Genomic DNA, 57671 nt, shown 5'->3' on the forward strand with positions numbered 1-57671 from the left:
CACCGTCTGGCCTCTCGACCCGTCCAGTGACCCAGTGGAGCATCTCTGCGCCGCCGGTAGAGGGGTTCTAGTCCCACCCACCAAGACCCGCAACCCCTTTTTATGAAAAAGTCATAAAAACTTCAAAAAGCTCACGTTTCCTCAGTAAAAGGCAGAAAAATGGTGCAAAAAATCACGGACCAACACCCGAATTTTAGACAACCACGGCAAGAAATCCAACCAAAACACTCCAAATCAACAGTTATCCACAGACTCAAGGTGTGGCTTCGCGGAATTGTCACGTGAGTCTTTGTCGAGTCACCCGACTCACTCATTGGAAATGAAAATGGGGGCGTGCCCAGCTCGGTTGAATCCCAACACAACCAGGGAAGGCCGAAACTTCGGGAACTACCAGACCTACAACCCTATGCGAGCTTCAATCTGCGCAATTGCGGCAGACGGAGACCCAAAAGTACTATGATGATACCCAGATAGATCATCGGTTCAACTTGCCACCCCTTCACAAGGATCACGTAATGAAGCCCACCCGCCAACGCCGCACCATAGGTGAGCTTGTGCAGGTTGCGCCACCTCGCCCCACCCAGTTTCCGCAAGGAGAGATTGTTGGACGTGATCGCCAAGGGAATCATCAAGGCAAATCCAAGCATCCCAATGGTAATGTACCAGCGCTTTACGATGTCCTTTAGGATTTGCGTGAGGAGGAGTTGCATATCAAGGAAGAGCCAAACCGCCAGATGCATGGCGACATAGGCAAAGGCCAAAAGTCCGATGGCGCGGCGAAATTTGATCAGGTTGATGGCAAGCTTGGTCCGCAACGGCGTAATCGCCAACCCCGCTATGAGGAGTTGCAGCGCGATTTCCCCGAGTTCATGCTCAAGCCGCTTAACCGGATCAACCCCGAGGTTTCCCGCGAACAATTGAAAAACCAAAAATGAAACGGGTACGAGACCCAGAAAATACAGGCTCCACGCGGGAATTTTGCGCACAGTTTGATTGATCGTTTGAATTGGGTCGAACATGCGCGCAGCGTCTCTTTGTATATAGGGAGTGGTTTGCATCGGCAATTTTGGGTGAACCCGTTTGCCGATGCTCAATTTAGCTTAGTAGTTTTTCTGAAGGTCCATGCCCTTATACAGTCCGGCCACTTCTTCTTCATAACCATTGAACATGAGGCTCTCTTGGCGCTTAGCGATAAGCCCGCCGATTTTACGTTCACTCGCTTGGCTCCAACGCGGGTGATCCACAGTTGGATTCACATTAGAATAGAAACCATACTCACGCGCGTTGATCATGTTCCAACTGGTTTCGGGCTGTTTATTGGTCGCGGTGATGCGCACGATGGACTTGATCGACTTGAATCCATATTTCCAAGGCACAACCAAACGTATCGGCGCGCCGTTCTGATTGGGCAAATCATCGCCATAAAGGCCCGTCGCCAAAATCGTGAGCGGATTCATCGCCTCGTCCATGCGCAAACCTTCACGGTAAGGCCAAGGAATGGTCCGGCTTTGCTGGCCGATCATTTCGTCGGGGCGTTCAAGGGTTTCAAACGCAATATACTTTGCACCCGACTGAACTCCGACGCGCTGTAGGAGCGAGGACAACTCAAACCCGACCCACGGGATCACCATCGCCCAAGCCTCGACGCAACGGAAACGGTAAATCCGCTCCTCCATCGTCATACCCTTGGTCAAATCAGCGAGGTCATAGGTGCCGGGTTTGTCGACCATTCCGTCGATTTTTACACTCCACGGGTCCACAGTTAGACGCCCCGCATATTTCGCAGGGTCCCCTTTACCGGTACCGAACTCGTAGAAATTATTGTAATTACTAATGTCCTTGAGGCTGTTTGGCTTCTCACTTGATGAGTACTCGCTCGCAACAGTGGCGATTTTCGCGCTCACCGGACTTGCCGCGATCAACCCTGCCGCGCCCATTCCTGCCATGACTTGGCGCCGATTAAGGAAATCTGCCCGCGGGGTCACGTCAGACCATTTGAGATTAGTTTTAAAACGTTGTGCCATTTGCACCTCCAGCAATTTCTCCTAAAGTTAATCGAAAAGGCCTCAACAAAAAGATAAATAGACAGAACTCACGAATTTGTTTGGTGGGCGTGAGAATAATCGGTGTTTTCGTCATTGCGTTGAAATAATCCCCCCACCTTCACGAATTGTCTGCCTTGATTGCTACAATTTTATACGGATGTGGAAACCGCTTTAGGTGTTGATTAAGAGTTTCATGAGCAAATTACGGTTCTGAATCCCTATTTTAAGGAACACCGTATGAAACGTCTCTTCGTAACATCAGCCCTTGCTTTCAGTTTGCTCGCACACAGCGCACAGGCAATCGACACTGAAGCCAATATCTCAGGCGTCCTCGAAAACACACTTGCCGCATGGGTCGAAAACCCCACAGTGATCGACGCTCTGCGCGCGCAAAATGCGGCACACGCGACTCTCGTCGAAGCAGATATTATTAACCTAGACAATCTTTGGCGTGCCGAAGTCGGTGCAACTGAAACCCCGATACAATCTGAAGTTATGGCCCGGGAAATCTCAAAATACCTGATTGAAAAACAGTTGTCGTCTAATGGGGTGGTATCCGAAGTTTTCGTGTTTGATATGGTTGGCCTGAACGTAGGTCAAAGCGGGCTCACGTCCGACTACTGGCAGGGCGATGAAGCGAAGTACCAAGAGACGTATGGCAAGGGCAGCGGCTCAATTCACACCAGTGAGGTTGAACTAGACGAAAGCACTGGAGCCTATCTGGTTCAGGTTTCTTCCGCTATTTCCGACCCTGCGACAGGTGAATTGCTTGGCGGCGTGACCTTTGGCATCAATATTGGCTTGCTAGAATAAAGCCATCTAAAGAGCGGAGCGTTCTGCTTCGCTCTTATTCGGGTGAATTTGGCTCATGCGCCGACTTGAGCCATCCGCCATCACCAAACGCACATGGCTACGTTGGATTTGTCGCGGTTCAAGAACACCAACGGAATGCGCGATGGTCTCAACCTCATGGATGATACCTTCGGCATAACGGGCCACCTTTTTGTATTTTTCTTCCGGCACCAAACCCTGCTGCAAATGCGGATCATGCGTTGTAATTCCCGTCGGGCAGGTATTTCTGTTGCATTTTAAGGCCTGAATGCAACCAAGGCTGAACATAAAGCCCCGCGCCGATGTGACAAAGTCCGCTCCTGCGGCCAGCGCCCATGCCACATCCCCAGGATTAACCAGTTTGGCGCTCGCAATGATGCGAATGCGTTCTTTCAACCCATAGGAATCGCGCAAAGCGGAAACCTTTGGCAGCGCTTCGCGAACGCTCATCCCGACCAGATCAATCAACGGCATAGGTGCTGCGCCGGACCCACCCTCCCCTCCATCAATAGTAATAAAGTCCGGTGCGCACTCAGGGCCTCGTTCGACAATCAGCTTAAACAACTCTTCAATTGCATCTGGGCTCCCAACGACCGTTTTGAATCCGACGGGTTTGCCCGAAACCTCTCGAATATGACCGATATAATCGAGCAATTCGCCCCAATTTGCGACCGCGGCATGTCGGTTCGGCGAAATACTGGCCTCCCCTTCGGGAATCCCACGAATACTCGCTATTTCCGCCGTCACTTTAGACGCGGGTAAAATACCACCTTTTCCCGGCTTTGCCCCCTGCGCCAATTTCAACTCAAACATCTTGATTTGAGGGTGCGAGGCAACTTCGCGTAGCTTTTCGTCACTCAGGCTTCCATCCTCGCTTCGCACGCCATAATGCGCAGTACCGATTTGGAAAACAATGTCACAGCCGCCCTCATAGTGATAGGGGGCCGCACCACCCTCCCCCGTATTCAACCAAATTCCAGCCTTGGCCGCACCACGACTGAGCGCGCGAACCGCTGGCTTAGACAAAGCGCCAAAACTCATCCCCGAGATATTGAAAATCGACGGAGCAATATAAGGAGTGCGTGCAAAGGGGCCAATTTCCATTGGTTCAGTTTTGGTGATTTGATCATCAAGCGGGGGAAACGCGGCATTGACAAAAATCGGTGTGCCCACAACCGACAAATTGCGCGTACTCCCGAAAGCGACCGTGTTGCTTGCGCCTTTGGCTGCGCGATCGATCCATTCTCGTTGCGCGCGATTAAATGGAAGCTCCTCGCGATCCATCGCGAAAAAATACTGTCTAAAAAATTCGCCTAGAGTTGTGAATAAATGCCGAAAGCGCCCGATGACCGGATAATTCCTGCGAACCGCGTCCTCTTTTTGCACCTTGTCGATCACAAACATGACCAGCGCCATAAGTACAAAAAAGCCAATGATGAAGACGAACAATAGTGCCAAAATTTCGAGCGCCTGTCCCGCCCACCCCATGAATCGCATCATTAAATCTCTCCAAATATATTTGGCGAATGATGCGGGGGGAAAAGTTCCGATACAAGTCAAATACTTCTGCACTCTTAATTTGACCGAAGAAAAACCCAGCCAATCTGGCTGGGTTTGACCTGGCGCTATTGTGTGCAGTTAATGGACAACCGCACTCTCTGGTGGCCGTTTTTCGGATGGAGACAGATGATCGCCCACAATCAAGCCATCACTGCCCGCCGAAACCTTGACGGTATCCCCATCCAGAACGTCGCCAGCCAAGATCATCTCAGCAAGCTCATCTTGCAAGGCACGTTGAAACACGCGCTTAAGAGGACGCGCCCCAAAGACCGGATCATACCCCTCATCCGCTAGCCACTTTTTCGCAGCCAGATCAAGTTCGAGCGTAATGGATCGTGTGGCCAGACGTTTGTTCAAAAGACCAAGCTGGATCTCCACAATTCCACTCATATCCTCGCGTGCAAGACGGTCAAATATGACGATATCATCCAATCGGTTGAGGAATTCAGGCCTAAAATGCGCCCGCACCGCATCCATCACATCCCGCTTGGCATCACTTGCGTCCGCACCATCTGGCAGTTGGCTCAACGCTTGCGCCCCAAGATTCGACGTCAAAATTATCAACGTCTGCTTGAAATCAACGCGACGCCCCTGACCATCCGTTAAAATCCCGTCATCCAGAACCTGTAACAAGACGTTGAAGACATCAGGGTGCGCTTTCTCGACCTCATCAAAAAGGATGACTTGATACGGTTTGCGCCGCACGGCCTCGGTTAAAACACCGCCTTCTTCATAGCCAACATAGCCCGGAGGTGCCCCGATCAAACGCGCAACCGAGTGTTTCTCCATGAATTCCGACATATCAACCCGCGTCATCGCGTTGTCGTCATCAAACAGGAATTCTGCCACCGCCTTCGTAAGTTCGGTTTTCCCCACACCAGTGGGCCCAAGGAATAGAAACGACCCAAGGGGACGGTTTTCGTCATTCAAACCTGCCCGTGCACGGCGCACAGAATTCGAAACCGCTTTTACGGCCTTGCGTTGTCCGATGACACGCCGCCCAAGGCCCTCTTCCATACGCAGCAGCTTGTCGCGCTCGCCTTCAAGCATTTTCGAGGTCGGAATACCTGTCCAACGCTCAACCACACTCGCGATTTGTTCTGGACGAACGGCTTCAGCCACCATCGACTCGCTCTCGCTCGCCTCAGCGATTTCCAAGCGTTTTTCTAGGTCCGGAATCACGCCATAAGACAGCTCCCCCGCTTTGGCGAGATTGCCTTCACGTTTAGCAATTTCCAGTTCGGCGCGCGCGCGATCCAAATGCTCCTTAATATCCCGTGCATTTGCCAATTTGCTGCGCTCTGCTTGCCAGTTCGCCGTCATCTCGGAGGATTTTTCAAGCAAACCAGATAGCTCAACGAGCAATTTTTCCAGCCTATCCTGACTCGCTTGATCGTCTTCGGACCGTAAGGCCTCCACTTCAATCTGCTTTTGCAAAATGTCGCGATCAAGGGTGTCGAGTTCCTCAGGTTTACTGTCCACCTCCATGCGCAAACGGCTCGCGGCTTCGTCCATCAAATCGATAGCTTTGTCGGGCAAAAACCGATCCGTAATATAACGGTGACTCAAGGTGCTCGCCGCAACAAGCGCGCTGTCGGTAATACGAACGCCGTGATGAAGCTCATATTTTTCCTTGATCCCACGCAGGATCGAGATTGTATCCTCGACGGTAGGCTCTTCCACCAAAACGGGTTGAAAACGGCGCGCGAGGGCGGCGTCTTTTTCAACGTGTTTGCGGTATTCCGCCAAGGTTGTCGCGCCGATACAATGCAACTCTCCCCGTGCGAGAGCAGGTTTCAAAAGGTTGCTTGCGTCCATCGCACCGTCCGATTTACCGGCCCCAACAAGGGTGTGCATTTCGTCGATAAACAGGATTATTTCACCCGCTGCAGCCGTAACTTCGTTCAGGACCGCTTTAAGGCGCTCCTCAAATTCGCCACGATACTTCGCACCCGCAATCAGCGAGCCCATATCAAGTGACATGAGCTTTTTGTTGCGAAGACTTTCGGGCACGTCGCCACTTACAATCCGCAAGGCGAGTCCTTCGGCAATCGCCGTTTTCCCGACGCCTGGCTCGCCAATCAAAACGGGGTTGTTTTTTGTGCGACGACTCAAAACCTGCATTGTACGGCGGATTTCTTCGTCGCGCCCAATGATCGGGTCAATTTTACCTTCCTTGGCGGCCTGAGTTAGGTCCGTCGCGTATTTTTTGAGCGCCTCATAACTGTCTTCGGCACTCGCACTATCTGCGGTGCGCCCCTTGCGAACATCATTGATCGCCTCGTTGAGTTTTTGCGCAGTCACACCCCCAGCATCCAACGCCTCTTTGGCTTTGGATTTGGTGATCGCGAGGGCCGTCAAAATGCGCTCAACCGGAACAAAGCTGTCACCAGCCTGCTTGGCAAGTTTTTCCGCCTCGGCCAAAACTTTGGCGGTCTGTGGGTCAATATAGACTTGCGCGGCATCGCCCGTGACCTTGGAGAATTTCCCCAAAGCAACCTGAAGCGACTCGTCTACAAGTTTTAGGTCCCCGCCAGCGGCGGTAATCAAATTAGCCGCAAGACCCTGATCGTCATCCAATAGCGCCTTGAGCAAATGCTCCGGTGAAAGACGTTGATGATTTTCGCGTACTGCAATTGTTTGTGCCGCCTGAATAAATCCGCGCGACCGTTCGGTGAACTTTTCAATATTCATTTTAGTCTCCTGATTAGCACTCATATTCGAACCGCCCGCCATTGCAGCACAGTTCCCTATTCGCCTGATCTTAAAATGGTACTCAGACGGGCTCTAATCAAGGCCTAACGGTGGATTTTTCGCCTGCCCGCTTGATGGACCCGCACGGGCCGCGTAAGAGAGGCCCAACCCTTTGCCAACCGGAGCATTCCCATGTCTGATGATCGCCTTATCGTTGCCCTCGATGTCCCTAACGTGGTGACAGGCCTTGAACTTTGCGCGAAACTCAACCCCACCGTTGACTTCTATAAAATCGGTCTTGGTATGCTGACGGGTGGCGGATTGGCCTTGGCGAATGAGCTAAAACAAGAGCATGGCAAACGCATTTTCCTCGACATGAAGTTCTTTGACATTGGCGCAACGGTCGAGGCGGCGGTACGCGGGATCGCCCAGTATGATTTCGATTTCCTAACGGTGCACGGCGACCCGCATGTTGTGCGGGCGGCGGGCGAAGGCAAGGCGGGAAGTGATTTGAAAATTCTCGCTGTAACGATCTTGACGTCCCTGGATCGCGCCGACCTTGATGCGGGCCTCATAAAAGCAGGCGCTATTCAAGATTTGGTGGTGGAACGGGCAGCAAAAGCGCTTGAAGCTGGCGCCGACGGCGTGATCGCAAGCCCCCAAGAGGCTGCCTTGATCCGAGCGTTGCCCCAAGCCAAAGGTCGCCTCATTGTCACTCCCGGCGTTCGGCCAGCGGGTGCGGATTTGGGTGATCAAAAGCGCGTCGCAACTCCGCGTGATGCCCTATCTGACGGGGCCGATTATATCGTTGTGGGTCGCCCGATTTGGCAAGCAAGCAACCCTGCGGCCGCTGCTCAGTCCATTCTTGCGTCCATCAAGGACGTGAAGCGCAATGCCTAGTCGTTGATGTCTTTGTCGAAGGTCTTGATCTGCCCCTTACGCACGCCAAGGTACCTGCGCAGCACAAACCACGCGAGGGCCGAGATAACCGCGAAAACGAGGAAAGTCGTGTAGACTCCGCCAAGCGGGATGCCGAGCAAAAACAACAGCCCGACCATAAAAGCCCCGACAGCAAACCCAAGGAAAATCGCCCCCGGCAGGATGACCTCAAGGATCGCGAGCGCGACCCCTGCTGCCATCCAAACCCACCAGTCGGTCCAGTTCATTACACTTTCCCTTTCAGCAAGTTAAACGCATTGCCAAAGGCTTCAATCGCGCTTGAGGGCAGGATAATCGTTTGCTGTCCATCCCCTTTGCCAATGATCGCGAGGGCCTCAACTTGCTTGAGGGCCACTTGGTATTGCGCGGACTCAATGCCGTGGGTCTTGATCGCCATCGCAACAACTTCCGTGGCATAGGCCTCGGCATCCGCCGAAATCCGGCGCGCTTTGGCTTGCTGCTCAGCGGAGTAAAGCTCCGCATCGGCATTAAGTTCAACGGCGCGTTTGGTGCCCTCGGCTTCGGTGACTTGGGCGCGACGTGCACGCTCTGCATTCAGCTGTTGCAACATGGCTTGGCGGGTTTGCTCGTCCAAGTTCACGTCCAGAATTTCTGCCCGAGTTACCTGAATACCCCAATCATCCACCGCGTCTTCAACTTGCGTTTTGATTTGGGAAATCAATTGCTGACGATTGGATTGAACTTCGTCCAGTTCCATCGTCCCGATTCCCGACCGCACAATCCCAGCAACTGTTGTAGCAATCGCTGCATCCACATCGCGAATCCGGTAAACGGTTTTTTCGGGTTCAATGATGCGGTAGAAAACACTGGTCTCGACCTGCACCAAAACGTTATCCGCCGTAATGGCATCTTGAGATGCGCTTGGAAGTTGGCGCTCAAGGATCGAAATCTTGTGGCGCACAGTATCAAGAAACGGCACGATAAAGTTGATTCCAGGCCCTAAAACGGCTTTCAAACGCCCGAGTCGCTCAACCACATATTTTTCCGACTGGGGAACAATCTTAATTCCTTTGAAAATCAGTATTATTACAAGGCCCGCAAGCAAAAGCACGACGATGTTACCGCTCAATAAATCGAGCACAATCTGTTCTATATTCATAATAAATTCCTTTTGTTGTACTCGTTATGGGCTGAACTGCTTACGGATCAAAGCGCAAAACACCAAAATGCGTCCATTGTGTAATTCTAACCATGGGCTTATTTTAACCTCATGCCAGCCCTTTGTCGAAACTGTTTATCCTATTTTGAGACACCGACATCCCTTAGGTTGCGGTGTACGGAGTGTGGCAGCCCACGGGTTCTTGTCCATCCCGAGCTTTTCGACCTTTCGACCGCCCATATGGACTGTGACGCGTTTTATGCCAGCGTTGAGAAGCGCGACAATCCCGAACTGCGGGACAAACCTGTAATTATTGGCGGCGGGAAACGGGGCGTTGTCTCCACCGCCTGTTATATTGCGCGGCTCAAGGGGGTGCGGTCCGCGATGCCGATGTTTCAAGCCCTCAAACTTTGCCCCGAAGCCGAAGTCGTGAAGCCGCGCATGGACGCCTATGTTGAGGCTAGCCGTGCGATCCGCGCGATGATGGACGAGTTGACCCCGAAAATAGAACCGCTTTCGCTGGATGAAGCCTTTCTTGATCTCTCAGGCACGCAACGCCTCCATGGCCGCCCTCCTGCCGTCATGCTCGCGCGTCTGGTAAAACGCATGGACGAGGAATTGGGGCTGTCGGGATCTATCGGCCTGTCTCACAACAAGTTTCTCGCCAAAGTGGCTAGCGATATGGACAAACCGCGCGGATATTCCGTGATCGGCAAGGCCGAGACTCCCGCGTTTCTGGCGGGAAAACCCATCCGCATGATTTGGGGGGTCGGCCCCGCATTTCAGATTTCGCTGGAAAAGGCGGGACTGCGCACATTTGATGATCTTTTGCGATGGGAGCGCGCGGATTTGACCGCGCGTTTCGGCAGCATGGGCGATCGCTTGTGGCATCTGGCCCGCGGCCAAGATTACCGCCGCATAACGGCGAACGCTTCGGTGAAATCCATTTCCAAAGAGACGACGTTTTTCGACGATATTTCCGACGTCGAACTACTGGACGGTCATATGTGGCGATTGGCCGAACAGGTGAGCGACCGCGCCAAAGCCAAAAACATGGCGGGCAAGGTCGTGACTCTCAAGCTGAAACGCGCCGATTTTACCGCCCTATCCCGTCGCGTATCGCTCCGCGATGCCACGCAAATGGCTGACAAAATTTATCGCACTGCCAGAGACTTGTTCGACGCTGTTCCCGATCACAAACCCTATCGCCTCATTGGTGTGGGGATCAGCGATCTTATTCCAGAAGGCGGTGCCGATTTAACGGGTGACCTGCTTGATCCCGAAGCCATCAAACGCGGCCGTGCCGAGCGGGCGGCCGATGAAATACGGGCACGCTTTGGCAAAGATGCGATCATGAAGGGGCGCTCTTTGCGCTGACTATTCCGCCGCCATGCGCGCTTTATCGCGCCCGATATCGGCAATTTGCTCCGTCACATCCTGCATCATCTTGCGAAACGCGTTGAAATTCCCATTCGGGCGGATCATCTGCTCGTTCATATAAAGGGAGCGGTCAATCTCGATTTGCACCGCGTGTTGGTTCGCACTGATACGGCCATATTCTTTTGTAATATAGGCGCCCGCAAACGGCATATTGCGCAGAACGCGTAGGCCTTGCGCCCGAAATATTTCTTCAATTTGACAAACTATCGCTTCGCTGGCCGAAGCCCCGAAGCGGTCCCCAATCACAACATCGGGACGCCGCGCACCCGAACGCGCAATGGCATCCAACGCTTCATGCGGCATCGAATGGCAATCCACCAATACCGCTTGACCAAATTCCGACAGATTGTGCGCCATGATGCGATGCAATATGTCGTGGTATGGGTGCCAATAATCGGCAATCCGCTTTACCGCCTCATCATGGGTAATCTTGCCGCGATAAATTGCGCGCCCGCCCGAAACGACGCGCGGGATAACGCCCAGCCCCGATGCGATGCGCGGATTAGTCGTGTTCTTTTTCAGGCCTTCGATCAGCGCCGGATCAAGTTCGTCAACATTTCGGTTCAAATCAACGAACGCACGCGGAAATTTTGCCGCCAGAAACACGGCTCCATACTTCGGTGCTGTATCAAAAAGCATGTCCACGAACGCATCTTCCGAGGTTCGAATCGATTTTTCGTCGAGAATCGACTTTCTTTTGAACTTTCGATCATACTCGCGGCCACTATGTGGCACGGCAAAAACCACCGAAGTTTCCTTATTTTCAGGCATTTTAAGCGAAAAAGTGGTTTTGATCATTTAAGCCCCCCGTTACAATCACTATAGACCGAAATAATTCCGCACCAAAGGCCTTGAACACCGCCACGACTCCTTTTATAGACAGCGCCAGTTGACGCGGTTTTTCCGCGTCCTATTTGTTTAGGGCGCAAAAGGCACCGCAAAAATTTGGGCGCGTAGCTCAGTGGTAGAGCACTTCGTTGACATCGAAGGGGTCACTGGTTCGAACCCAGTCGTGCCCACCATTACTTCTGATTCGTCAGAGTGATGTACCAAATTCCCCCGCAAGGGGCCGATTGTAACCCGAGGCGCCACGCGCCGCGATAAAAGGAGAAGGCCATGAAAGTCCGGAATTCGCTCCGCTCGCTCAAGAACCGTCATCGCGATTGCCGCGTAGTACGTCGCAAGGGCCGCGTTTATGTGATCAACAAAACGCAACCCCGCTTTAAAGCGCGCCAGGGCTAACCCCCTCTATAAATTAGAAAAAAAGCCGCCTTTTTCGGGCGGCTTTTTTTTGGGCCGCGATTGTCGGCGTGAAATAGCCCTTTTGTTAAGAAAACAAATACAAATAGATGGCAATATATGCTTCACACCCTTACATTGCCCCCAACGAGCAAGTTATAAAAAGAGAGCAGCATGAACCAACTCGCTTCCCAGCCCGTCCCGCAGTCGGACGTGTCGGCTGAACCTAAAAAGGTTGATACAGCCCGCGATTGGCTTCGCGTTCTCGCAAAATACCGCGAGCCTATTCTTTGGCGCAGCCTATTTGAGCTTGCGGTAACATTGGTACCCTTCTTTGCCCTTTGGGCATTGGCTTGGTTGGCTTTGTCCGTCAGCCCATGGCTGGCTGCCGCAATTGCGCTCGTAAATGGCTTGTTCCTTGTGCGCCTGTTTGCAATTCAACATGATTGCGGCCACGCCGCGTTCTTTGCCAACAGAGAAGTTTCCGATTGGGTTGGACGTGCGCTCGGCGTTTTGACTTTGACACCTTATGACGTCTGGAAGCGCACGCACGCTATTCACCACTCCGCCTCGGGAAACCTAGACCAACGCGGCATGGGCGACGTCATGACGCTGACTGTTGAAGAATATAAGGCACGCTCGGCATGGGGAAAATTCGCCTATCGCCTCTACCGCAGCCCGTTGGTTCTGTTTGTCATCGGTCCTGCGTATGTTTTCTACCTTCAATATCGCTTGCCCATCGGATTCATGAAATCCCGCAAATATTGGACAAGCGCGATGGGAACCAACGTCGCAATCGCATTGATCCTTGGCGTTATTGTCTATTTTGGCGGTTGGGCTCCAATCCTAATGATCTTTTTGCCAACAACTTTGCTTGCCGCGATGGGGGGCGTTTGGCTCTTTTACGTCCAGCATCAGTTTGAAGACACGCATTGGGATGTGGCCGAAGATTGGGAAATGCACGACGCCGCGCTGCACGGCAGTTCCCACTATGAATTGGGGGCGGTCCTTCAATGGCTGACCGCAAATATCGGCTTGCATCATGTGCACCACCTCTATTCTCGCATTCCCTTCTATCGCCTGACGGAAGTTATGCGTGACCATCCCGACCTCAGCGTCAACCAGCGCCTCACGATTCTAGAAAGTATCGCGTGCGTGAAACTCCGCCTTTGGGATGAGAAAGAGCGCAAACTTATGAGCTACAAGCAAGTCCGCGTACTCTACGGAAACTCTTAGGATCTGCTAAATTGTCGACAAAAAAGGGGGCCCGCAAGTCGCAGGGCCCCCTTTTTTTGTCTCTGAGAAATCAGTCGTAGCTACGCTGATCGTCAATCACTTTTCCGTCGTTAGGTAAGCTTCCAACGGGAACTATTTCAATGTTCCCGCGCAGTTTGAGCGTTTCAAAAACGCTGGCAGCAAGCACAGCGGCATCGCCAAAAGTTGCCTCGACTTTTACAGTGAGAATATCCTGCTCGTCTTTGCGCGTGGCAATCACGCGGGCTTTCTGAACTTCCGGATGCTTAGCCACGAAGTCCGCGACTTGCTCAGGTCGGACAAACATACCCTTGATCTTGGTCGTTTGGTCCGCACGCCCCATCCAGCCCTTAATCCGCATATTCGTTCGGCCACATGGGCTTTCGCCCAACAAAACCGCGCTCAAATCGCCTGTGGCGAATCTGATCAACGGGTAATCGGGATTGAGTGTCGTCACCAAAACCTCGCCAACCTCCCCCGCCGCAACGGGTATTCCCGTCCCCGGGATGACAATTTCAACGATCACGCCTTCGTCGACAATCATCCCATCCATCGCCTCGCTTTCATAGGCGATATTTCCGAGGTCCGCCGTTGCATAGCATTGCAAACACGTGATCCCACGGTCCGCATATTCGTGTCGAAGGCTCGGGAAAAGGGCTCCGCCACCGACGACAGCACGCTTAATTTTTAACGCTAGACCCTCCGTCTCAGCGCGGTCCAAGATCACTTTGAGGTAATCCGGCGTCCCGGCATAAGCGGTGACGCCGATATCATGCGCTGCCCTCACCTGAAGTTCCGTCTGACCAATTCCGGCGGGCAACACCGTAGCACCAACGGCGCGCGCACCGCTCTCAAAAATCATCCCAGCAGGTGTCAAATGATAGCTAAAGCAGTTCTGGATGATGTCTCCACGCCCCACTCCAGCGGCATGCAAAAAGCGCCCCATACGCCACCAATCACCACCAAGACGGCCCGGCTCATAAATCGGCCCTGGGCTCTGGAAAATATGCTCGAAGTCTGAGGCTCCCACTGTGGTAAATCCCCCGAAAGGCGCGCTCTTGGATTGCCCAGAAACCAGTTCGGACTTGCGCGTCACAGGAAGGTTTGCCAAGTCGGCAACCGATGCAATACTAGACACATCAATGCCCGCCAACAATGCCGCAATCGCAGGTGCCTTTTGGGCTGAAGCAAGTTGAGCTGGCAAAGCCCGTGCGATCCCCGCCGCACGTTGATCTGCACTGCGCGCCTCTAGTTCGTCGTAATATCGCATCCGGTCGCCCCGCATTAACTCAACCACCGCTTGCGCCGGCGATAACTCCGCACGTCACGGAAGGATTTGCGCCCGTCATCGGACATCCCCAGATAAAATTCCTTCACGTCCGGATTTTCCCGCAACTCGGAAGCAGGGCCATCCATAACAACGCGACCGCTTTCAAGGATGTATCCGTAATGCGCAAAACGCAGCGCCACATTGGTGTTTTGCTCCGCCAGAAGAAAACTCACGCCTTCGTTTTCGTTGACCGATTTCACGATCCCAAAAATCTGTTCCACGAGCTGTGGGGCGAGGCCCATTGACGGCTCGTCCAACAAAATGGTCTCGGGACGGCTCATGAGGGCGCGGCCAATGGCGCACATTTGCTGCTCGCCGCCAGAGGCATATCCAGCCTGGCTTTTGCGTCGCTCTTTGAGCCGCGGGAAATAATTGTAGACCATCTCGAGATCGGCGGCGACGGCGGCTTTGCCATCGCGGCGCGTGTAGGCGCCCGTCATCAGGTTTTCTTCGATCGTCAAATGCTCAAAACAATGCCGGCCTTCCATGACTTGAATCACGCCCTTTTTCACCAAATCCGACGGTGTGAGGTCTTGAACCCGCTCGCCACGATAATGGATAGAGCCTTTCGTCACCTCACCGCGCTCACTGTGCAGCAGGTTGGAAATGGCCTTCAAGGTTGTGGTTTTGCCAGCACCATTCCCACCCAATAGGGCGGTAATTCCCCCTTTGGGAACAGTCAGGCTCACCCCTTTGAGCACGAGGATAACGTGATTATAAATCACCTCAATGTTATTCACCTCCAAAAGAGGTTCGGCTTGGGGTGTAGGTGTGGCGTCCAGCATTGTATTCACCATTTTCTCAATTAAATAAGTACCCTTTGGCCACAACACACGCCGTGGCCAAAGGGATTTGTGTTTAGTTACAACGCTCTTCGATGTTGTTTTCCGCCGCATAGGCCATCGAATCTTCAAGGACCAGTGCGTCGATGATTTCGCCATCAGAAGGTGCGAAATCACTAATGAGCGACCAAGTTTTTGTCGACGCATCCCACTGTTGGATCGCGCCAAGACCTGGGCCGCCATGGTTTTCACAGGTGACAGCAAACGATGGACCGAAATTCGGCATCCCGAGTTCGGCCATACGCGCTTCGGTGATCTCAAGAGATTCCATGCCCTTAAGCATATCCGCCGCATTGATGTCGGCTTTGCCCGCTATCTTCTGTGCGTTCAAAGCCGCTTCTGCCGCGAGCATCGCCGCATAGAAACCACGGTTGTAGACCGCCGTGCCGATTTGATCGCCGTTACCAGCCGCTTTGCCGGTATCCACAACGTATTTCTGAACGTCATCGAAAACTGGGAAATCGTTGCCAACATTGTGGAAGGTCACCGCTTTATAGCCATTCGCCCCATCGCCAGCCGGTAGCACATCATGCTCGCCACCAGACCACCAAACGCCAACGAAGTTCTCCATTGGGAAGCGAATATTTGCCGCTTCTTGGATCGCAACTTGGTTCATAACGCCCCAACCCCACATCAAAACATAGTCGGGTTTTTCGCGCCGGATTTGCAGCCATTGCGATTTTTGCTCCTGACCAGGGTGGTCAACGGCCAAAAGGGTCAGCTCAAATCCGTACTTCTTGGCAAGTTCTTCAAGGGTGCGGATCGGCTCTTTGCCGTAGGCAGAGTTGTGGTAAACAAGCGCAACTTTTTTGCCCTCGAGGCTACCATCGTTCATGTCGAGCAAGTGGTTTACCGCGATCGAAGCGCCATCCCAATAATTTGCGGGATAGTTGAAGACGTTACTGAAAATCTTGCCGTTTTTAGCTGAGGTCCGGCCATAGCCCATTGTGTGAAGCGCGATTCCATCGGCGGTCACTTTGGGGATCAACTGATAGGTGATGCCTGTGGACAAGGGTTGATAGATCAACGCGCCCTCGCCCTTGGTGCTCTCGTAGCATTCAACGCCTTTTTCGGTGTTATAGCCAGTTTCGCATTCGACCACGTTCGCTTTCACGCCGCCGATACCGCCATCGCGCTCGTTAAGCAACGTGAAGTAGTCGGCATAACCATCCGCAAAAGGAATACCACCAGCGGCATAGGGGCCGGTGCGGTAAGAGAGCGATGGGAACATAAGGTCCGCCATCGCGGGGACAGCAGCAGACAATGCAGCGGCTGTTACCATAGTAGCAAGTTTCATTTTCATCGTTTTAAGTCCTCCCTAGGGTACAATGTTCGAGTTGTGCCGAGGGTTTTCCCCTCGATCTATTTGCGCCGCCCCATTTAATGCGGGAAGGGCCACAATCTTAGTTTTTCTTTTGTCACGCGCCAAAGTTGCGCGAGGCCATGTGGTTCAGCGATGAGAAACACGATGATCAGTGCCCCTACAATCACCAGTTCAAAATGCGCCGCAATATCGGTGGGCCAGCCCAAGCCGCCCACGAGTACATTTTTCAAAAGCACCGGCATCAAAACCATAAAGGCCGCACCCGCAAAGCTTCCAAAAACACTCCCCAAACCGCCGATAATAATCATGAACAACACAAGGAAACTCTTGTTAATACCGAAGACTTCACCAACCTCAACCGACCCCAGATAGACCGAGAAAAAGAGCGCGCCTGAAATCCCTACAAAGAATGAGCTAACAGCAAAGGCCGTCAATTTGGCCTTGAGGGGGTTCACCCCGATGATTTCCGCAGCGATATCCATGTCGCGCGTCGCCATCCATGTGCGCCCGATTGTTCCGCGTGTGAGGTTGCGGGCAAGCCACGCGCACCCCGTCACGAAGATCAAACAGACAAGGTATTTCGCCCAGGCGTCCGTATTTGCACCCGTCACTTCGATGCCGAAAACAGTTCTTTCGGGCGCGGAAATCTGGCCCGAAGCCGAATAGTTGTAGAACCATGGAACTTTGTTAAACAGCCACACGAGGAAGAATTGCGCCGCGAGCGTGGCAACAGCAAGGTAGAACCCTTTGATGCGTAGGCTCGGCAGGCCAAATAAAACACCAACCAACGCCGTGATTATACCCGAGATAACAACGTGAACGAGGATTGAAACATCGGGAAAGGACGTCATCAGTTTGTAACAAGAATATGCCCCAACGGCCATAAAACCGCCCGTTCCCAAGCTCACTTGACCGGCGTATCCGACAAGAATATTCAGTCCAATCGCGGCGATTGCATAGATCAGGAACGGAACAAAAACGGCGCTGGCCCAGTAATCATTGATGAAAAATGGGATAACCAAGAACGCCACAAACATAATGACGTAGTAGCCGATGCGATCAAATTTGATCGGAAAGGTCTGGTTGTCTTCACTGTAAGTGGTCTTAAAATCACCGGCTTCACGATAGAGCATCAGACCCCTCCCCGTTTTTCAAGATGGTAAAATCCAAGGTCATATTTACACCCTCTCGATGATTTTTTCGCCGAACAGCCCCTGTGGGCGGAACACGAGGAACACCAGCGCAAGCGCATAGGCAAACCAGTTTTCGGTGGCGCCACCGACCATCGGACCGATGGAAAACTCAAACAGTTTTTCGCCCACGCCGATAATTAGGCCCCCCACAATCGCGCCGGGTATGGATGTAAATCCGCCGAGCATTAAGACGGGCAAGGCTTTGAGAGCGATCAACGAAAGCGAGAATTGCACGCCTGATTTTGCGCCCCACATCATTCCCGCGACAAGCGCGACAAACCCAGCGATCGACCAAACGAGGATCCAGATAAAGCGCAGCGATATGCCTACCGACAAAGCGGCCTGATGATCGTCGGCAACTGCGCGCAAGGCGCGACCCTGTTTCGAATATTGCGAGAAAAGCGTAAGTCCAGCCACCAAGAGCGCAGCAATACCCGTCGCAACAATGTCCAAACGGTCGATGAAGAAGCCATAGCCAAACCAGTTGTAGGTCACCTCTTCGACGGTTTCGGAAATGCCCTGTGGAAGGCCGACGTTTAACGCCTTGATTTCGGAGCCCCACATCAGGTCGCCCATGCCTTCCATGAAGTAGGCGAGGCCAATCGTTGCCATAAACAGGATGATATCGGGTTGGTTGACCAGATGCCGCAGCACGAACCGCTCCACAAGAATTGCCAGCCCGACCATCACAACACCGGTTAGAATGATCGCGAGAACGGCTGGTACATGCCACCCAAATTCATGGATATCGGTTCCAAAAACCGCGTTGATGAGATGCGAGAACGGAACTTGACCGTCCATAATTCCCACAAGGGTCAGCGCGGCAAAAAGTGCCATGACACCCTGAGCATAGTTAAAGACGCCAGACGCCTTAAAAATAAGCACAAAGCCCAGCGCAACAAGGGCATAAAGCACCCCAGCCATCAGCCCGTTCACCATGACCTCAGCGGCCCAAAGGAATTGTTCAGGCATTGGCGTTCTCCACGAAATGTATTGTCGAAACGGCGGGTGATTTAGTCATGGGAGACCCCCAAATAGGCGTCGATCACTTCTTGATTGTTGCGCACTTCTTCGGGTGTCCCGTCGCCAATTTTCTTGCCGTAATCCATCACCACAACGCGGTCAGAAAGGTCCATCACTACGCCCATATCGTGCTCAATAAGGGCAATCGTTGTGCCAAATTCATCGTTCACATCGAGGATAAAGCGGCTCATGTCCTCTTTCTCCTCAACGTTCATGCCCGCCATCGGTTCATCAAGCAGCAAAAGTTTCGGCTCGGCGGCCAGCGCACGTGCCAACTCAACCCGTTTCTTAAGACCATACGGCAGACGCCCGACGGGGGTTTTGCGAATGCTTTGGATTTCGAGGAAATCGATAATTTCTTCGACTTTTTCGCGGTTGGCAACTTCTTCGGCCTGCGCCTTGCCCCACCAAATCGCCTGACTAATAAGGCTCGATTTCATGTGGGTTAATCGGCCTGTCATGACGTTGTCCAAAACACTCATGCCCTCGAACAAGGCGATGTTTTGAAATGTGCGCGCGATCCCTTGCTGGGCAACTTTATACGGGCGCATTTGAGGACGTTTTTTGCCGTGAAACAGCACGTCACCTTCTTGGGGATTATAGAACCCAGAGATCACGTTAAGCATGCTCGACTTGCCCGCCCCATTGGGGCCGATAATCGCGCGGATTTCGCCTTCGCGAATATCAAAACTGATGTCTTTGATCGCAACAACGCCGCCGAATTTCAGGGTGATGTTTTTCATTTCCATCATGACGCCGCCGATTTGACGGCCATCTGCGGTTACATATCCGATATCATTCGTGGTCATTCTGCGGCCACCTTTGCGTCTAGTGGCTGCACGGCCACATCCAAAAGCGAGAGTGTCGCGCTTATTTCGCCCTTGCGACCGTCTTCGTAGGTCACTTCTGTGCGGGTGAAAATTTCATCCGAACCATCGTAAAGCGCATCAATGAGGTCAACGAACTTCTCTTCGATAACCCGACGGCGCACTTTGCGCGTCCGTGTCATTTCGCCATCATCCGCGTCGAGTTCTTTGTGCAAAACGAGGAATCTGTGGACTTGGCATCCCGCGAGCATTTCATCTTGGGCAATGCTTTTGTTCGCTTCGGCAATGTGATCGCGGATGGTTTCCAAGACTTGGGGGTGACCCGCAAGTTCTTGATAGGAAGCATAGGCGATGTTGTTGCGCTCAGCCCAATTTCCCACCGCCGTTAGGTCGATGTTGATAAAGGCCGTACACATGTCCCGCCCCGCGCCAAAGACCACGGCTTCGAGGATATTGGGATAGAACTTCAGTTTATTCTCAACAAACTTCGGTGCGAACATCGCCCCTGTCGCCATTTTTCCCACGTCTTTTGCACGGTCGATAATACGCAAATGACCGGATTTTTTCTCGATGAAGCCCGCGTCGCCTGTGGCAACCCAGCCCTCAGCGTCTTTGGTTTCCGCCGTGCTTTCGGGGTTTTTAAGATACTCAACAAAAACACCTGGCGAGCGATAGAAAACCTCGCCCGTATCGGCAATACGGATTTCCACACCGGGGCTTGGGACGCCCACGGTATCGTTGCGCACTTCGCCATCGGGTTGCTGCGTTATGAACACGCTGGCCTCGGTCTGACCGTAAAGTTGTTTGAGGTTGATGCCGAGGGAGCGATAAAATTCAAAAATTTCCGGCCCAATCGCTTCGCCCGCCGTATAACCCACGCGAACGCGGCTAAAGCCAAGTGTGTTTTTCAACGGCCCATAAATCAGAACCTCGCCCAATTTGTATTTCAGGCGGTCAATACTGCTAACCTCTTTTCCGTCCAAAATCGCGGGGCCAACACGTTTCGCCAACCCCATACATTTGTGGAAAAGCCACTGTTTAAATTTCCCAGCATCCTCCATGCGGATCATGACGCTGGTTAATTGCGTTTCAAAAACCCGCGGCGGCGCGAAATAATACGTCGGACCAATCTCGCGAAGGTCCGTCATCATTGTGTCGGGGCTTTCTGGGCAATTTACACAGAAACCCGTCCAAAACGCCTGACCGATCGAGAAGATGAAATCCCCAACCCATGCCATTGGCAAATATGCGAGCACTTCATCGTCAACGTTCAAATTGTCAAACTGGGACGAGGCCTTGGAGGTTTCGATGATATTACGGTTTGATAGAACAACCCCCTTGGGCTTGCCTGTCGTTCCGGACGTATAGAGCATAACGCATATGCTGTCGTAATTAAGCAATGCAGTACGCTTGGCCAGTTCAGGTGCCAATTCGTCACGTGCAGCAAGTCCTTGCGACATCACGTGCGAAAATTCATGCAATTTCGAGTGGTCGTATTTCCGCATCCCACGTGGATCGAGATAAATCATGTGCTCAAATTGCTTCAGACCCTCTTGAACCTGAATAACTTTATCGACCTGCTCTTGGTCGCCTGCGATCACGAACCGCGCACCACAATGCCCCAAAACATAGGCCATTTCTTCGGCATTTGCGTCATTATAAAGGGGAACGGGGATCGCACCGGTCGCTTGAATCGCAACCATCGACCAATACAGGCTCGGGCGATTGCGACCGATAATCGCCACAAAATCGCCCGTGTTTACACCAATATTAATAAGCCCTAGGGCCAATGCCTCAACATCTGCTGCGACGTCCGCCCATGTTTGGGTTTGCCAAATGCCATACTCTTTCTCGCGAAAGGCGGGGCTTTTTGGAAATACCTTTAGGTTCCGCGCCAAAAGCGCAGGTATGGATTGCAAGTTCTCAGCTGCCTTTGGCAACGCTGAATTCGATTGGGCCAATGCGTATTCCTCCCTACCGTCAGCTCCCCCCGACGGTCACAGTCGCTTTTGCGATTCTCTCTCGCTCTAGCGTGGCCCTTTTTATCTAGCGGTCAAATTGTTCCTGACTATTTCCGAACTATTTCGAATTGTAACAACGCAACGTTGGGGCTTCTCCAGAGGGAAATCCCCTGATAGCGATAGGGTATGATACAATCAAAAGCCTCCATCGCGCGCTATACCCAAGCCGGTTTGAACCTTATTCAACAGGCACTTTCGATTTATGATGCCGATTTGAAACTGGTCGTCTGTAACGCGCGCTTTCAGGAAATGTTTAGCCTTCCCGAATGGCTCGTGACCCCCGGAGCGACATTTATTGACACTATTCGATATCTCACCGAGCGCTTGGAATACGGCGAAGTCGATGACGTTGAGAGCTTTGTGCAAGAACGCGTAGACGTGGCGCTCGCCTTTGAGCCCCATTACATCGAACGGGTACGGTCCAACGGTCAAGTTGTCTCCATTGAAGGGGCGCCCCTGCCGCAGGGGGGCTGGGTCACGGTCTATACCGACATCACGCCGATCAAACGCCAAGAAGCCCTTTTACGGGCGCGCTCGGAAACCCTATCGGACCAAGTTTTGAGCCACTCCGAGCAACTCGGAACAACCAACCGCGAATTGGCAGCGACGATCGGTGCGCTTGAGCAAGCAAAACGCGAACTCACAGAAATTGAGGCTCGCACGCGCCTCACGACCGAGATGATGCCGGCACATATTGCGCATTTGGATCCGGACGGGCTGTACACCTATTCCAATCGGCGCCTGTCGTCGGTGATGCCGGGGCGTCCAAATAATATCCTCGGGTTGCATATGCGCGTGGCCCTCGGCGAGGCCGCCTATGCGAAAACGGGGCCGTATTTAGAACGCGCGCTTGCAGGCGAAGCCTCCGTGTTTGAATTCACTGATGAAGTCTCTACTCGCCGCATTAGGGTCGCATTTACGCCGGATATACGGGAAAATGAGATCACGGGCGTGTACATTCTTTCTATGGATATCACGCAAGAAACCCAAGCCCGCGCAGCGCTTTCCCAAACCCATAAAAAGGAACTCGCCGCTCAAATGACGTCTGGTTTGGCGCATGACTTCGCCAACTTACTGACGATTATTTTGGGTATGCAGGCCCAATTGGCCCGCATGGGTTTACCCGACGACGCCAAAGAGCTGATTACCGCCACTCAAGGAGCAGCCCGACGCGGCGGTGTTTTGCTTGATAACATCGGTAAAATGTCAGGACCGCGCCCAATGCACCCTGCCCCCTGCGATGTTCCCAATCTCTTGCGCGAGCTCGTAGTCTTGGCGACTCCGAGCCTTGGTCAAGACGTGCACCTAACCACGTCCCATGTGGGCCTGTTAGAGCCTCTTATGTTGGACGCAGGCTCCCTTCAGGACTCACTGCTCAATTTGGTGCTCAACGCTCGCGATGCAATCGGGGCCAACTCAGGACGCATTGAATTAACCGCGCGAGCCGAACAGGATACGTGGCTCGAGATTCAAGTCGCGGATTCGGGGAGTGGATTTTCAAAAGAGGCTCTAATCAACGGTCTAAGTCCCTTTTTCACCACTAAAGGCGGCGAAGGATCGGGGCTAGGCCTCTCTATGGTTTATGATCTCACCAAGCTAGCAGGTGGGCAAGTGGCCCTGGAAAACACCGATGGAGGCGCGCGCGTCACCATTAAACTCCCGCTCAGGGCCGCACCAAAAACCGTCAGTGCAACCATGGTTCTTCTGGTCGAAGACTCGCCCGAAATTCGCCTCTCTGTACGCGATATGTTGATTTCGGAAGGCCACGTTGTTATCGAAGCCGAAACGGTGCAGGAAGCGTTACAACTCGCTCAACTGTCTGGCGTCGGGATGGTAATTTCCGATATTTCTCTCCGCGGCGAGGGGACGGGCCTCGAACTAATGGATAAATTGGGCGCGTTGGGTCTAACCGTTCCAAGGTATCTCATGACCTCACGCCCCCCAAACGATCCGCTACACAACATTGCGATTACACGCTATCCTGTCCTTCAGAAGCCTTTCGACAGAAAGCAATTTACGGCTTTCCTTGCCGCAAAGGACCCCTCATGACCAAACCTCTCGTGACAATTCTCGACGACGAGCCAGAAATCCGCCGCATGCTCGCCGAAGCCCTCCAAGAGGCTGGATACCGCACAGCGAGTTTCGCCAGAGCAACAGAATTTGAAGCCTCTCTAAAAACCTCGTCGCCCGATGTATGCCTCGTTGATTTGGGACTTCCCGACAAGGACGGCCTCGCGTTGGTGCACCGTCTTGCTCTGGAAAGTGGTGCGTCAATCATCATCATTTCTGGCCGCGCGCAGGTTCAGGATCGCATCACGGGTCTCGAACTTGGTGCGGATGATTATATCATCAAACCCTTTGACCCGTCCGAAGTAGTCGCCCGTGTGCGTGCCCGTATGCGGAGCACAAAGCCCGTCGGACGTGTTTCCGAGACGGCACATTTCTCGGGGTGGATAGCGCAATTTGACAGTTACGTTTTGCGCGATAAAGACGGTGTAGAAACGCCGTTTTCGCACGCCGAAGGCGAAGTCTTGCGCATGTTTCTCAACAGCCCCAAACGCCTTATTTCCCGCGCACAGATGCAGGAAAACCTTGGCGGAGCGGCAGGCGAAAGCTTTGATCGCGCGATGGATGTCCGCATTTCACGCCTACGCACGAAGTTGCGCGAAGACCCAAAAAACCCCCAACTCATCAAGACGATTTATGGTGCCGGATATATTTTCCTTGGCGATGTCACTTGGGACTAGCTCGCGACCTCAAATAAGGCTCTATTCTTGCGAAAAAACGCAACCAGAAGCTCTTTAAAAGCCACTACTTTTGCGTTGGCCCACAAATCTTTATGCGCCACGACCCAGATGTCGAGGAAGGGTTGCGGTGGAAGATATGGCACCAGAATGAGGTTTTGCTCGCGCCCCAAAAAAAGAGGCAACCGCGCGACACCCAAGCCCGCTTTCGTCGCTTCCAGTAGGGCAGCCATATCGTCAAAAACGAGCCTAATACGGCCATTTGGATAGGAATCCAAAGGTGAGGCCATAGCGTGGGAGAAGGCGAGCCAATTAACTCGTTTTGCCGGATCCGCCTCAATCCGTTCATACACTTCACGCGTACAGAAAGAGGCCGTTTGCTGCCCCGTCAATCGCCGTCCCATCAGGGTATCACCGGGGGAATCGCTTATCCTAATTGCAAGGTCCGCCTCGCGACGATTGAGGTTCAACACCTCATTGCTTGCGCGAATGGAAAGGTTCACATTTGGGTGCAGATTTAGGAACTGATCCAAGACCGTCGCGAGGTGACGACCGAACAAAAGTTGTGGTGCCGTAACTTTGAGACTTCCCGACAGTTGCGCCTCTCGTCCCGCGACTTTGAGTCGAAACTCCGTTTCGGAAGCTTCCATCCGTTCGGCAAATTCTGCGGCTTCCCGCCCCGCATCGGTTGGAACATACCCTTGCGGGAGTCGATCAAAAAGTCGCGTGCCATATTGCTCTTCAGCATGGGCAATTCGTCTCGATACCGTCGTATAATTCACACCCAATGCCTGTGCTGCGGAGGACAAAGATCCGTGGCGCACCATAAATAAAATAGTGCGCAGATCATCCCAGTCGTTTCTCATTCTGGTTCCTCATTGGGCACTTTTTTGCGCGCGATTACTGCAAGCGCGCTGGCCTCACACAAAATAGGATTTTACACCCCAGTTGAAATGTACATGGGTACCAATTCGAAATTTCCAAGACGTCTTTTATCCCCCAAGCCAAATGACATGCGATTAATGCCTAGCGAAATGAAATTGAGCCGCTTTTAGAGCGCCTCCGACATCACGACTTTTTCCGCTCGCACCGCAGAAAACTTGAATTCCGGAATTTTTCCATAAGGATCGATCGCGGAATTTGTCAGGATATTTGCGGCGGCCTCAACGAATGCAAACGGCAAAAATACCATATCCTCGGCAACCGCACGATCCGCCCGCGCCATCAGTGCAACGGTTCCGCGACGAGTGGTCAATCGAATGAAATCACCCGCAGTAATACCCAACGCACGCAGCGTTTTGGGGTGCAGGGAACAGTTCGCCTCTGGCTCCACCGCATCCAAAACTTTGCTTCGCCGGGTCATTGATCCAGTATGCCAATGCTCCAACTGTCGACCCGTTATCAAAATCATCGGATACTCAGCATCTGGAGCCTCGTCAGGGGCAATCACATCCGCAGGCGTAAATTTGGCGCGGTTATTGTCGCGCGGGAAACCATCGCCAAACACAATGGCCTGACCGGGATCTTCAGGCGAGAGGCTGGGGTAAGTTACCGCGTTTTGTGTCTCTAACCTTGCCCAAGTGATGTTTGAAAGGCTCTTCATATTGAGGGCCATTTCCGCGAAAACTTGGCTCGGATGCGTGTAGGTCCAATTCAACCCCAATCGTTTTGCCAGCTCAACTTCGATCCACCAATCTTCGCGCGCATCGCCAGGAGGGGCAACGGCAGGGCGTCCCATTTGGACTTGTCGATTGGTGTTGGTCACGGTTCCGGTTTTCTCGGCAAAGGCGCTGGCGGGTAGGATGACATCCGCGTAATTGGCCGTTTCGGTGACGAAAATATCCTGAACGACCAAATGCTCAAGTTTCGCCAGCGCGTCTCTGGCGTGAGTCACATCTGGATCAGACATCGCGGGGTTTTCACCCAGAATATACATGCCTCGTGTGTTTCCCGCGTGGATATCGTTGATGATTTCGGTCACGGTCAAGCCCTTTTCAGCGCTAAAATCGCCACTCTGCCAAACCGAGGTAAAAGCGGAGCGAACCCCGTCGTCCGCCACGCTTTGATAGTCGGGCAGGAACATTGGTACTAGCCCAGCATCCGAAGCGCCTTGCACGTTATTTTGGCCGCGTAAGGGATGCAGCCCCGCGCCAGATTTACCGACATTTCCCGTCATAAGAGCCAGTGAAATCAAGCAGCGCGAGTTGTCCGTGCCGTGAATATGCTGACTAACGCCCATCCCCCAGAAAATCATACCCGCTTTCCCCGCGGCGAATGTGCGTGCCACATCGCGGAGCGTTTGGGCGTCGATCCCACAGATATCGGCCATTTTCTCGGGAGAGAAGTCGGCAAGATGCGCCTTTTCCGCCTCCCAATTCTCGGTCATGCTGTTGATATAGGCCGCGTCGTACAGGCCTTCCTCAACGATCACATGCATAATCGCGTTGAGCAGAGAAACATCCGCACCGGGACGGAACTGCAGCATATGGGTAGCAAAACGGCTTAGGGATTGGCCGCGCGGGTCCATAACAATCAGTTTGCCACCGCGCTTGGTGAACTGCTTGAAATAGGTCGCCGCAACGGGATGGTTTTCGGCGGGATTGCAGCCAATCACAATCGCCACATCGGCATTTTCGATTTCGTTAAAGGTGGCCGTGACCGCGCCAGAACCGACATTTTCGATGAGAGCCGCCACCGAGGATGCGTGGCAAAGACGGGTGCAGTGATCGACGTTATTATGGCCAAATCCTTGGCGGATCATTTTTTGGAACAAGTAGGCTTCTTCGTTGGTACATTTCGCGCTGCCAAATCCGGCGACCGACGCACCGCCATGGGTATCGCGCAGATGCGCCAACCCGTTTGCCGCCACGTCCAATGCTTCGTTCCATGTTGCTTCGCGAAAATGCGTGAGGGGATTGGCAGGGTCGACGTTGAGGCCCTTTTCTGGGGCGTCATCGCGACGGATCAGTGGCTTTGTGACGCGGTGCGCATGATGGATATAGTCAAAACCAAACCGCCCTTTCACACAAAGCCGCCCCTCATTTGCTGGCCCGTCCAGCCCTTCGACAAATTTCACGCGCCCATCTTTGACCTTCAGTGAAATCTGACAGCCCACGCCGCAAAAGGGACAGACGCTGGCAACTTCACTGTCGTAATCCTCGGAATCACCTGTCTGTGCGCCATCCAAAACCGCCGCAGGCATAAGCGCCCCAGTTGGGCAAGCTTGCACACATTCACCGCAGGCCACACAGGTGCTATCGCCCATGGGGTCGGCCAAATCAAACGTCGGATAGGCGTCGTGACCGCGCCCTGACATGCCGATCACATCATTAACCTGAACATCACGACAGGCGCGCACGCACAGGCCGCATTGGATGCAGGCATCAAGGTTCACGCTCATCGCGACATGGGAATTGTCTAGCAGCGGAACGCGAATCTTATCCAATTTTGGAAAACGGCTTTCGGACACACCTTGCAACGCAGCTTGTTTCCAAAACTCGGAAGATTTGTCGTGGGCAACCTCCTGTTTAGGTTGGTCAGCGACCAGAAGCTCAATCACCATCTTTCGGGCGCTTTGGGCCCTAATAGACTCTGATTTTACATCCATACCTTCGGTCGGGCGTCGCACACAGCTTGCCGCCAAAACACGTTCGCCCGCGATTTCAACCATACAGGCCCGACAGTTTCCGTCGGGATCATAGCCTTTGGCGGGCTTGTGACACAAATGCGGAATGTCCACGCCTTCACGCTTTGCGACGGTCCAAATGCTTTCGCCTTCGTGTGCAACAACGTTGCGCCCATCGAGTGTAAAACTAACTGAATCCGACATGCCATTCTCCCTATTACGGCCAGCTTACTCCTAAACCCATGCCCCCTGCCCACACTTTCTGCGACACATCCCCGCCTTTTTCCGCCATTTCGTAGCCGATATGCGCCTCCGCGTACCCAACACGAAACTTTCACCCAATCACTACGATTGCCCATTGCACATTCTTGTCCTACTCCTGTGTCAAACAGGGAGGTGACGATGACACATTTATGGGTGCGCGCAGAGCAGCGCGAGAATGAGGATCGTGTTGGCTTGACGCCAGAAGGTGCGGCCGAACTTAAGAAAGCTGGCCTGCGTGTGACGGTGGAGAAAAGCTCCGTACGTGCTATTCCGCTTCAAGGTTACATTGATGCCGGATGCGAAATTGCCCCCGAGAATAGCTGGCCGACAGCGCCGTCCGATGCCATCATTTTCGGCCTCAAAGAGCTTCCTGATGACGGTACCCCCCTATCCCATAAACACATTATGTTCGGTCATGCCTACAAAGGCCAACCCTCTGGCCGTATCCTACTGGACCGCTTTATCGCCGGTGGCGGAACGCTCTATGATCTTGAATACCTCGTGGACATGGACGGACGTCGTGTTGCGGCCTTTGGTTATTGGGCGGGGTTCGCGGGCGCAGCTGTTAGTCTCAAATGCTGGACAGCCCAACAGCGCGGAGAGGCCTGCGCTGCGGTACACTCTTATGCCGGAAAAGACGCACTTTTGGCTGAGTTAGGCTCTGAACTGCGCGGATTCACACCACCTGTTGCCCTCGTGATTGGCGCTCTTGGGCGGGTTGGAACGGGGGCTGCGGACCTGTGCGAAGCGCTCGGAGTTTACGTCACAAAATGGGATATGGCCGAAACCGCGTCGGGTGGACCTTTCCCAGAAGTGCTTGACCATGAAATCTTCCTGAACTGCATCCTCGCACGCCCCGGCACATCTGTCTTCGTACCGGAAAGCGCCAAAACCGCGCCCCGCAAACTCTCGGTTATCGGCGATATAGCTTGTGATCCTGACAGCGACTTTTCACCAATCAAAGTCTATGATCGGACAACCACCTGGGAAGAACCGGCTCTGCGAGTCGCGACCAACCCTGTGCTCGATGTAACCGCGATCGACAACCTACCCTCAATGCTGCCCGTCGAAAGTTCGATGGACTATGCGTCTCAATTGCTGCCTTCCCTCTTGACCCTAACTGACCTGTCGACTGGTGTTTGGGCACGGGCGGAAACCACTTTCAACACACATAAATAGGAGACGCCAGTATGACAATTCATTGGTGTGGAACTGGCCTTTCGTCCGTCCCCGGACTTCGTCGCATACTTGAAGCAGGCCATGACGTGACCGTTTGGAACCGCACATTTGAGGAGGCCGACCAAGCTGTCGGCGACTTGACCCAAAACATCAAGATTTTCGCTTTTGACGCGCTCCAAGCGGACCTCAAAGCGGGAGACATCGCCGTTTCCATGCTGCCAACCGACTTTCATTTACCCGTCGCAAAAATTTGCCTCGCAGAGAACGCGCATTTCGTTTGCTCCTCCTATATCTCGCCCGAAATGGCGGCACTGGACACCGAAGCGCGTGCGAAGGGCCTGTGTTTAGTCAGTGAAGTTGGCCTCGACCCGGGGATAGACCATTTAATGGCCCACCACCTTGTGGCCGACTATCGCGCATCCGATGCCTATGACGTGAACAACGTTATTTCATTCAAAAGCTTTTGTGGTGGTGTTCCTAAAATCTCAAATGCGTTTCGGTACAAATTTAGCTGGTCGCCAATTGGCGTGCTCAAGGCCCTTATCGCGCCAAGTCGCTCCATCCGCAATTTCACACCTCTCAATATGACCCACTCATGGGATGCCATTCGAAACTGTGTGGCCCCGCTTCCCACACCTGAGAGCTTTGAAGTTTACCCAAACCGCGACTCGCTGCCCTTCATGGAAGAGTACCATTTTGACGAACATTGGAAGGTCAAGGAATTCGAACGTGGCACACTTCGCCTCAATGGTTGGGCAGATGCTTGGGCCGACGTTTTCAACGAGATTGGCTCCGTGAGTGGGCCAGAAGGCGACGCACGCCTGCAGGAGATGTCAGATCAGATGTGGCGCGATCACGCCTATGAGAAGGACGAACCTGATCGCACAGTTATGTGCGTCGATTTCGAAGCGGAGCGCGACGGTATCCCCGTTTATCACAAAACATATGTGCTGGATGCGTGGGGCGATGCGCGCGGTTCGGCGATGTCGCGCCTTGTGTCCGTCACCATGACGCTGGCGATCGAATCCATTCTCAATCGCGAACTTCCTGTTGGTGTTTCCGCCGCGCCGAAGGATCTGAAATTGGTTGAGAACTGGATGACAGCAATTGAGCCACAAGCGCAATTCCTCGCGCTCAAATCCGCGCTATAACAAGATTTTCCTCGCTGATCACTCAGCAATCAGCGGGGCAACCACCTCTGGATCGGGTGCAATTTCCTCGAAATCGAAATTGTCCAAACGCTGAGCGCGACGCCCCGCTTTGTCCGCCGAGACCTTGATTTCAGAGATGTCTTTTGCGGCCTGTCCAAAATGGCGATCAAGACTCTCAACCCGCGTTCCCAAACGATCAACGTCTCCATGCAAAAGCGCCAGTTCCTTGCGGATTGCCCCTGCTTGTTCCCGCATTCTGGCGTCCTTTAGGACAGCGCGCATGGTGTGAAGCGTCGCCATACAAGTCGTCGGAGATACGATCCAAACCCGCGCCGCAAACCCTTCACGCACGATTTCAGGGAAGTTGGCGTGGAGTTCTGCATATACGGATTCAGACGGTAGGAACATAAGCGCCCCCTCCGCGGTTTCGCCTTCAACGATGTATTTCTCGCTAATCGCCTTAATATGAGCGCGAACGGAAGTGCGCATCGCCCGTGCCGCAATTTCGCGCTCAGGTTTTGTTTCCGCATTGCGCAAGCCTTCGTAGGCCTCAAGCGGGAATTTGCTATCGACAACAATCGGACCGGGAGGGTTGGGAAGGTGGATCAGACAATCTGCACGTTTGCCGTTCGATAGGGTCGCTTGGAAGGTATAGGCATCCGAAGGCAAGGCCTTGGTCACGATATCATTGAGCTGAATTTCGCCAAACGCGCCGCGCGTCTGCTTATTAGACAAGATATCTTGTAGCCCCAAAACGTCGCCCGACAATTTTTCAATATTGGCCTGCGCTTTGTCGATTGTCGCCAACCGCTCCTGCAATTCCGTCAGGGATTTCGTGGTCCGAACCGAACTACCATGAACGGAAGCGTTAAGTTTTTCCTGCATTTCAGCCATCGTATGTGCCGCTCTCACAGAGCTATCATGCAAGCGTTCCTGCATGTTCTGTTGCACCGCTGCCAAACGCATTTCCATCGTTTGTAGAATTTGATTGTGCGACGACGCCTGTGTTTCGGCACTGGATTGCAACCCACCCGCAAGCCGTTCCTGCCCGTTCCCTAAGTTTTCGACGGCATAGGAAAGTTGCCCCAATTGACTCATCATAGGGCCCGTGAGTTTAGCCGCTTGCCCACTCGCACGGACCATTTTTCCGAGCATCACAAGCACAAGCACGACAATACATATCCCCACGAACGACGCGATTACGCGCGGGTCTGAATAGGCATAGTCAATATCGTTGATGGTAATCATGTGCGTCCGAACAGTCGCTCAATGTCCGACAGCTTAAGTTCGACATATGTTGGGCGACCATGATTGCATTGGCCAGAATGTGGCGTGGCTTCCATTTCGCGCAACAACGCGTTCATTTCATCAGCTTGCATGCGGCGCCCCGAGCGAATGGACCCGTGGCACGCCACCCGTGACAGGATCGCCTCAATTCGCGCCTGAACAGAATGGCTGTCCCCCAAATCGGAAAGCTCGTCCAGAATATCAAGAATCATCCCGCGCGCGTTCACTGTCCCCAAAATCGCAGGGGTTTCCCGCACCGCAATTGCGCCCGCACCGAAGGGTTCGATCACCAACCCAAACGTTTTAAGTTCTTCAGAAACTGAGAGGATTTCTTCTGCGTCCCCTTGGGAAAGTTCGATAATATCGGGGATTAAAAGGGCCTGTGTCGCGACACCATTCTGCGCCATTTGCTTTTTCAGCTTCTCGTAAACCAATCGCTCATGCGCGGCATGTTGATCAACAATAACCATACCATCTTGGGTTTGCGCCACGATATAATTTTCATGCACTTGTGCCCGCGCGGCTCCCAAAGGAAGCGCGCTACGGCTGGCAACCTCATGCGCGTCCTCAATAAGCGGCTCTACTCGGGCTGAAGGAGCCGAAAACCCGCCCTCTGCGAAACCAAAATTGCTGGAGGGAGGCGGTGCGCTATACGCCCCGTAAGATGCGCCGGGGGCGGAACGGTCCATCTGGTAAATCCGTGGCGCTCCGGCGCTTGGTTCAGACGTTTCAGTGCGAAACGCTCCGAGTGTCGCATTCGCAACGGTGGTACTCGCGCGATGCCCCGCTTGCGCCAATGCATGACGGAGGGCCGAAACGATCAACCCACGCGCTACACCGGGTTCACGGAATCGGACCTCGGATTTTGCGGGGTGAACATTCACATCAACCCGTGTTGGCTCGACCTCTAGAAACAGAACTGCCGCAGGGTGACGGTCGCGCGAAAGGAAATCGAAATACGCGCCCCGCAACGCCCCAACGAGCATTTTATCCCGAACGGGGCGACCATTCACAAACAGGAATTGCGCAACGGACGACCCGCGCGAGTAGGTCGGAAGGGCCGCATAACCCGTCAGGGAAATACCTTCGCGTTCGGCATCAATCAGCAGCGCATTCTCTGCAAACTCTGCACCCAGAATTTTACGCAAACGCGCATGGAGCGCATCAAAAAGGTCACCGTTTTCTGGATCCGCGCGAAAGGTAACCCGCTCGGCCCCCCCTCCCGATGCATCCCGCAAGATAAACCCGACGTGTGGTTCCGCCATCGCCAAACGCTTGACGACATCCGTAATCGCCCCCGCTTCTGCGCGGTCCGTCCGCATAAATTTCAGCCGCGCAGGGGTGGCATAAAATAAATCGCGCAATTCAACGACCGTTCCAGACGTAAGGGCTGCGGGTTTTACGGCCGATTGAACACCTCCTGCGGTCGAAATCGTCGCGGCCTCTTCACCTTTTGGGCGGCTCGTAATTTTCAAGCGCCCAACGGCACCGAGGGAAGGCAGCGCCTCTCCGCGAAAACCGAATGTATGAATGTTGAGAAGGTCACTCCCGTCGATTTTACTCGTGGCGTGACGCGCCATCGCAAGGGGCAAATCTTGTGCTGGAATCCCACATCCGTCGTCCACCACGCGGATAAAGGTCTTGCCTCCATCGGCATAGGTGATCTCAATTCGGGTGGCCCCCGCGTCGATTGAATTCTCAACCAGCTCTTTAACCGCAGATGCTGGCCGCTCCACCACTTCACCCGCCGCAATCCGATTGATTGCGGAGTCGTCAAGTTGACGGATTACAGGCATCGCGGCGGTACTATTTGGGCTCATATTGGGGTTTCCATCAGGCATACCACTAGGATTAGCATGCCTAAGGCCGATTCGACTATGCAGAAATCAAGGGTTGGTTACTGACCAAGACCCACGCCTACAGGCTCCCCGACAACCACGAAATGCAAATCGTCTGGGCGCAGAATCCGCTTAGCGACACGCTTGATATCCTCCATCGTCACGGCATTTACCTTGTCGTTCCGCGTCGCGATGTAATCAATTGGCAAGTCTTCGGCCTGCATTCCAACCATGATTTCCGCGATGGTTCCGTTGCCATCAAAGCGCAGTGGATAAGCCCCTGTGAGGAAGGTTTTTGCGTCTTCCAGCTGTTGCTCCGTCACGCCATTCTCAGCCATATCCGCCCAGACATCGCGAATAACGGCAATCGCTTCGCCGATCCGTTCATTGGCAGACGCCACTTGCCCCATGATGAGCGCACCTTGATCACGCGGCGCCAAAAACGACGATACGCCATAGGTTAATCCGCGCTTTTCACGGACCTCATCCATCAAAGTTGAACCCAATCCACTGCCACCCAACACTTGGTTCAGCACATAGGCCGGAAAGAAGTCTGGGTCATCGCGGGCGATCCCTTCGTGGGCAAAAAGTGCCACGGATTGCGGGGTATCAAAAGGCACGACAGTCTCGCCACCTTTGGGTAAGCCATAAACTGCTTGCTCAGGAAGATCGGGGCCAACTTCGGGCAAACTACCAAGGAGTGTATCTATAACTTCGCCAAGTTTTTCAGGCGAAATATCTCCCACGGCACCGACATAGATACGGTCCAAAGAGAGTGTGTTCGCCTTGGCTTGAATCAGGTCGTCGCGAGTTATTCCCGCAACCGTTTCGAGCGTTCCAACGCGCGGCGTCGCATAGGGATGATCGCCCCACGCCATGCTGTTGAGGGTATTGGATGCAATATCGTTCGGGCTTTTCTCGTTACTTCGAATAATGGATTCGACTTGGCCACGCACACGTTCAATGGCGTCCGGATTAAAGTCCGGCTCTAACAAGCTCGTGCGCAACAACTCAATCGCTTCGTCTTGATTTTCTGTTAGAAACCGCGTGGAAACGACGAGGGTATCGTCAAAAACCGTATATCCAAACGAAGCGGAAAGTTCTTCTCGGGCGGTCGCAAACTCTTGGGCGTTCAAACCCGCAGCGCCTTCTTCAAGGAGGCCCGTCATAAGGTTGATCGCACCGCGTTTTCCGGGTTCATCAAGCCTTGCACCCCCTTTGAACCAAATCTCAATCGCGGTGAACGGGATTGAATGTTCCTCGACCAACCACGCGGTAATTCCCTTGGGCGAAACCACTTCTTGGATGGCCACTTCGGCGCGCAAAGGGGTTGCCAAAGTCAAAGCCACAAGAGCCGTTTTGAAAGCACGCATCATTGGCTTGCCTCCCCTTCATTTGTTAGAAAACCAGTCACCGCATTGCTTCTATCGAACACTTTTTCTGCGGCCTCAAGAATGTCCTGTTCCGTGATGGACTGGAGGACATCCGGCCACGCTTGCACGTCTTCAACGGTGAGGCCCGTTGTCAAAGCTTCGCCATAGCGGCGGGCCACGCTGGCGACATCGTCTTCGCCATAAATAAGGCCTGCGCGCAATTGCAATTTAATCCGATCAAGTTGTTCAGGATCAACACCCTCTCTGATAAATTCAGCCACAGCATTATCCAGTAAATCTTCCGCTTCGTCCAAAGAGACGCCCGGAACGGGGACCATCACCAAACCGAATGTCGTTTCATCAAGGGACATCCCTTCATAGAACGCGGAAACATAGATCGCGTTTTTCGTATCGAATTGTAGTTTTTTTCCAAGCACTGACGTCGCACCCGTTCCACCGAGAATTTCCGATAGCATAACAAGCGCAGCGGCGTCTTTTTGGGCGCCTGCATTGCGTTCAGGAGCCAAATAAGTACGCATAACGTAGGGCTGTGCGACGCGCGGATCGGAATACGTTAAGCGACGTTCGCTGCGTTGGGGGGGCTCGATTGGACGCACCCGTTCGGGCAAATCAACCGTAGGCTCTAGGACACCATAGTATTCTTGCGCGAGCGCGTGAACATTCTCTGGATCAACATCACCAGCAACAATCAGGATCGCGTTATTGGGGGCATAATACCGACGATAAAACGCGAGCGAATCCTCAAGCGTGAGCGATTCCATTTCATGCTTCCAGCCGATCACAGGAATCCCATAGGGGTGATTCATGTATTGCGCCGCGCCGCGTTCCTCTGAAAACAGGGACCCCGGATCATTTTCGGTACGTTGGTTGCGCTCTTCAAGGATCACGTCGCGCTCGGGCAACACATCGTCGTTGGAAAGCTGAAGGTTGCGCATACGATCCGCCTCCATCCGCATCACCAATTCAAGGCGGTCCGCCGCTATACGTTGGTAATACCCCGTGTAATCCCAACTTGTGAACGCATTATCGGTGCCGCCATGGGCGCTGACCGTTTTGGAAAACTCTCCAGGTGCCAGAGTCTCGGTTCCTTGAAACAACAGATGCTCCAAGAAATGCGCGATTCCCGATTTTCCGGCGGGCTCATCAGCAGCCCCTGCCTTGTACCAGACCATTTGCACCACGACGGGTGCGCGGTGGTCCTCAAGCACAAGAACTTCCATGCCGTTATCGAGCGTATATGTTGTGAGTTGTTCTGCCGTTGAAACTGTTGGGATGGAAAGAAGGACGAGGCCAGCTAGCGCACTAAAAACGCGAGTCATAAAGTTTCTCCGTTGGGGTCCCTAAATAGGGTAATCACTCTTTGCAAACCATCAAGCCTCCATACGAAGACGTGAGAAGTCGTCATCTATTCAATGTTTGGGTTGGGAGGAGCCGCTGGCGTCTTGCGCCCTGCGGCCCGCCATCTTTCAAGCTCTTGGTACTGATCCAATGACATTGTGTTATAGGCTTTGAAATAGACGTTTATGTTGAACAAGCGCTCCAAAAGGCGCCCGTCGTTTGCTTTCCGCCAGCTCAAATCTTCTTTGGCAAGCGTTTGGCGAATATTTGCTTCAACGCCATATCGAAGCGCGTAGTTCATTAAGGCCGCTGATCCCGCCGAGCCACCGTTTGGCTTCCCGCCCAAGGCGACAATTGCATCACTTGATGGCGTCAAGTCAGTAATGTTGCTCCCCCCAGGTGTCGGAACGGGAAGATCCCTATAGTTTGGAGGGGTTTGAAGCGGTTTCGTCGGGAGAACAGAAAACTCATCCGGTCCATCATTCGAGGCCGCAAGGTTAAGCAATTTCGGATTATCACTGCTGCCACAACTCGCGACACCAAGCAGGGCAATAAGACTTGCCAAAGCTATACCAGCCCGCGTGAACATGCTCTTCTCCTTAAATCTGTGGCTATCTTTAGCGCAAAGGAATCCCCGCGTCACCCGCCCTTTTTCCCGCCCGTAAAAAGGATAAGCCCAATAGCGCCAGCAAAGATTGCAATATCTGCGACATTAAAGGAATAGGGATTTTCAAACCCACAGCAACTCATGTTCAAGAAATCCGCCACGGCGCCATAGAGAACGCGGTCAATTACGTTGCCCAAAGCCCCGCCAATCAACAAACCAGCCGAGGCCATGCCAATGCGATTTGGCCGTTCGCGCCAGACCCAAACGAAAACCCACGCGGAAATACCTAGCGCCAAGGCAATCAAGATATACTTAGCAATATACCCACCCCCGCCTAGGCCGAAATTTACCCCGTCATTCCACGCCATGCGAAAATTAACGAACGGCGGGAGAACATCGATTTCATGGACCGATTTAAGGTCCAGCACCTGCACAACGCCCCATTTACTCACTTGATCCAAAAGGAGCGTGAAGAAGGTAAATAGAAACAAAATACGCATGTGCTGGACCCTCGATTTAGTGGCGGAAGTGACGCATACCAGTGAAGACCATCGCCAGACCTGCTTCGTCGGCGGCGGCAATCACTTCATCGTCGCGCATCGACCCGCCAGGTTGAATAACGGCAGTTGCTCCGGCGGCGGCCGCGGTCAAAAGCCCGTCAGAGAAGGGGAAAAACGCATCCGACGCCACAACCGACCCAATTGTAAGGGGTTGAGCAAGGCCCAGCGCTTCGGCCATATCTTCGGCTTTGCGGGCCGCGATACGGCAGCTATCTACGCGACTCATTTGGCCTGCGCCCACACCGACGGTTGCGCCATCTTTGCAATAAACGATGGCGTTTGATTTCACGTGTTTTGCAACTTTCCATGCAAACAGCAGGTCTGCCATTTCGGCCTCAGTCGGCGCGCGTTTTGTCACGACTTTAAGGTCGGCGAAGTCCACAAACCCAACGTCTTTGTCCTGAACCAACATGCCGCCAGCAACGGGCCGATACGTCAGGCCACCAACGCGCACGTCCGGCAAGCCGCCCGTTGTGAGCAAACGCAGGTTTTTCTTAGCGGCAAAAATTGCTTTCGCTTCGTCGTCGGCCTCAGGCGCAATCACAACCTCGGTGAAGATTTTGGCGATCTCGGTGGCCGTTGCGCCATCAAGCGGTTGGTTTAACGCGATAATACCACCGAACGCCGAGGTGCTGTCACAAGCAAGGGCCCCTTTATACGCTTCAACCAAGCTCGTCCCACGGGCAACGCCACAAGGGTTTGCGTGTTTTATGATCGCCACGGCAGGACCTTGTGCGGGGTCAAATTCTGCAACCAGTTCAAAGGCCGCATCCGTGTCATTGATATTATTGTAGGACAGCTCTTTGCCCTGATGCTGGGTTGCTGTGGCAACGCCTGCGCGCTCGACGCCATTGGTGTAAAATGCCGCGTGTTGGTGCGGATTTTCGCCATAGCGCAACCCCTGTGCCAAAGTGCCAGCAAAGGCCCGACGACGCGGTGTTTCCTCGCCAATCGCTGCGGCCATCCAAGTCGACACAGCAGCATCATAAGCCCCCGTGCGCGCATAGGCTGTTTGGGCACAGGCTTTGCGGAACGCATCACTTGTCGCTCCGTCGTTGGCATCCATATCGGCAATCAACGCATCGTAATCTTGAACGTCGACAATCGTCGTGACAAAACCATGGTTTTTTGCGGCGGCGCGGATCATCGCAGGTCCGCCGATATCGATATTCTCGATACATGTGTCGTAATCCGCCCCCTTGGCAACAGTTTCTTCAAACGGATAGAGGTTCACAACCAAAAGGTCGATGGGGCCGATACCGTGCTCTTCCATTGCGGCCACGTGGTCTGGATTGTCGCGCAGAGCCAAAAGACCACCGTGTACGCGTGGGTGCAGGGTTTTAACCCGACCATCCATCATCTCAGGAAATTCAGTAATTTCGGCAACGTCCTTGACGGTCAGTCCCACAGTGCGCAACGCAGCGGCGGACCCGCCCGTCGACAAAAGTTCGACCCCGCGTTCGGCCAACGCACGGCCCAAATCAACAAGGCCAGTTTTATCGGAAACAGAAAGAAGCGCGCGGCGCACGGGTGTTTGATCGGTCATGTTTTGCATCCCCAGAGTGGCAAATTACAGCTTGAGTATCTCATCCGTAGCAAGGTCACGCAGACTATTTGGCGTGTCCTGTGCCTTGGCGAGATACCATGTGACACGCGTCGCATAGTCCATTGCGCGCCCAGATAGAACGATTTGTTTTGCCGCACGCGGTTTTAATCGCGTTTTTTCGAGGTAAACGCTTGGTTCGAGCGATAATTGGGCAGAACTGTTGTGTCGAAACACCCAAATCTCGCCACTCTTGAGCGCAAGCGACACCGCTGTTCCGCCCATATCAAGCGCGGCCTCGACGTCTGGGTGTAAATGGAACCGACAGGAAAACCGTATCCCCTGCAATTTCACCTCATCCATTTTTGCATCAAACAAGCGTTTATTGACATGCGATTCAGCCAGCAGGGAATCTTGCCCCGCGAGGCCGCGACCGTCGAACCCAAGGTCCAAACGGCGCTGATGCAGAATACCATGCGTGGCCAAATATCCATCATGGCTCGCGCCAAGCTTCATGCCCGATTGCCCCGTAGATTGCTGGCATTTCACGTCCTTTGGCCCATCCACTAAGCTCTGTTGATTACGCCCTGCGACCAGCGTTTGTTTGCCAAGGCGCGCCGAGGAAAACCCGTCCAAACTCAAGGTTGAGTGCGAAGGCGTGGCCCGCCCAGCGCGCCGCCAACTTTCGCCAAAACTGACTCCGCTACCGCAATTCACAATCAACGGACGTCGTCCGGAGGTGAGTTCAAACGCAAGCGTTGAGGCATGCCCATCCGAAGACGCCTTGCTCATCGGCGGCTCACTTGTATCGACAATCACACTGGTGCGGCCCGCGTGTAATCGCGCGAATCCCATCGACAGAGTTGTGAGGGATTTCGCTCGGACTCCAGATGCCGCGAGCGCATTGTCTAGCCGCCCTTCAAGACCGCGACCGCCGCCGTGAAACCGTGCCAAACCTCCATCCGAGTGCCGCAATGCCCGTAGGGTTGGGGCAATACGCTCGATGGCTTTCAGGTGCTCGCGCGCCGCCATTCGCCCTGCATCCGAAAGCGCCGATGCCGCCCAAGTCAGAAGCGTAAACACCTCTAGAAGTTCTTCGGGATTGCGGGTTGGGATACCGCCTTGCAAATCGATTTGATCCACGCATTCCTTGGCCAAGGCATCCATCGCTGGCTTCACGTGCCGTTCCATTCCCGTCAGGGCCAAACCCGCATAAATCAAACCTGTAAGAGCCTCAAACCGTGGCAACCCGGCCTCTGCGGCTTGCCAGCGACGTGAGAGAAAGGCTGTTTGCTGCGCGAGGGCACTGAAATACGCTTCGGATGCGGCACTATTTTGCCCATTTAGATAAAACAGCGCGTGATTGATCCAACGAATAACCCGACGACCCGTCATATCGGGCGTCCATCCCGAGCCTTTGCCGCGACCGTATCGATTTATCCAATCGGTGGTCCATTCTTGTGCCCTTTTACGCGCCTCAAGATCGCCAACCGCCGCGAGATCATCAAGCCACGTAAAGCCGTGCAAGTCTTGCTCAAAGCTTTTATCCGGCATGGGCAAATCCCAAATCTGCGTTTTCGGCGCTTCAACAAGGAAACCCGCGAAAAGGAAATTGCCGGCAATAAGCTGACGTCCCCGCGCAAAAGAGCCGATCGTCCGAGGCTCAGGTTGCGACACAAAGCCTGTCGCCGGTCGTGACAACACACTTACGCGCGCCTGAATCCGGTTCGCGATGCGCGTTCTCCGCGCCGAAATCCCTTCGGTGTTTGCCACCCTGCCTGCCTCGCCTGTAATGACGTTTCTATTATTGTTGTCACAGCATACGGCGTGCGGGCTTTGGTGTCACCGATGATTTTAGGAAGATTTACCGTTCAGGCGCAGAACCGCGACATAGAAGCCATCCATACCCCCACGATCGGCCCAGAAATCGGGGCGAATCCTAAGGCCACCTTCTTTGGAAATCCATTCGGGATCAACGCCTTGCACTTCGAGCGCTGCACGATCAATCGACAAATTTGGATGCCGCTTTAAAGCGTCTTCAATTTGAATTTCACCCTCATCAAGCAGGATACTACAGGTACAATAAATCAACCGGCCATCTGGCTTAAGCAGACTCAGCGCGTGATCGATCATATTCTCTTGAAGCTTAAAGAGTTCGGGGAATTCACCGCCGTCTTTTGCGTAGGGAAGATCGGGGTGACGACGAATGGTGCCCGTCGCCGTACAGGGCGCATCCAAAAGGATCGCGTCATACAGCTCAGACTTGAATTCCAGCGCATCCGCAACGACAATCTCGGCGTTCAATCCAGTACGGGTCAGGTTTTCAGATACACGCGCCATCCGTACTTCGGAAATATCCAACGCCGTCACTACAGCTCCAGCCGCCGCGAGTTGCATCGTCTTCCCACCGGGGGCCGCACAGAGATCCAGCACGCGTTCGCCAGCTCTGGGAGCAAGAATGGCCACGGGCAAAGCCGCCGACGCATCCTGAACCCACCAACCACCTTCGGTAAAACCAGCAAGTGAGGTCACCTGGCCAGCGTCAGTAATGCGCAAGCTACCAGTCTCTAACATGGTGCCTTCGGGCAAAATTGCGCCTTCCTTGAAGGACAAATCAAGCGGCGCGCCCTTGGAATGCGCAAGCTCCATCGCCTCAACGGTGGCCTTGCCGTAGTCCCCAATCAAGGGTTTACGAAGCCATTTAGGCAAACGCGGGACGGGAAGCTTTTCCCAATCGGACATCGGCATGTCACCCAAGCGCCGCACAATCGCGTTGACCATACCTGCGCCGTGGGTTGTTTCGCGCTCTTCACGGGCAATCGTCACCAAGGCGTTCCCGACCCCGTGGGAGGGCGCACCTTCAACAAAAATCTCGACCACAGCGAGGCGCAGAATGTTGTGCACCTCAGAGGCGGGACGGCTGCGCAGGAATGGCCCCAAAAGGCGATCTGCGCGATCCATGAACCGCAACGTATTGGTCGCAAGGCGCTGGGCGCGAGCGCGATCGGCCGCCTCAAGCTTGGCCAAGGGACCCTTCGGCCCCATCAACTCAGACATGAGTCGTTGCTCCACCGTAACGGCGTTTAAGAGTTGGACGGCGGCGCGACGGGCAGGTAGGCCCTGCAGGGAAGCGGAATTGGGGGTTTGCTGTGACATGCGGGCTGAGTTATATCATGCCCAAGCCCAAAACAAGGACTACTGACATGAGTGAGCAAGCTGATCTGCCCGAAGCCGCAAAACGGGCCTTAGTTGAGGCCGAAGAGCGCCGCAAAAAGCAGAAACTCGACCTCGCCAAGGAGTTGGGTGGCCGCGAAGGCCCCGAACCTGTGCGATTCGGGGATTGGGAACGCAATGGGATTGCAGTCGACTTCTAGAACCTAGAGGCCAAGCACATCCATCATATCATACGCGCCAGGTTTCTGTTTGGCCGCCCAAAGCGCCGCCGTAATCGCGCCACGACTAAAGACTTTGCGGTCGGTCGCGATATGGCGCAGCACAACGCGCTCGCCGGGGGCTGCAAACATCACATCATGCTCGCCAACAATGTCGCCACCGCGCACAACCGCAAAACCAATATCGCCCCGCTTGCGCGCGCCCGTGATGCCATCGCGACCCCGATCAGACACATCCGCAAGGTTAACGCCACGCCCTTCGGCCGCCGCTTCGCCCAGCATTAGAGCCGTTCCGGATGGGGCATCGACTTTGTGATGATGATGCGCCTCAACAACCTCAATATCAAAATCTTCGCCCAGCGCCGCCGCGACTTTCTTGGTCAGTTGCACTAAAAGATTGACCCCAAGACTCATGTTGCCCGCACGTACAATCGCCGTGCGTTCGGTCAAAGCATTGAGGTCCGCAATATCCCGATCCGACAGACCCGTTGTGCCAATAACATGAGCGGTGCCACTGTCCGCCGCAACCTTAGCAAAGGCAAGCGTTGCCAAAGGCGCGGTAAAATCAATCACAACGTCGGCAGCGGCAATAACTAGCGCGGCATCTTCCGACACAAGCAAACCAAGCGCCTTTCCGCCCATAGCTGTGCCAACATCCTGCCCGACCCAATCGTGGCCCGAGCGTTCAATAACACCCGAAAGTTCGGCGGAATCAGTCTCTAATACGCACTTAATCAACATCTGCCCCATGCGCCCAGAGGCACCCGTGATGGCGATTTTCGTTTTCTGGCTCATGATGCACCCTCATTATCTGATCTTTCCCCCGTTTAACGCCATGCGCCGTCCAAAGCAAAGCCCTGTTGCCCTTGGGGTCAATCATGCTTAAGTGCTCTCCATGGCAAAGAACCAAAATCGCGCCGGTCGGGCCCCCTCACAACGTCAGCTCCGCGTAGGCGAGCTGATCCGTCGTACCCTTTCTGAAGTCTTGATGCGTGGTGATATCCACGATCCAGACCTCAATCGCATGTCCATTACCGTGAGCGAGGTTCGCGTCACGCCTGATTTGCGTCTCGCAACGGCCTATGTGCTTCCCCTTGGTGGGCAAGGCCAAGAAGAGGCGCTTTCGTCCCTCCGCCAAAACCGCCACGAATTGCGGATGGTTGTGACCAAAAAGATGGCCCTCAAACACTCGCCCGAAATTCGCTATGAAATCGACACCACGTTTGATCGGATGGACGAAACACGTCGCCTTCTGAATCAAGACAACGTGCAGCGCGATCTGGCCGTTCCCGATGATGCAGGCGATGAAGACGCTTAGAGTCGCCATAGTCTTTTGGCTCTTTGGCCTTGTCACACCAGCATTTGCCGCCTGTGAGAAAACGAGCTTTGAAGACATCAAGTATACGGCGTGTGAAGTCGCTCTCGGGCAGGACCTACGATTATTCCTCAAAGATGACCAAGGCGATATTCTTGGAACGTTCGGTGCCGCCAACGGCCAGCTACCCGAGGGGAAAAAGCTCGCTTTTGCCATGAATGCGGGCATGTTTCATCCGGATCGCAACCCCGTCGGGCTCTATATTGAAAACGAGCAACAATTCACATCGCTTGAACATGGTGGCGGATACGGCAATTTTGGCCTCTCCCCTAACGGCGTGTTTTGCATCAGTGAGTCCGAGCTGCAAGTTTACACGAGCGATGACTATGAGGCCAAGCAACCTTCCTGCCAATTTGCGACCCAGTCTGGGCCAATGCTTGTTATCGACAATGAATTGCATCCGCGCCTAATCCCCAACGGTTCTTCCAAACATTACCGCAACGGTGTCGGCACCAGTGCGGACGGGAAGCGTGCCGTGTTCGTGATTTCGGATCAGCGCGTCAATTTCCACGATTTCGCCCGCTTTTTCCGCGACGATCTCGGATTGCCAAACGCATTGTTCTTCGACGGAAAAATCTCGCGCCTCTATAGTCCCGCCAATTCCCGCAACGATTTAGGGTTCCCGATGGGGCCAATGGTCGGGCTGGTCGTTGACCGTTAACCCAATCACACATTGACGCTGCCTCCAGACAACGGTAGGTCGCGCGACTTGAAACAAAGATAGGACAGTCTCATGGGGCGCAAGCGCAAGGGTCGTGATATTTCGGGTTGGGTTGTTGTGGATAAACCCGCAGGCATTAGTTCGAGTGCCGTCGTGAACAAATTGCGCTGGGCGATGGATGCCCAAAAGGCAGGCCACGCAGGAACGCTTGATCCCGAAGCCACAGGCGTTTTGGCGATCGCGCTCGGCGAAGCCACCAAGACCGTCCCCTACATTACGGATGCCCTCAAGGCCTATGCTTTTACTGTTCGGTTGGGACAAGCCACCAACACCGATGACGCCGAAGGCGAGATCATCAAAGAAAGCGATATCCGGCCCGATGACGCCGCAATCAAAGAGGCGCTGTTGCCCTTTGTTGGCGAAACAATGCAGGTTCCACCAAAGTTTTCCGCTGTGAAAATTGACGGCGAGCGGGCCTATAAATTGGCGCGTGATGATGCGGAATTCGAGATCGCAGCGCGTCCCTTGTGGGTAGAGGAACTTGTTCTCGTTGACCGCCCCGATGCCGACCATGTGACGCTTGAAATGACCTGTGGCAAAGGCGGATACGTCCGCGCCATTGCACGGGATTTGGGCGAGGCCCTCGGATGCTATGGCCACGTCCGCGACCTGCGCCGCATCTGGTCGGGTCCGTTTGATGCAGAGGATGGCATTTCCGTCGCCACAATCGATGAATTGGCTAAATCCGGCAAGTTAGACACTTATATCCTGCCGTTAGAGACGGGTTTGACCGATCTGCCAGAAGTGAAATGCACCCCGGAAGGGGCGGCGCGTTTGCGCAATGGTAATCCCGGAATGGTTCTGGCTGCGACCGTGGAATATGGCGACGAATGCTGGGCGTCTTTTGAGGGCAAAGCGGTTGCCGTTGGGCGCTACAAAGCGGGCGAACTACACCCAAGTCGCGTCTTTAACCTGCCGCAATGACACTCACACGGATACATCAAAAAGGCGATGCGTCGTCCGTGGCTGTGTATTCCGATTGCGAGGCCTATCGCTATTCCCTAACGCGCGTGTGGGACGAGGCCGCCGCGCGTGTTTTCTTTATCATGCTCAATCCTTCGACCGCCACTGAAGTGCAAAACGATCCAACGGTTGAACGCTGCGAACGGCGCGCACGGGCGCTGGGGTATGGCGGGTTTCGCGTGGCCAACATTTTTGCGTGGCGCGATACGGATCCGCGCAAAATGCGGGCGGCAACCGATCCTGTTGGCCCCGAGAACGACCGCACAATTCTTGACGGATGCGCGTGGGCAGACACGATTGTCTGTGCGTGGGGCACCCACGGTGCTCACTTAAATCGTGGGCCAGTCGTTGCGGAGATGCTCAAGAATCACACGCTTTTCCATCTTGGCTTGTCCAAGGCTGGACACCCAAAACACCCTCTCTATATAGCTTACACGGTGCAACCAACCCTCTGGGAATTGCAGGCGTAATCCGTATAAGAAGCATTTAGAGTGTATAAACCCGCTAGTGGTTGCGATTTCCTCAAAGCCGCTTAACACAAATTTAGCATCCCGTGGGATAACCTCTGTTTGGGGTTTTTGGTTCAATTTGGACCGGTGTTTGAGGGTTGTATTATGTTTGGTCTTATCGGCCTATTTGGCGCGCTGTTCATGGGATTCATGGCAGAGGGGATAATGTCGAGTGATATCGACGTTACCGACGATGACGAATCGGACGAAGACGACTCGCTACCTGTGACACTTTCCGGCGATACTAGTGACAACCTTCTTGACGGTGGATCCGGAGGCGATCTCCTGAATGGCGGTGAGGGCGACGACGAAATTCATGGAAACGATGGCGACGACGGACTTTATGGCGCTGACGGGGATGACCTGATTTATGGCGGAATCGGCCATGATGTTGTTCATGGTGAAGGTGGCGACGATGTACTCTATGGCGGCACCGGAAGCGACGAACTTTTCGGATATGGCGACAACGACATTATTTCTGGCGGTGAAGGCGATGACACGCTTATCGGCGGCGAAGGCGACGATAGCCTAAATGGCGGCGACGGTACCGACTCACTTGAGGGCGGATTTGGGAATGATTACGTGTTTGGCGGGCTTGGGCAAGACGCACTCATGGGCAACGATGGCGACGACCATATTGTTGGCGTTGTGATGGGCGAGGAAACCGGTGAGGACACCGATGAACGCGATTTCCTAAATGGGGGTGAAGGCGACGATCTTTTGGTCTTGGGCAACAGTGACTATGGTACGGGAGGCGCAGGCGAAGATACCTTTGCCCTTGGAGAATGGTTTGCTGAAGGCTCCGCAGCAACAATCACAGATTTCAACTCGGAAGAAGACACACTTGTTGTCCACTATTCTGAGGAAGACGAAATTCCAGAGGTGAGCGTCGAAACCGAAGATGGAAACAGCATGGTCCTATTGGACGGGGTTGTAATCGCGACATTGCTTGGAAATACCTCCTTTGATGTTTCACAAATTAGCATGATCGGCACTTAACTTCCTGTCACCAAGCGCCCCTACCCAAGGCACCCAAAACGTTTTTCCTTTCTTTCGTTCAAGAATCCTCCTATACGCGCCAAATCTCGCTGCCGAATCCTTTTGGGCTATGCAACGGATATACTCCACGGGCTTTGCTGGACGACATCCCGGCTTGTGCCATTCACCCTTTAATCAAGGAGACCCCGATGTCGATTACTGCAGAAGACAAAGCACGCGTCATGACTGAATTCGCAACCAAAGAAGGCGACACAGGTTCGCCCGAAGTACAGGTTGCTATCCTTTCCTCGCGCATCGCGACACTCACAGAGCACTTTAAAACCCACAAAAAAGACAACCACGGTCGTCGTGGACTTTTGAAAATGGTTGCTTTGCGTCGCAAACTTTTGGACTATCTTCGTGGCAAATCCGAAGAGCGTTACCAAGACTTGATCAAACGTCTCGGCCTTCGCCGCTAAGCGTCGTACCACCGAATTAGGAAAACGCCCGCGCATTGTGTCGCGGGCGTTTTTCGTTCTATGGCAAGCCAAATAAGGTTTTTAGCTTTCTGCTATATTGAGCAATATTTCTGCAACCTCTTCCTTCGAAGGGCTGACCTCCATTAGCTGGTGGGGTCCTTCAAGAGTTATCACCGGCCATCCTCGTTTTTCAGCGCGTTCTGGGGCTTGGACTTTGCGCATATGGTTAAAGACATCACCTTCTGTGCCAACGATAATTGTCCCTGAAAAATCGGGTGTATTTTCAGGTAGATCAATTCTCTCAATGTAAGACTTCCAAGGGTGTGGGCGCATCGTCGGTTTCGCCTCCCGAAGTGTATCAGAAGGAATGACCCAACCGTCTCCTGCTTCGTCGACAGCTTTTTTGGCCACATCATAAACATCAGGTCCAAACCCATCTATGAGGTTTTCGCCGTGATCCAGCGGTACTGTATCGATGAAAACAAGGTGTTTAACACGATCCGGTTCATAGGCCGCCACGGCTGTTATGACTGGACCTCCATAGCTGTGAGAAACCAGAATTACATTTTTCAGGTCACGCCAGCTCATTATGTTGGACACGTCCAATATATGTGTCATCAAACCAGTTTCCTTAGACAGCAGGTGCTCCTTTTCACCAAGCCCCGTCAGCGACGCTTCAATCACCTCGTATCCGGCGGCCTCGAGGATTGTGCTCAAAGGCTCCCATTGACCAGCCCATTGAAACGTTCCGTGGACCATAACAAAAACTGGTTTTTCCATTTCTGTTTCACTCTCTGTGCTCTGAGCACTAGCTGTTTGAAAAGTTGACAAAAAAGTGGTGCAAGTGATGATTCCTGCGATTAGCAGGCGTAAAAAATAAGACAATGTAGATACCTCCAAATGAAAACTAGCTCGTGTCACTGATACAGGACTTTAAAGCGTTCGCAAAACGGTTCCATAAGATGCCAAAATGAACTTTTGAAGCGCCAAGCAGCGGTTACTTGATAGGAGACGTAACCCGTTGAGGTTTGGCTAAAGGCTACGGACTTTTGAGCGAATGATTGCGCAATATCCCCTTGCCTGACCGACAAACAGAATTCCTGTTCCCAAACGCCCTATTTTCCTGTATGCGCCGTGCATCTGAGACGTGGCTCCCTGACTCCGGCGCCGTGAAAGAAATGATAAGGGAGTCGGCGGCAATGCGGCCGCCATTGAAACGGGAGACTGGGAACGCCCAGCATGCTCCCTATTAGGAAACGATGAATGTTTACTGAAACTAAGAAATCCATGGAGTGGGGCGATGAAACGCTCACACTCGAAACGGGTAAAGTTGCCCGCCAAGCCGACGGTTCGGTTATCGCTACTTTGGGCGAGACCTCGGTTATGGCCAACGTTACTTTTGCTAAAACGCAAAAGCCGGGTCAAGACTTCTTCCCTTTGACTGTTCACTACGGTGAAAAATACTATGCCGCTGGTAAAGTTCCAGGTGGCTTTTTCAAACGCGAAGCGCGTCCTACGGAAAAAGAGACACTAACAAGCCGTCTTATTGACCGTCCGATCCGCCCATTGTTCGTTCCGGGCTTCAAAAACGAAGTTCTGTTGATCTGTACAGTTCTGTCGCACGACCTTGTTAACGACCCTGATGTTGTTGCAATGATCGCGGCCTCCGCTGCTTTGACAATCTCTGGCGCTCCTTTCATGGGCCCGATTGCCGCTGCACGCGTTGGCTTTGTGGATGGCGAATACACGCTGAACCCATCCTGTGACGACATGCACCAGCTTCGCAACAACCCCGAGCAGCGCCTCGACCTTGTTGTAGCCGGTACAAAAGACGCCGTGATGATGGTTGAATCCGAAGCTTATGAGCTTTCAGAAGCTGAAATGCTCGGCGCGGTTAAATTCGCCCACGACGCTTTCCAACCTGTGATCGACTTGATCATTGAATTGGCCGAAGACTGTGCGAAACCACCGTTCGACTTCCAAGCACCAGATTACTCCGATCTGTTCAATGCTGCGATGGCGGCTGGCGAAACGCAAATGCGTGCTGCTTATGCAATCACTGACAAGCAAGAGCGTACAACCGCGGTTGCTGCTGCACGTGATACGATCAAAGCTGCCCTCACTGAGGAACAACTTGCAGACGAGAACCTTGGTTCCGCTCTCAAGAAAGTTGAAAGCAAGATCCTTCGTGGTGACGTTGTTAAAACGGGCCGTCGTATTGATGGTCGCGACACAACAACTGTGCGTCCAATCGTTTCCGAAACTGGCTTCCTTCCACGCACACACGGCTCCGCGCTGTTTACACGTGGCGAAACTCAGGGCCTCGTTGTAACGACATTGGGCACCGGCGACGACGAGCAAATGATCGACGCGCTGACTGGCACATACCGTTCCAACTTTATCCTGCACTACAACTTCCCACCCTACTCCGTAGGCGAAGTTGGTCGCTTTGGCTTCACTGGCCGTCGCGAAATTGGTCACGGTAAGTTGGCTTGGCGTGCGCTTCAGGCGGTTCTTCCGGCTCCAACTGATTTCCCATACACCCTGCGCGTTGTATCCGAAATCACTGAGTCCAACGGGTCCTCTTCGATGGCTTCCGTTTGTGGCGGTTCCTTGTCGATGATGGACGCTGGCGTTCCGTTGAAAGCAGCGGTTGCTGGTGTTGCAATGGGTCTTATCCTTGAAGACGATGGCTCCTACGCGATCCTCACCGACATCCTCGGCGACGAAGATCACCTTGGCGACATGGACTTCAAAGTTGCCGGTACTGAAGCTGGGATTACCTCCCTGCAGATGGACATCAAAATCGCAGGCATCACGCCAGAGATCATGGAAAAAGCCTTGGCTCAAGCCAAAGACGGCCGTATCCATATCCTTGGTGAAATGGCGAAAGCTTTGACAGAAGCCAGCGAATTCTCGGCCCACGCTCCACGCATCGAGACCATGCAGGTTCCAACAGACAAAATCCGCGAAGTGATCGGTTCTGGTGGTAAAGTGATCCGTGAAATCGTTGAAATGTCCGGTGCAAAAGTCGACATCAACGACGATGGCATTATCAAGATCGCATCCGCAAACGCAGAAGCCATCAAAAAAGCCTACGACATGATCTACTCAATCGTTGCAGAGCCTGAAACTGGCGCTGTTTATAACGGTAAAGTTGTGAAAATCGTCGACTTTGGCGCATTCGTGAACTTCTTCGGAAAACGCGATGGTCTGGTGCACGTTTCTCAAATCGAGAACCGTCGTTTGAACCACCCATCTGACGTTCTCAAAGAAGGCCAAGACGTAAAAGTTAAGCTTTTGGGCTTTGACGAACGCGGCAAAGTTCGCCTGTCGATGAAAGTTGTCGATCAGGAAACTGGCGCAGAAATCGTAGAAGAAAAAAGCGAAGGTTAAGCTTCTCTCTTCCGCAAAATAGAAAAGGCCCCAGATTACTCTGGGGCCTTTTTTGTTTCTAAATAGCGCGTTCTTATTTTGGAAGTTGCGCGGTACGAAGATACGGGAAGTGTGTTGTGAATTCGCCGAATTTAGCTTTGGCATCCGCGTCACTTACGCTCGTGGGAATGACAACATCGCCGCCCGGCGTCCAGTTTGCTGGAAGCGCCACGCCGTGGCCCGCCGCCGTTTGCAACGCATCAAGTGCGCGCAAAACTTCCGCAAAGTTGCGGCCAACGTTCATTGGGTAAGTCATGGACAACAGAAGCTTCTTGTCGGGAGAAATGATGAAAACCGAGCGCACTGTTTGGCTATCCGCAGGGGTGCGGCCATCGGGTAAATAAGCTTCGGCGGGCAACATGTCGAAAGCTTTGGAAACGGCCAAACCTTCGTCAGCAATAATTGGAAATCCTGCTGGTACGCCAGCGTATTTGGAAATGTCGTTCTTCCACTTCTTGTGGTCTTCGACACCATCCACGGAAACACCAATCACCTTGGTATTGCGCGCGGCCCATTCGTCGGCCAATTGCGCAACTGCGCCGAATTCGGTCGTGCAAACGGGGGTGAAATCTTTTGGGTGGCTAAACAAGATAGCGTAAGAATCGCCAATCCAATCGTGGAATGAAATCTCGCCGTCGCTGGTTTGAGCCGTAAAATCTGGAACAATATCGTTAATGCGAAGTGCCATGTGGGTCTCCTGTTAAATGGTTGTTAGTTTATATATAAGGGCGCAAACCCAAGAGTTCTATGGGGGCGCCCAGTCGTTTTTCAAAAGGGACAAACAGCCCGAAATCGTTGGCCTTGTCCTCCTTCGGGGTGGCGCAATCGCAACTCCTCTGCGTGCAACATCATGCGGGGCGCATCGCGGGCTTCCCCTGTTGCATAAAACGGATCACCCAAAATTGGATGGCCGATTTCCAACATATGCACCCGCAATTGGTGGCTGCGGCCCGTTTTCGGAAACAAGCGAACTCGCGTTGCGTTTTCTTCGTATTTCACGACTTTCCAGTCCGTGATGGCCTGCTTGCCCGTTTCATAATTCACGTGCTGAAGGGGACGGTTTGGCCAATCCACAATCAGCGGTAAATCCACGGTTCCGGTTTTTTCCTTCATAAGCCCAAAGACGCGGGCCACGTAGGTTTTCTTGGTTTGCCGCTTTTCGAACTGCAGGCCGATATGGCGTTGCGCGTGACGCGTCAGAGCGAAAACCATCACACCCGATGTATCGCGATCTAAGCGGTGGATCAAAAGGGCATCCGCAAAGGCCGCCTGTACCCGCGCAATAAGACAGTCGGCGAGATGCTCGCCCTTGCCCGGAACAGAGAGCAAGCCTGCGGGTTTGTTTACCACAATCAGGTGGTGGTCAAGATGAAGGACATCTAGCGGATCTTGGGGCGGGTTATATGCATCACTCATGAGGGGGTGATAGCGGGAAATCTAGTACTTGGCCAGTTGTTCAGGACCTTCTTCGATTTCGTAATAGTCGCCCTTGTCCTCGGTAAAAATATGGGTTTTGATTTTGAAGTCGGTAGGAGCTTCTAATGCGCCCGCGCCAATGGAAATTTTATCTTCCCCCTCCATTTTCCAAAACAAGGAACTACCGCATTTATTGCAAAAACCGCGTTGCGCATAATCAGAGGATCGATACCAAGCAAGGCTTGAGTCGGAAAGAAGTTTGAGCTTGTTGGATGGTACCGCCGTGGCCGCCCAGTAATGCCCGGACGTTTTGCGGCATTGGCTACAATGACACGCGATTGGATCGCGCATTTCGCCCTCGAGTTCAAACGAAACACCGCCGCATAAACAACTTCCCCGCATTGAAACTCTCCTCAAATATCCCTGAAAACATCTGCCAAAATCGCTGCAATAGATACTGAATCCGCCTGTGAAAATGCATCGCGCAAATTACTATCGATATCGAAAACACCTATCAGTCGACCGCCCTTGCCAAATACAGGAAGTACCAATTCAGACTGGGTGCTGCTGGCGCAGGCGATATGCCCTTCAAACGCATTCACATCCGGCACAAGTTGCGTTTCGGCCGTACGGGCCGCAGCACCGCAAACGCCACGTGAAAACGGGATTTGCAGGCACCCGTGCCCCCCTTGGTACGGCCCAATCTTGAGTAAATCATTGCCCACATTTCGGTAAAATCCCGTCCAATCGAAACGCGTATCCGCATGGTGAAACTCACAGGCAACCGTCGCCATTAGCGCGACTTCGTCCTCTTCGCCCTCGGTTAAGCTGGCGATGGATTTCGCTAAGGTTGCATAATCCGCCGTCATGGTCGCTCAATTGCGATGGCTGTGCCCTCGCCACCCCCGATGCAAATCGCAGCAACACCCCGCTTGAGGCCGCGCGCCTCCAAAGCATTGAGCAAGGTCACGATGATCCGCGCACCAGAGGAGCCAATCGGATGGCCCATCGCACAGGCACCGCCGTTCACATTGAGTTTGTCGTGCGGGATTCCCATTTCGGTCATGAAGGCCATCGGGACAACGGCAAAAGCTTCGTTCACCTCCCAAAGGTCCACATCGTTAACGCTCCACCCCAAGCGGGCCAGAAGTTTTTGCGCAGCGGGTACGGGCGCGGTGGTAAACCATCCAGGGGCTTGGGCGTGGCTCGCATGCCCCATAATCCGCGCGCGCACGGGTAAGTTTTTTGCAGCAGCTGTTTCGGAGTTCGTCAGGACCAGCGCTGCTGCACCATCGGAAATCGAGGAGGCATTCGCCGCAGTCACGGTTCCATCTTTTCGAAACGCAGGGCGCAGGGTTGGAATTTTTTCTGGACGTGCTTTTGCGGGTTGCTCGTCTTTTGATACGATTGTCTCGCCTTGGCGCGTTTTCACGGTAACCGGTGCAATTTCATTGGTAAAACCGCCGTTTTCCTGCGCTGCAACGGCACGAGACAAGGACGTTAACGCAAAATCGTCTTGGGCTTCGCGGGTAAACTGATATTTCTCTGCGCAATCCTCGGCAAATGTCCCCATCAAACGACCCTTATCATAGGCATCTTCAAGCCCATCCAGGAACATAGAATCCATAACTTGACCATGACCAATACGGGCACCACTGCGCATTTTAGGCAGCAGATAGGGCGCGAGAGACATGCTCTCCATGCCACCGGCAATCACGACATCACTTTGGCCCAGTGCTATTTGGTCGAAGCCAACCATAGTGGTTTTCATACCCGATCCGCACATTTTGTTGAGCGTCGTCGCGGGGACGGCCTCGCCCAAACCTGCGGCGAAACCGGCTTGGCGTGCGGGTGCTTGGCCCTGTCCCGCGCCCAAAACGCATCCCATAAGAAGCTCGTCCACATCATTTGGCGTGAGCGTCGACCCAATTAGAGCGGCCGCAATCGCGGCTCCTCCTAACTCGGATGCGGGAACTTCCGCAAAATCCCCCTGCAAACCGGCCATGGGCGTGCGGGCAGCCCCGACAATTACAACTTCTTTCATGGGAATTTCCCTTTTTTGGCATTCGCTGGATTATGCATACCGAATGGTAACGATTGGCGCCTAGTCTAATCGCAACCAACACATGGAGCAAGATTTTGGAAATTTCATCCAGAGTAGTAGACGACGCCCTCATCGCCACCGTCGATGCACAACGAATCGACTCGGCGGTCGCCGTTCAATTCAAAGATAAAATGCGGGAAGTTACGGAAAACGGTTTTAAACGAGTCATTCTTGACCTGTCGAATGTGAATTTCCTCGACAGTAGTGGTCTCGGTGCAGTTGTTGCCGCCATGAAGCAACTTGGGAGCGAACGCATCCTTGAAATTGCCGGCCTAACCGGAGCTGTTGAAAAAGTGTTTAAACTTACGCGAATGGACACAGTGTTTATCATCCACCCAAATGCTGAGGCTGCAACTTCGCGCGCCTCCTAAGTTATAAATGTCCATTGAGTGAGCTCCTCTTTATGCCAGAAGACTTGGGTATGCAGCACATTAGTATTACCCTTCCGGGAAATGCATTGGCAGTCAGATCAGCGCTCGAAAATATACTCGAGCAGCTAATGGCTTTTGGGTTTTCGGGCGAGAATTGTAGTGTAACCGAATTGGTTTTGGCTGAGGTCATGAACAATATTGTTGAACATGCCTATGCAAATGGAGATCCTGGACCAATCCTCATTTCTATTTCTGCGAAAGGTTTAGACCTGTCGATAGAAATCATCGATCACGGCGATCCTATGCCACACTATTCCCTCCCGCAAGCGACTCAGACGAATTTGGATTGTGCGCTTGATGATCTTCCTGAGGGAGGATGGGGTTGGCTCATCATCCATGAGATCGCCGAGAACCTTGTGTACAATAGAATTGGCGCAAGCAATCATTTGAGTTTTCAGCTTTCTAGCAATAGAGCGTTCAATGCGCCCAAATAAGCGTATCCAATTTACCGAGTGTGCCAAATGCCGCGAAATTGCCCTATTCGCACCTTAACGTCGCCTGAAATGACCAGCATATTGAACTTGTAGCTGCATAAAGCTTCCCTCGACGCTGTGATTTACAGCCCCCACCCAGTACCGCAGCGTCGAGGCACTACTTCCCCCCATTTCGAACTTGGAATACCGCCAGAGCCGCTCTAGTCTCCGTTTCTAACGTGAGGAGACCAGCATGCGTGATTTTCAACTACCCGGACGTTCCCCAGTTTTTGCCGAAAACGGTATGTGTGCCACTTCGCACCCTTTAGCGGCGAAAATCGCTTGCCAAATTTTGGAAGCTGGTGGAAATGCGGTTGATGCTGCGATCGCGGGCGCTGTTGTCCTTGGCGTTTGCGAACCCCAAATGACAGGAATAGGCGGCGACTGTTTCGTTCTAGTTAAACCCGCAGACGGCAACGATATCATTGCCCTAAATGGCTCGGGCCGCGCGCCAGCCGGATTATCCGCAGAAATATTGCGCGCAGAGGGGCACAAGACAATGCCCGTCGGGGGCGTCGCGTCTATCACAATTCCGGGTGCGATCGACGCCTTTTGTCGGCTTTCAAAAGATTATGGAAAAATGGGATTAGCGGGTTCATTGGCCCCCGCGATTCACTATGCAACGGCGGGTATTCCGGTTGCACCACGCACCCAAATGGACTGGAAGATCGCTGAGGACTCCCTGCAGGGTGTTGCCCGCGACTACTACCTAATCGACGGGAAAACCCCTGAAGTTGGGCAAGTTTTCCGAGCGCCACAACAAGCAGAAGTTCTGCGTAGAATCGCCTTGGACGGACGAGATGCGTTTTATACCGGAGAAGTAGCCCAAGACATGGTCGACTCCCTACAAGCGCTTGGCGGAACCCACACTCTCGACGATTTTGAAACAGAATCCAGCGCGTACACGACCCCGCTTTCGGGAACCTATAAACATCTCGAATTGTTCGAGCATCCACCCAATGGCCAAGGCGCAACCGCCATTCTAATGAACAATATCCTCAGTCATTTCGATATCGCTTCTATGGATCCATTCGGTAGCCAGCGCGCGCATGTTGAGGCCGAAGCCGCCAAACTTGCTTATGACGCACGTAACCGGTTCCTTTCTGATGCGGATTATGTGGGCCGGTTGGACCATATGTTAGCCGCAAAGACAGCAGAACAACTCGCCGCTTTGATTGACCCTAAGCGCGCGATGGCCGCGGCCGCTCCACTTTCAGAATCCGTTCATAAGGACACCATTTACATTACGGTCGTCGATCGCAATCGCATGGCAGTTTCTTTGATCTATTCTATCTTTCACAGCTTTGGGTCGGGCCTTGCGTCGGATAAATTCGGCATCCTCTTTCAAAACCGTGGCGCGGGTTTCATGCTGAACAAAGGCCACCCAAATGAGGCCGCAGGCGGCAAGCGCCCCATGCACACGATCATTCCGGGTATGCTCAAACAGAACGGCAAAGTTATCATGCCGTTCGGGGTTATGGGCGGCGCGTATCAACCCAATGGACACGCGCGATTCGTCTCGAACACAGCGGACTTTGGCATGCACCCACAGGCAGCAATAGATGCGCCGCGCAGTTTTAGCGACGCTGGGGTTATGAACATCGAGCGCGGCTATTCTGCGAAAGTTCAGCAGGAACTCAGCGCATTGGGACACACTTTATCCACCCCGGATACTGCAATCGGCGGTGCCCAAGCGATTCTCATTGATTGGGAGCGAGGCGTCCTTCAGGGCGCTTCCGATCCTCGTAAAGATGGCTGTGCTTTGGGGTATTAGGGGTTAATTGAGCTGGAACTGAAGCGGATAGCTTCCGTCTTCAAAATCACCGAACATGTCACTCAAATCAGGGTGGCTTATCGGAATCCCCGTATAATCCGCAATGAGGTTCTGCTCGGAAACATAGGCGACGTAGTAGCTCTTATCGTTTTCGGCCAGCAGATGGTAAAATGGCTGATCTTTGTTGGGGCGACTCTCGGCAGGGATCGCCTCATACCACTCATCGGTATTTGCAAACATAGCGTCGACATCGAAAACCACACCGCGAAACGGATGTTTGCGATGGCGAACAACTTGGCCAAGATAATATTTTGCACGTGTCTTCAGCATAGCTTAATAGCTCCCCATAAGGTTACTAAACAATGGAGACGGGGATTGTCCATGATAGAGACGCAAAATGCTGGAAACA

General features: G+C 53.4%; 53 protein-coding genes and 1 tRNA gene. 21 read left to right on the plus strand and 33 right to left on the minus strand.

The genetic code is table 11. The features are described from left to right. Nucleotides 1-404: 404 nt before the first annotated feature. Both msrQ and msrP read right to left on the minus strand, forming a co-directional pair. The gene (gene msrQ / locus AB9F27_RS09510; protein ID WP_335584051.1) at nucleotides 405-1019 is read right to left on the minus strand and encodes a protein-methionine-sulfoxide reductase heme-binding subunit MsrQ; all 615 of its coding nucleotides are present in this window, start codon (nucleotides 1017-1019) and stop codon (nucleotides 405-407) included. An 81-nt stretch (nucleotides 1020-1100) separates the two neighbouring features. Further along, nucleotides 1101-2024 carry a protein-methionine-sulfoxide reductase catalytic subunit MsrP gene (gene msrP / locus AB9F27_RS09515; RefSeq protein ID WP_335584050.1) on the minus strand — a complete coding sequence of 308 codons (924 nt, stop codon included), beginning with the start codon at nucleotides 2022-2024 and terminating at the stop codon, nucleotides 1101-1103. Between the two features lie 258 nt (nucleotides 2025-2282). Between msrP and AB9F27_RS09520 the strand changes: the two genes are divergently transcribed. Continuing rightward, nucleotides 2283-2858: a hypothetical protein gene (locus AB9F27_RS09520; protein ID WP_335584049.1), complete on the plus strand. Its 576-nt coding sequence runs from the start codon at nucleotides 2283-2285 to the stop codon at nucleotides 2856-2858. Nucleotides 2859-2864: 6 nt separating this feature from the next. On the opposite strand, the gene AB9F27_RS09525 is transcribed toward AB9F27_RS09520, so the two are convergent. Both AB9F27_RS09525 and clpB read right to left on the minus strand, forming a co-directional pair. After that, nucleotides 2865-4364, minus strand: coding sequence for an FMN-binding glutamate synthase family protein (locus tag AB9F27_RS09525; RefSeq protein ID WP_369755438.1), 1500 nt, complete (start codon nucleotides 4362-4364; stop codon nucleotides 2865-2867). A 150-nt stretch (nucleotides 4365-4514) separates the two neighbouring features. Further along, complete coding sequence (clpB, locus tag AB9F27_RS09530; protein ID WP_335584048.1) at nucleotides 4515-7130, minus strand: ATP-dependent chaperone ClpB; 2616 nt, start codon at nucleotides 7128-7130, stop codon at nucleotides 4515-4517. Between the two features lie 192 nt (nucleotides 7131-7322). Between clpB and pyrF the strand changes: the two genes are divergently transcribed. After that, nucleotides 7323-8030, plus strand: a complete 708-nt coding sequence (gene pyrF / locus AB9F27_RS09535; RefSeq protein WP_335584047.1) for an orotidine-5'-phosphate decarboxylase — start codon at nucleotides 7323-7325, stop codon at nucleotides 8028-8030. Here the strand turns inward: pyrF and AB9F27_RS09540 are convergent. Continuing rightward, nucleotides 8027-8296: an NfeD family protein gene (locus tag AB9F27_RS09540; protein ID WP_039001178.1), complete on the minus strand. Its 270-nt coding sequence runs from the start codon at nucleotides 8294-8296 to the stop codon at nucleotides 8027-8029. The genes pyrF and AB9F27_RS09540 overlap by 4 nt on opposite strands. Beyond that, nucleotides 8296-9189 (minus strand): SPFH domain-containing protein, encoded by an 894-nt coding sequence (locus AB9F27_RS09545; RefSeq protein ID WP_335584046.1) that lies wholly within the window; start codon nucleotides 9187-9189, stop codon nucleotides 8296-8298. The genes AB9F27_RS09540 and AB9F27_RS09545 overlap by 1 nt, the downstream gene beginning before the upstream one ends. Before the next feature lie 111 nt (nucleotides 9190-9300). On the opposite strand from AB9F27_RS09545, the gene AB9F27_RS09550 reads away from it, so the two are divergent. Next, nucleotides 9301-10566: a DNA polymerase IV gene (locus AB9F27_RS09550; RefSeq protein WP_335584045.1), complete on the plus strand. Its 1266-nt coding sequence runs from the start codon at nucleotides 9301-9303 to the stop codon at nucleotides 10564-10566. On the opposite strand, the gene AB9F27_RS09555 is transcribed toward AB9F27_RS09550, so the two are convergent. Continuing rightward, nucleotides 10567-11427, minus strand: coding sequence for an N-formylglutamate amidohydrolase (locus AB9F27_RS09555; protein ID WP_335584044.1), 861 nt, complete (start codon nucleotides 11425-11427; stop codon nucleotides 10567-10569). It abuts the gene before it with no gap. Nucleotides 11428-11576: 149 nt separating this feature from the next. On the opposite strand from AB9F27_RS09555, the gene AB9F27_RS09560 reads away from it, so the two are divergent. From AB9F27_RS09560 to AB9F27_RS09570, 3 genes are all read left to right on the plus strand, one after another. Continuing rightward, a tRNA-Val gene (locus AB9F27_RS09560) sits at nucleotides 11577-11651 on the plus strand. Between the two features lie 94 nt (nucleotides 11652-11745). Beyond that, entirely contained in the window at nucleotides 11746-11871 is a 126-nt protein-coding gene (gene ykgO / locus AB9F27_RS09565) for a type B 50S ribosomal protein L36 (RefSeq protein ID WP_008282420.1), read from the plus strand. Between the two features lie 171 nt (nucleotides 11872-12042). Beyond that, a complete protein-coding gene (locus AB9F27_RS09570) occupies nucleotides 12043-13104 on the plus strand; it encodes a fatty acid desaturase (protein ID WP_335584043.1) in 1062 nt (353 codons plus the stop codon). Between the two features lie 70 nt (nucleotides 13105-13174). On the opposite strand, the gene AB9F27_RS09575 is transcribed toward AB9F27_RS09570, so the two are convergent. The 7 genes from AB9F27_RS09575 to AB9F27_RS09605 all read right to left on the minus strand — a co-directional run bounded on the left by AB9F27_RS09575 (nucleotide 13175) and on the right by AB9F27_RS09605 (nucleotide 21622). After that, nucleotides 13175-14392, minus strand: coding sequence for a phenylacetate--CoA ligase family protein (locus AB9F27_RS09575; protein WP_335584042.1), 1218 nt, complete (start codon nucleotides 14390-14392; stop codon nucleotides 13175-13177). Nucleotides 14393-14406: 14 nt separating this feature from the next. Next, on the minus strand, nucleotides 14407-15237 hold the full coding sequence (locus AB9F27_RS09580) for an ABC transporter ATP-binding protein (protein ID WP_039001189.1): 831 nt from the start codon (nucleotides 15235-15237) through the stop codon (nucleotides 14407-14409). Between the two features lie 73 nt (nucleotides 15238-15310). Further along, nucleotides 15311-16597 carry an ABC transporter substrate-binding protein gene (locus tag AB9F27_RS09585; protein ID WP_335584041.1) on the minus strand — a complete coding sequence of 429 codons (1287 nt, stop codon included), beginning with the start codon at nucleotides 16595-16597 and terminating at the stop codon, nucleotides 15311-15313. Nucleotides 16598-16674: 77 nt separating this feature from the next. After that, nucleotides 16675-17751 carry a branched-chain amino acid ABC transporter permease gene (locus AB9F27_RS09590; protein ID WP_335584040.1) on the minus strand — a complete coding sequence of 359 codons (1077 nt, stop codon included), beginning with the start codon at nucleotides 17749-17751 and terminating at the stop codon, nucleotides 16675-16677. Nucleotides 17752-17796: 45 nt separating this feature from the next. Next, nucleotides 17797-18783 carry a branched-chain amino acid ABC transporter permease gene (locus tag AB9F27_RS09595; RefSeq protein WP_335584039.1) on the minus strand — a complete coding sequence of 329 codons (987 nt, stop codon included), beginning with the start codon at nucleotides 18781-18783 and terminating at the stop codon, nucleotides 17797-17799. A 41-nt stretch (nucleotides 18784-18824) separates the two neighbouring features. Further along, nucleotides 18825-19643, minus strand: a complete 819-nt coding sequence (locus tag AB9F27_RS09600; protein WP_039001170.1) for an ABC transporter ATP-binding protein — start codon at nucleotides 19641-19643, stop codon at nucleotides 18825-18827. Then, nucleotides 19640-21622 (minus strand): AMP-binding protein, encoded by a 1983-nt coding sequence (locus AB9F27_RS09605; protein WP_369757678.1) that lies wholly within the window; start codon nucleotides 21620-21622, stop codon nucleotides 19640-19642. Before AB9F27_RS09605 ends, AB9F27_RS09600 begins: the two co-directional genes overlap by 4 nt. Before the next feature lie 186 nt (nucleotides 21623-21808). On the opposite strand from AB9F27_RS09605, the gene AB9F27_RS09610 reads away from it, so the two are divergent. Next, nucleotides 21809-23731: a PAS-domain containing protein gene (locus AB9F27_RS09610; RefSeq protein WP_369757679.1), complete on the plus strand. Its 1923-nt coding sequence runs from the start codon at nucleotides 21809-21811 to the stop codon at nucleotides 23729-23731. Next, the gene (locus AB9F27_RS09615; RefSeq protein WP_039001168.1) at nucleotides 23728-24429 is read left to right on the plus strand and encodes a response regulator transcription factor; all 702 of its coding nucleotides are present in this window, start codon (nucleotides 23728-23730) and stop codon (nucleotides 24427-24429) included. The genes AB9F27_RS09610 and AB9F27_RS09615 overlap by 4 nt, the downstream gene beginning before the upstream one ends. Here AB9F27_RS09615 and AB9F27_RS09620 read toward each other — a convergent pair. Beyond that, nucleotides 24426-25292: a LysR family transcriptional regulator gene (locus AB9F27_RS09620; RefSeq protein ID WP_335584037.1), complete on the minus strand. Its 867-nt coding sequence runs from the start codon at nucleotides 25290-25292 to the stop codon at nucleotides 24426-24428. The genes AB9F27_RS09615 and AB9F27_RS09620 overlap by 4 nt on opposite strands. Before the next feature lie 185 nt (nucleotides 25293-25477). Continuing rightward, the gene (gene fdhF, locus AB9F27_RS09625; RefSeq protein WP_335584036.1) at nucleotides 25478-28255 is read right to left on the minus strand and encodes a formate dehydrogenase subunit alpha; all 2778 of its coding nucleotides are present in this window, start codon (nucleotides 28253-28255) and stop codon (nucleotides 25478-25480) included. Nucleotides 28256-28453: 198 nt separating this feature from the next. On the opposite strand from fdhF, the gene AB9F27_RS09630 reads away from it, so the two are divergent. Beyond that, a complete protein-coding gene (locus AB9F27_RS09630; protein ID WP_369757680.1) occupies nucleotides 28454-29494 on the plus strand; it encodes a saccharopine dehydrogenase in 1041 nt (346 codons plus the stop codon). 11 nt (nucleotides 29495-29505) lie between these two features. Beyond that, nucleotides 29506-30645 (plus strand): saccharopine dehydrogenase family protein, encoded by a 1140-nt coding sequence (locus tag AB9F27_RS09635; protein ID WP_369757681.1) that lies wholly within the window; start codon nucleotides 29506-29508, stop codon nucleotides 30643-30645. A gap of 18 nt (nucleotides 30646-30663) precedes the next feature. On the opposite strand, the gene AB9F27_RS09640 is transcribed toward AB9F27_RS09635, so the two are convergent. The 9 genes from AB9F27_RS09640 to AB9F27_RS09680 all read right to left on the minus strand — a co-directional run bounded on the left by AB9F27_RS09640 (nucleotide 30664) and on the right by AB9F27_RS09680 (nucleotide 42368). After that, nucleotides 30664-31893 (minus strand): DNA recombination protein RmuC, encoded by a 1230-nt coding sequence (locus AB9F27_RS09640; RefSeq protein WP_335584034.1) that lies wholly within the window; start codon nucleotides 31891-31893, stop codon nucleotides 30664-30666. Beyond that, nucleotides 31890-33773: a DNA mismatch repair endonuclease MutL gene (mutL, locus tag AB9F27_RS09645; RefSeq protein ID WP_335584033.1), complete on the minus strand. Its 1884-nt coding sequence runs from the start codon at nucleotides 33771-33773 to the stop codon at nucleotides 31890-31892. Before mutL ends, AB9F27_RS09640 begins: the two co-directional genes overlap by 4 nt. A 56-nt stretch (nucleotides 33774-33829) precedes the next feature. Continuing rightward, complete coding sequence (locus tag AB9F27_RS09650; RefSeq protein ID WP_335584057.1) at nucleotides 33830-35143, minus strand: pitrilysin family protein; 1314 nt, start codon at nucleotides 35141-35143, stop codon at nucleotides 33830-33832. Further along, nucleotides 35143-36483 carry a pitrilysin family protein gene (locus AB9F27_RS09655; RefSeq protein WP_335584032.1) on the minus strand — a complete coding sequence of 447 codons (1341 nt, stop codon included), beginning with the start codon at nucleotides 36481-36483 and terminating at the stop codon, nucleotides 35143-35145. Before AB9F27_RS09655 ends, AB9F27_RS09650 begins: the two co-directional genes overlap by 1 nt. 86 nt (nucleotides 36484-36569) lie before the next feature. Further along, nucleotides 36570-37091, minus strand: coding sequence for a DUF3035 domain-containing protein (locus AB9F27_RS09660; protein ID WP_335584031.1), 522 nt, complete (start codon nucleotides 37089-37091; stop codon nucleotides 36570-36572). Nucleotides 37092-37141: 50 nt separating this feature from the next. Then, nucleotides 37142-37609 (minus strand): signal peptidase II, encoded by a 468-nt coding sequence (gene lspA, locus AB9F27_RS09665; protein ID WP_335584030.1) that lies wholly within the window; start codon nucleotides 37607-37609, stop codon nucleotides 37142-37144. Between the two features lie 16 nt (nucleotides 37610-37625). Continuing rightward, nucleotides 37626-39215 (minus strand): bifunctional phosphoribosylaminoimidazolecarboxamide formyltransferase/IMP cyclohydrolase, encoded by a 1590-nt coding sequence (purH, locus tag AB9F27_RS09670; RefSeq protein ID WP_335584029.1) that lies wholly within the window; start codon nucleotides 39213-39215, stop codon nucleotides 37626-37628. A 24-nt stretch (nucleotides 39216-39239) separates the two neighbouring features. Further along, nucleotides 39240-40985 (minus strand): heparinase II/III family protein, encoded by a 1746-nt coding sequence (locus tag AB9F27_RS09675; RefSeq protein ID WP_335584028.1) that lies wholly within the window; start codon nucleotides 40983-40985, stop codon nucleotides 39240-39242. 81 nt (nucleotides 40986-41066) lie between these two features. Next, entirely contained in the window at nucleotides 41067-42368 is a 1302-nt protein-coding gene (locus tag AB9F27_RS09680) for an RsmB/NOP family class I SAM-dependent RNA methyltransferase (protein ID WP_369757682.1), read from the minus strand. A gap of 47 nt (nucleotides 42369-42415) precedes the next feature. Between AB9F27_RS09680 and AB9F27_RS09685 the strand changes: the two genes are divergently transcribed. Next, on the plus strand, nucleotides 42416-42586 hold the full coding sequence (locus tag AB9F27_RS09685; RefSeq protein ID WP_335584026.1) for a DUF1674 domain-containing protein: 171 nt from the start codon (nucleotides 42416-42418) through the stop codon (nucleotides 42584-42586). Nucleotides 42587-42589: 3 nt separating this feature from the next. Here AB9F27_RS09685 and dapB read toward each other — a convergent pair whose 3' ends face one another. Continuing rightward, complete coding sequence (dapB, locus tag AB9F27_RS09690; protein WP_335584025.1) at nucleotides 42590-43399, minus strand: 4-hydroxy-tetrahydrodipicolinate reductase; 810 nt, start codon at nucleotides 43397-43399, stop codon at nucleotides 42590-42592. Nucleotides 43400-43499: 100 nt separating this feature from the next. Between dapB and rbfA the strand changes: the two genes are divergently transcribed. The 6 genes from rbfA to rpsO all read left to right on the plus strand — a co-directional run bounded on the left by rbfA (nucleotide 43500) and on the right by rpsO (nucleotide 47629). After that, nucleotides 43500-43922, plus strand: a complete 423-nt coding sequence (gene rbfA, locus AB9F27_RS09695; RefSeq protein ID WP_335584024.1) for a 30S ribosome-binding factor RbfA — start codon at nucleotides 43500-43502, stop codon at nucleotides 43920-43922. Further along, on the plus strand, nucleotides 43909-44640 hold the full coding sequence (locus AB9F27_RS09700) for a phosphodiester glycosidase family protein (protein ID WP_335584023.1): 732 nt from the start codon (nucleotides 43909-43911) through the stop codon (nucleotides 44638-44640). Before rbfA ends, AB9F27_RS09700 begins: the two co-directional genes overlap by 14 nt. Before the next feature lie 72 nt (nucleotides 44641-44712). Then, nucleotides 44713-45624 (plus strand): tRNA pseudouridine(55) synthase TruB, encoded by a 912-nt coding sequence (gene truB, locus AB9F27_RS09705; protein ID WP_335584022.1) that lies wholly within the window; start codon nucleotides 44713-44715, stop codon nucleotides 45622-45624. Next, nucleotides 45621-46133: a DUF1643 domain-containing protein gene (locus tag AB9F27_RS09710; RefSeq protein WP_335584021.1), complete on the plus strand. Its 513-nt coding sequence runs from the start codon at nucleotides 45621-45623 to the stop codon at nucleotides 46131-46133. Before truB ends, AB9F27_RS09710 begins: the two co-directional genes overlap by 4 nt. A 144-nt stretch (nucleotides 46134-46277) precedes the next feature. Then, nucleotides 46278-47171 (plus strand): calcium-binding protein, encoded by an 894-nt coding sequence (locus AB9F27_RS09715; RefSeq protein ID WP_335584020.1) that lies wholly within the window; start codon nucleotides 46278-46280, stop codon nucleotides 47169-47171. A gap of 188 nt (nucleotides 47172-47359) precedes the next feature. After that, nucleotides 47360-47629 (plus strand): 30S ribosomal protein S15, encoded by a 270-nt coding sequence (gene rpsO, locus AB9F27_RS09720; RefSeq protein WP_335584019.1) that lies wholly within the window; start codon nucleotides 47360-47362, stop codon nucleotides 47627-47629. An 81-nt stretch (nucleotides 47630-47710) separates the two neighbouring features. Here rpsO and AB9F27_RS09725 read toward each other — a convergent pair whose 3' ends face one another. Further along, nucleotides 47711-48514, minus strand: a complete 804-nt coding sequence (locus AB9F27_RS09725) for an alpha/beta fold hydrolase (RefSeq protein ID WP_335584018.1) — start codon at nucleotides 48512-48514, stop codon at nucleotides 47711-47713. A 378-nt stretch (nucleotides 48515-48892) separates the two neighbouring features. On the opposite strand from AB9F27_RS09725, the gene pnp reads away from it, so the two are divergent. Then, nucleotides 48893-51025 (plus strand): polyribonucleotide nucleotidyltransferase, encoded by a 2133-nt coding sequence (gene pnp / locus AB9F27_RS09730; RefSeq protein ID WP_335584017.1) that lies wholly within the window; start codon nucleotides 48893-48895, stop codon nucleotides 51023-51025. A 73-nt stretch (nucleotides 51026-51098) separates the two neighbouring features. Here pnp and AB9F27_RS09735 read toward each other — a convergent pair whose 3' ends face one another. The 5 genes from AB9F27_RS09735 to AB9F27_RS09755 form a co-directional block, all read right to left on the minus strand. Then, nucleotides 51099-51752, minus strand: coding sequence for a peroxiredoxin (locus tag AB9F27_RS09735; protein ID WP_335584016.1), 654 nt, complete (start codon nucleotides 51750-51752; stop codon nucleotides 51099-51101). Nucleotides 51753-51832: 80 nt separating this feature from the next. Further along, on the minus strand, nucleotides 51833-52480 hold the full coding sequence (locus tag AB9F27_RS09740; RefSeq protein WP_335584015.1) for an RluA family pseudouridine synthase: 648 nt from the start codon (nucleotides 52478-52480) through the stop codon (nucleotides 51833-51835). Between the two features lie 21 nt (nucleotides 52481-52501). Further along, nucleotides 52502-52882, minus strand: a complete 381-nt coding sequence (locus AB9F27_RS09745; protein WP_335584014.1) for a GFA family protein — start codon at nucleotides 52880-52882, stop codon at nucleotides 52502-52504. 11 nt (nucleotides 52883-52893) lie between these two features. Then, nucleotides 52894-53349: a GAF domain-containing protein gene (locus AB9F27_RS09750; RefSeq protein ID WP_335584013.1), complete on the minus strand. Its 456-nt coding sequence runs from the start codon at nucleotides 53347-53349 to the stop codon at nucleotides 52894-52896. Next, nucleotides 53346-54524, minus strand: coding sequence for an acetyl-CoA C-acyltransferase (locus tag AB9F27_RS09755; protein WP_335584012.1), 1179 nt, complete (start codon nucleotides 54522-54524; stop codon nucleotides 53346-53348). Before AB9F27_RS09755 ends, AB9F27_RS09750 begins: the two co-directional genes overlap by 4 nt. A gap of 95 nt (nucleotides 54525-54619) precedes the next feature. Between AB9F27_RS09755 and AB9F27_RS09760 the strand changes: the two genes are divergently transcribed. The 3 genes from AB9F27_RS09760 (at nucleotide 54620) to AB9F27_RS09770 (ending at nucleotide 57262) form a co-directional block, all read left to right on the plus strand. Then, the gene (locus AB9F27_RS09760; protein WP_335584011.1) at nucleotides 54620-54955 is read left to right on the plus strand and encodes an STAS domain-containing protein; all 336 of its coding nucleotides are present in this window, start codon (nucleotides 54620-54622) and stop codon (nucleotides 54953-54955) included. A gap of 50 nt (nucleotides 54956-55005) precedes the next feature. Continuing rightward, a complete protein-coding gene (locus AB9F27_RS09765; RefSeq protein ID WP_335584010.1) occupies nucleotides 55006-55449 on the plus strand; it encodes an ATP-binding protein in 444 nt (147 codons plus the stop codon). Nucleotides 55450-55681: 232 nt separating this feature from the next. Then, nucleotides 55682-57262, plus strand: a complete 1581-nt coding sequence (locus AB9F27_RS09770) for a gamma-glutamyltransferase family protein (RefSeq protein WP_335584009.1) — start codon at nucleotides 55682-55684, stop codon at nucleotides 57260-57262. Between the two features lie 3 nt (nucleotides 57263-57265). On the opposite strand, the gene hspQ is transcribed toward AB9F27_RS09770, so the two are convergent. Then, entirely contained in the window at nucleotides 57266-57592 is a 327-nt protein-coding gene (gene hspQ / locus AB9F27_RS09775) for a heat shock protein HspQ (protein ID WP_039003375.1), read from the minus strand. Between the last annotated feature and the right edge of the window lie 79 nt (nucleotides 57593-57671).

Origin of the sequence: Falsihalocynthiibacter sp. CO-5D18 (genome assembly GCF_041205445.1) — a bacterium.
Lineage (GTDB): Bacteria > Pseudomonadota > Alphaproteobacteria > Rhodobacterales > Rhodobacteraceae > Falsihalocynthiibacter > Falsihalocynthiibacter arcticus.

Bases quoted from the DNA above. Each gene is read 5' to 3' on its own strand.
- AB9F27_RS09735 (WP_335584016.1), bottom strand. From the start codon at position 51,752: ATGGCACTTCGCATTAACGATATTGTTCCAGATTTTACGGCTCAAACC.
- dapB (WP_335584025.1), bottom strand. From the start codon at position 43,399: ATGAGCCAGAAAACGAAAATCGCCATCACGGGTGCCTCTGGGCGCATG.
- AB9F27_RS09740 (WP_335584015.1), bottom strand. From the start codon at position 52,480: ATGAGTGATGCATATAACCCGCCCCAAGATCCGCTAGATGTCCTTCAT.
- AB9F27_RS09640 (WP_335584034.1), bottom strand. From the start codon at position 31,893: ATGATTACCATCAACGATATTGACTATGCCTATTCAGACCCGCGCGTA.
- AB9F27_RS09685 (WP_335584026.1), top strand. From the start codon at position 42,416: ATGAGTGAGCAAGCTGATCTGCCCGAAGCCGCAAAACGGGCCTTAGTT.
- mutL (WP_335584033.1), bottom strand. From the start codon at position 33,773: ATGCCTGATGGAAACCCCAATATGAGCCCAAATAGTACCGCCGCGATG.
- fdhF (WP_335584036.1), bottom strand. From the start codon at position 28,255: ATGTCGGATTCAGTTAGTTTTACACTCGATGGGCGCAACGTTGTTGCA.
- AB9F27_RS09655 (WP_335584032.1), bottom strand. From the start codon at position 36,483: ATGACTCGCGTTTTTAGTGCGCTAGCTGGCCTCGTCCTTCTTTCCATC.
- AB9F27_RS09620 (WP_335584037.1), bottom strand. From the start codon at position 25,292: ATGAGAAACGACTGGGATGATCTGCGCACTATTTTATTTATGGTGCGC.
- clpB (WP_335584048.1), bottom strand. From the start codon at position 7,130: ATGAATATTGAAAAGTTCACCGAACGGTCGCGCGGATTTATTCAGGCG.
- AB9F27_RS09700 (WP_335584023.1), top strand. From the start codon at position 43,909: ATGAAGACGCTTAGAGTCGCCATAGTCTTTTGGCTCTTTGGCCTTGTC.
- msrP (WP_335584050.1), bottom strand. From the start codon at position 2,024: ATGGCACAACGTTTTAAAACTAATCTCAAATGGTCTGACGTGACCCCG.
- AB9F27_RS09610 (WP_369757679.1), top strand. From the start codon at position 21,809: ATGATACAATCAAAAGCCTCCATCGCGCGCTATACCCAAGCCGGTTTG.
- AB9F27_RS09575 (WP_335584042.1), bottom strand. From the start codon at position 14,392: ATGCGATATTACGACGAACTAGAGGCGCGCAGTGCAGATCAACGTGCG.
- AB9F27_RS09755 (WP_335584012.1), bottom strand. From the start codon at position 54,524: ATGAAAGAAGTTGTAATTGTCGGGGCTGCCCGCACGCCCATGGCCGGT.
- truB (WP_335584022.1), top strand. From the start codon at position 44,713: ATGGGGCGCAAGCGCAAGGGTCGTGATATTTCGGGTTGGGTTGTTGTG.
- AB9F27_RS09585 (WP_335584041.1), bottom strand. From the start codon at position 16,597: ATGAAAATGAAACTTGCTACTATGGTAACAGCCGCTGCATTGTCTGCT.
- AB9F27_RS09715 (WP_335584020.1), top strand. From the start codon at position 46,278: ATGTTTGGTCTTATCGGCCTATTTGGCGCGCTGTTCATGGGATTCATG.
- AB9F27_RS09540 (WP_039001178.1), bottom strand. From the start codon at position 8,296: ATGAACTGGACCGACTGGTGGGTTTGGATGGCAGCAGGGGTCGCGCTC.
- AB9F27_RS09595 (WP_335584039.1), bottom strand. From the start codon at position 18,783: ATGCCTGAACAATTCCTTTGGGCCGCTGAGGTCATGGTGAACGGGCTG.
- AB9F27_RS09550 (WP_335584045.1), top strand. From the start codon at position 9,301: ATGCCAGCCCTTTGTCGAAACTGTTTATCCTATTTTGAGACACCGACA.
- AB9F27_RS09580 (WP_039001189.1), bottom strand. From the start codon at position 15,237: ATGCTGGACGCCACACCTACACCCCAAGCCGAACCTCTTTTGGAGGTG.
- purH (WP_335584029.1), bottom strand. From the start codon at position 39,215: ATGACCGATCAAACACCCGTGCGCCGCGCGCTTCTTTCTGTTTCCGAT.
- AB9F27_RS09545 (WP_335584046.1), bottom strand. From the start codon at position 9,189: ATGAATATAGAACAGATTGTGCTCGATTTATTGAGCGGTAACATCGTC.
- AB9F27_RS09765 (WP_335584010.1), top strand. From the start codon at position 55,006: ATGCAGCACATTAGTATTACCCTTCCGGGAAATGCATTGGCAGTCAGA.
- AB9F27_RS09680 (WP_369757682.1), bottom strand. From the start codon at position 42,368: ATGTCACAGCAAACCCCCAATTCCGCTTCCCTGCAGGGCCTACCTGCC.
- pyrF (WP_335584047.1), top strand. From the start codon at position 7,323: ATGTCTGATGATCGCCTTATCGTTGCCCTCGATGTCCCTAACGTGGTG.
- ykgO (WP_008282420.1), top strand. From the start codon at position 11,746: ATGAAAGTCCGGAATTCGCTCCGCTCGCTCAAGAACCGTCATCGCGAT.
- AB9F27_RS09660 (WP_335584031.1), bottom strand. From the start codon at position 37,091: ATGTTCACGCGGGCTGGTATAGCTTTGGCAAGTCTTATTGCCCTGCTT.
- AB9F27_RS09570 (WP_335584043.1), top strand. From the start codon at position 12,043: ATGAACCAACTCGCTTCCCAGCCCGTCCCGCAGTCGGACGTGTCGGCT.
- AB9F27_RS09600 (WP_039001170.1), bottom strand. From the start codon at position 19,643: ATGACCACGAATGATATCGGATATGTAACCGCAGATGGCCGTCAAATC.
- rbfA (WP_335584024.1), top strand. From the start codon at position 43,500: ATGGCAAAGAACCAAAATCGCGCCGGTCGGGCCCCCTCACAACGTCAG.
- AB9F27_RS09770 (WP_335584009.1), top strand. From the start codon at position 55,682: ATGCGTGATTTTCAACTACCCGGACGTTCCCCAGTTTTTGCCGAAAAC.
- AB9F27_RS09710 (WP_335584021.1), top strand. From the start codon at position 45,621: ATGACACTCACACGGATACATCAAAAAGGCGATGCGTCGTCCGTGGCT.
- AB9F27_RS09590 (WP_335584040.1), bottom strand. From the start codon at position 17,751: ATGCTCTATCGTGAAGCCGGTGATTTTAAGACCACTTACAGTGAAGAC.
- hspQ (WP_039003375.1), bottom strand. From the start codon at position 57,592: ATGCTGAAGACACGTGCAAAATATTATCTTGGCCAAGTTGTTCGCCAT.
- AB9F27_RS09635 (WP_369757681.1), top strand. From the start codon at position 29,506: ATGACAATTCATTGGTGTGGAACTGGCCTTTCGTCCGTCCCCGGACTT.
- lspA (WP_335584030.1), bottom strand. From the start codon at position 37,609: ATGCGTATTTTGTTTCTATTTACCTTCTTCACGCTCCTTTTGGATCAA.
- AB9F27_RS09650 (WP_335584057.1), bottom strand. From the start codon at position 35,143: ATGCGTGCTTTCAAAACGGCTCTTGTGGCTTTGACTTTGGCAACCCCT.
- rpsO (WP_335584019.1), top strand. From the start codon at position 47,360: ATGTCGATTACTGCAGAAGACAAAGCACGCGTCATGACTGAATTCGCA.
- AB9F27_RS09745 (WP_335584014.1), bottom strand. From the start codon at position 52,882: ATGCGGGGAAGTTGTTTATGCGGCGGTGTTTCGTTTGAACTCGAGGGC.
- AB9F27_RS09525 (WP_369755438.1), bottom strand. From the start codon at position 4,364: ATGGGGTGGGCGGGACAGGCGCTCGAAATTTTGGCACTATTGTTCGTC.
- AB9F27_RS09630 (WP_369757680.1), top strand. From the start codon at position 28,454: ATGACACATTTATGGGTGCGCGCAGAGCAGCGCGAGAATGAGGATCGT.
- msrQ (WP_335584051.1), bottom strand. From the start codon at position 1,019: ATGTTCGACCCAATTCAAACGATCAATCAAACTGTGCGCAAAATTCCC.
- AB9F27_RS09520 (WP_335584049.1), top strand. From the start codon at position 2,283: ATGAAACGTCTCTTCGTAACATCAGCCCTTGCTTTCAGTTTGCTCGCA.
- AB9F27_RS09615 (WP_039001168.1), top strand. From the start codon at position 23,728: ATGACCAAACCTCTCGTGACAATTCTCGACGACGAGCCAGAAATCCGC.
- AB9F27_RS09750 (WP_335584013.1), bottom strand. From the start codon at position 53,349: ATGACGGCGGATTATGCAACCTTAGCGAAATCCATCGCCAGCTTAACC.
- AB9F27_RS09555 (WP_335584044.1), bottom strand. From the start codon at position 11,427: ATGATCAAAACCACTTTTTCGCTTAAAATGCCTGAAAATAAGGAAACT.
- pnp (WP_335584017.1), top strand. From the start codon at position 48,893: ATGTTTACTGAAACTAAGAAATCCATGGAGTGGGGCGATGAAACGCTC.